Annotated in this window: 73 protein-coding genes, 1 tRNA gene and 1 pseudogene (1 of these 75 running past the window's edge); 22 read left to right on the top strand and 53 right to left on the bottom strand. The window is 53.5% G+C overall.

Annotated features, from left to right (window positions below; all coding sequences use genetic code 11):
• The 26 genes and pseudogenes from AC007G_RS00005 to AC007G_RS00130 form a co-directional block, all read right to left on the bottom strand.
• Window positions 1–543 (bottom strand): annotated as a pseudogene (locus tag AC007G_RS00005) (hypothetical protein); the annotation flags it as partial.
• Window positions 544–629: 86 nt separating this feature from the next.
• Complete coding sequence (locus AC007G_RS00010) at window positions 630–3,113, bottom strand: host specificity factor TipJ family phage tail protein (RefSeq protein WP_237183874.1); 2,484 nt, start codon at window positions 3,111–3,113, stop codon at window positions 630–632.
• A complete protein-coding gene (locus tag AC007G_RS00015) occupies window positions 3,100–3,495 on the bottom strand; it encodes an NlpC/P60 family protein (RefSeq protein WP_237183873.1) in 396 nt (131 codons plus the stop codon). The genes AC007G_RS00010 and AC007G_RS00015 overlap by 14 nt, the downstream gene beginning before the upstream one ends.
• Entirely contained in the window at window positions 3,492–3,962 is a 471-nt protein-coding gene (locus tag AC007G_RS00020; protein ID WP_479466503.1) for a hypothetical protein, read from the bottom strand. The genes AC007G_RS00015 and AC007G_RS00020 overlap by 4 nt, the downstream gene beginning before the upstream one ends.
• A complete protein-coding gene (locus AC007G_RS00025) occupies window positions 3,962–4,438 on the bottom strand; it encodes a hypothetical protein (RefSeq protein ID WP_237183871.1) in 477 nt (158 codons plus the stop codon). Before AC007G_RS00025 ends, AC007G_RS00020 begins: the two co-directional genes overlap by 1 nt.
• A gap of 41 nt (window positions 4,439–4,479) precedes the next feature.
• Complete coding sequence (locus tag AC007G_RS00030) at window positions 4,480–7,890, bottom strand: tape measure protein (RefSeq protein ID WP_459673238.1); 3,411 nt, start codon at window positions 7,888–7,890, stop codon at window positions 4,480–4,482.
• A gap of 71 nt (window positions 7,891–7,961) precedes the next feature.
• On the bottom strand, window positions 7,962–8,468 hold the full coding sequence (locus AC007G_RS00035; protein WP_459673240.1) for a hypothetical protein: 507 nt from the start codon (window positions 8,466–8,468) through the stop codon (window positions 7,962–7,964).
• Window positions 8,469–8,573: 105 nt separating this feature from the next.
• Window positions 8,574–8,972 (bottom strand): lipoprotein, encoded by a 399-nt coding sequence (locus AC007G_RS00040; RefSeq protein ID WP_479466504.1) that lies wholly within the window; start codon window positions 8,970–8,972, stop codon window positions 8,574–8,576.
• A gap of 62 nt (window positions 8,973–9,034) precedes the next feature.
• Window positions 9,035–9,730, bottom strand: a complete 696-nt coding sequence (locus AC007G_RS00045) for a DUF6246 family protein (protein WP_404695322.1) — start codon at window positions 9,728–9,730, stop codon at window positions 9,035–9,037.
• 60 nt (window positions 9,731–9,790) lie between these two features.
• Entirely contained in the window at window positions 9,791–10,555 is a 765-nt protein-coding gene (locus AC007G_RS00050) for an immunoglobulin domain-containing protein (RefSeq protein WP_032688523.1), read from the bottom strand.
• 59 nt (window positions 10,556–10,614) lie between these two features.
• On the bottom strand, window positions 10,615–10,836 hold the full coding sequence (locus AC007G_RS00055) for a hypothetical protein (protein ID WP_404695321.1): 222 nt from the start codon (window positions 10,834–10,836) through the stop codon (window positions 10,615–10,617).
• Between the two features lie 2 nt (window positions 10,837–10,838).
• Window positions 10,839–11,222, bottom strand: coding sequence for a phage tail termination protein (locus AC007G_RS00060; protein WP_404695320.1), 384 nt, complete (start codon window positions 11,220–11,222; stop codon window positions 10,839–10,841).
• Entirely contained in the window at window positions 11,219–11,587 is a 369-nt protein-coding gene (locus tag AC007G_RS00065; protein WP_142983143.1) for an HK97 gp10 family phage protein, read from the bottom strand. The genes AC007G_RS00060 and AC007G_RS00065 overlap by 4 nt, the downstream gene beginning before the upstream one ends.
• A 171-nt stretch (window positions 11,588–11,758) precedes the next feature.
• Window positions 11,759–12,121: a hypothetical protein gene (locus AC007G_RS00070; protein ID WP_404695319.1), complete on the bottom strand. Its 363-nt coding sequence runs from the start codon at window positions 12,119–12,121 to the stop codon at window positions 11,759–11,761.
• 2 nt (window positions 12,122–12,123) lie between these two features.
• Window positions 12,124–12,444 carry a hypothetical protein gene (locus tag AC007G_RS00075; protein ID WP_135721531.1) on the bottom strand — a complete coding sequence of 107 codons (321 nt, stop codon included), beginning with the start codon at window positions 12,442–12,444 and terminating at the stop codon, window positions 12,124–12,126.
• Between the two features lie 2 nt (window positions 12,445–12,446).
• On the bottom strand, window positions 12,447–12,617 hold the full coding sequence (locus AC007G_RS00080) for a 50S ribosomal protein L13 (RefSeq protein ID WP_135721532.1): 171 nt from the start codon (window positions 12,615–12,617) through the stop codon (window positions 12,447–12,449).
• Window positions 12,617–12,997, bottom strand: a complete 381-nt coding sequence (locus AC007G_RS00085) for a DUF7370 family protein (protein WP_135721533.1) — start codon at window positions 12,995–12,997, stop codon at window positions 12,617–12,619. The genes AC007G_RS00080 and AC007G_RS00085 overlap by 1 nt, the downstream gene beginning before the upstream one ends.
• Before the next feature lie 2 nt (window positions 12,998–12,999).
• A complete protein-coding gene (locus AC007G_RS00090; RefSeq protein WP_114266151.1) occupies window positions 13,000–13,239 on the bottom strand; it encodes a hypothetical protein in 240 nt (79 codons plus the stop codon).
• A gap of 32 nt (window positions 13,240–13,271) precedes the next feature.
• On the bottom strand, window positions 13,272–14,327 hold the full coding sequence (locus AC007G_RS00095; protein WP_224262248.1) for a major capsid protein: 1,056 nt from the start codon (window positions 14,325–14,327) through the stop codon (window positions 13,272–13,274).
• Window positions 14,324–14,785 (bottom strand): hypothetical protein, encoded by a 462-nt coding sequence (locus tag AC007G_RS00100; RefSeq protein ID WP_015584745.1) that lies wholly within the window; start codon window positions 14,783–14,785, stop codon window positions 14,324–14,326. Before AC007G_RS00100 ends, AC007G_RS00095 begins: the two co-directional genes overlap by 4 nt.
• The gene (locus AC007G_RS00105) at window positions 14,785–16,155 is read right to left on the bottom strand and encodes a hypothetical protein (protein ID WP_032717052.1); all 1,371 of its coding nucleotides are present in this window, start codon (window positions 16,153–16,155) and stop codon (window positions 14,785–14,787) included. The genes AC007G_RS00100 and AC007G_RS00105 overlap by 1 nt, the downstream gene beginning before the upstream one ends.
• A gap of 17 nt (window positions 16,156–16,172) precedes the next feature.
• A complete protein-coding gene (locus AC007G_RS00110) occupies window positions 16,173–17,069 on the bottom strand; it encodes a phage minor head protein (protein ID WP_233429578.1) in 897 nt (298 codons plus the stop codon).
• Window positions 17,070–17,100: 31 nt separating this feature from the next.
• Window positions 17,101–18,552 carry a DUF1073 domain-containing protein gene (locus AC007G_RS00115; RefSeq protein ID WP_154970836.1) on the bottom strand — a complete coding sequence of 484 codons (1,452 nt, stop codon included), beginning with the start codon at window positions 18,550–18,552 and terminating at the stop codon, window positions 17,101–17,103.
• A 12-nt stretch (window positions 18,553–18,564) separates the two neighbouring features.
• Window positions 18,565–20,037 carry a phage terminase large subunit family protein gene (locus AC007G_RS00120; protein WP_479466505.1) on the bottom strand — a complete coding sequence of 491 codons (1,473 nt, stop codon included), beginning with the start codon at window positions 20,035–20,037 and terminating at the stop codon, window positions 18,565–18,567.
• A complete protein-coding gene (locus AC007G_RS00125; protein ID WP_479466506.1) occupies window positions 20,024–20,503 on the bottom strand; it encodes a DUF2280 domain-containing protein in 480 nt (159 codons plus the stop codon). The genes AC007G_RS00120 and AC007G_RS00125 overlap by 14 nt, the downstream gene beginning before the upstream one ends.
• Before the next feature lie 31 nt (window positions 20,504–20,534).
• Complete coding sequence (locus AC007G_RS00130; RefSeq protein ID WP_479466507.1) at window positions 20,535–21,197, bottom strand: putative metallopeptidase; 663 nt, start codon at window positions 21,195–21,197, stop codon at window positions 20,535–20,537.
• A 58-nt stretch (window positions 21,198–21,255) separates the two neighbouring features.
• Between AC007G_RS00130 and AC007G_RS00135 the strand changes: the two genes are divergently transcribed.
• Both AC007G_RS00135 and AC007G_RS00140 read left to right on the top strand, forming a co-directional pair.
• A complete protein-coding gene (locus tag AC007G_RS00135) occupies window positions 21,256–21,621 on the top strand; it encodes a hypothetical protein (RefSeq protein WP_479466508.1) in 366 nt (121 codons plus the stop codon).
• Window positions 21,611–21,844 carry a hypothetical protein gene (locus AC007G_RS00140; RefSeq protein ID WP_270530148.1) on the top strand — a complete coding sequence of 78 codons (234 nt, stop codon included), beginning with the start codon at window positions 21,611–21,613 and terminating at the stop codon, window positions 21,842–21,844. Before AC007G_RS00135 ends, AC007G_RS00140 begins: the two co-directional genes overlap by 11 nt.
• Window positions 21,845–21,990: 146 nt before the next feature.
• Here the strand turns inward: AC007G_RS00140 and AC007G_RS00145 are convergent, their stop codons facing one another.
• The 23 genes from AC007G_RS00145 to AC007G_RS00255 all read right to left on the bottom strand — a co-directional run bounded on the left by AC007G_RS00145 (window position 21,991) and on the right by AC007G_RS00255 (window position 32,782).
• Entirely contained in the window at window positions 21,991–22,245 is a 255-nt protein-coding gene (locus tag AC007G_RS00145; RefSeq protein ID WP_479466509.1) for a hypothetical protein, read from the bottom strand.
• A 140-nt stretch (window positions 22,246–22,385) separates the two neighbouring features.
• Window positions 22,386–22,868, bottom strand: coding sequence for a lysis protein (locus tag AC007G_RS00150; RefSeq protein ID WP_479466510.1), 483 nt, complete (start codon window positions 22,866–22,868; stop codon window positions 22,386–22,388).
• Entirely contained in the window at window positions 22,865–23,071 is a 207-nt protein-coding gene (locus tag AC007G_RS00155) for a DUF7940 domain-containing protein (RefSeq protein ID WP_479466511.1), read from the bottom strand. Before AC007G_RS00155 ends, AC007G_RS00150 begins: the two co-directional genes overlap by 4 nt.
• Window positions 23,068–23,544: a glycoside hydrolase family 24 protein gene (locus tag AC007G_RS00160; RefSeq protein WP_479466547.1), complete on the bottom strand. Its 477-nt coding sequence runs from the start codon at window positions 23,542–23,544 to the stop codon at window positions 23,068–23,070. The genes AC007G_RS00155 and AC007G_RS00160 overlap by 4 nt, the downstream gene beginning before the upstream one ends.
• A complete protein-coding gene (locus AC007G_RS00165) occupies window positions 23,528–23,851 on the bottom strand; it encodes a phage holin, lambda family (protein ID WP_479466512.1) in 324 nt (107 codons plus the stop codon). Before AC007G_RS00165 ends, AC007G_RS00160 begins: the two co-directional genes overlap by 17 nt.
• 573 nt (window positions 23,852–24,424) lie before the next feature.
• A tRNA-Asn gene (locus tag AC007G_RS00170) sits at window positions 24,425–24,499 on the bottom strand.
• A 103-nt stretch (window positions 24,500–24,602) separates the two neighbouring features.
• The gene (locus AC007G_RS00175) at window positions 24,603–25,292 is read right to left on the bottom strand and encodes a bacteriophage antitermination protein Q (RefSeq protein ID WP_479466513.1); all 690 of its coding nucleotides are present in this window, start codon (window positions 25,290–25,292) and stop codon (window positions 24,603–24,605) included.
• Entirely contained in the window at window positions 25,289–25,429 is a 141-nt protein-coding gene (locus AC007G_RS00180; protein WP_479466514.1) for a YlcG family protein, read from the bottom strand. The genes AC007G_RS00175 and AC007G_RS00180 overlap by 4 nt, the downstream gene beginning before the upstream one ends.
• Window positions 25,426–25,788 carry a crossover junction endodeoxyribonuclease RusA gene (gene rusA, locus AC007G_RS00185; RefSeq protein WP_479466515.1) on the bottom strand — a complete coding sequence of 121 codons (363 nt, stop codon included), beginning with the start codon at window positions 25,786–25,788 and terminating at the stop codon, window positions 25,426–25,428. Before rusA ends, AC007G_RS00180 begins: the two co-directional genes overlap by 4 nt.
• Window positions 25,785–26,075, bottom strand: a complete 291-nt coding sequence (locus AC007G_RS00190; RefSeq protein WP_479466516.1) for a DUF1364 domain-containing protein — start codon at window positions 26,073–26,075, stop codon at window positions 25,785–25,787. The genes rusA and AC007G_RS00190 overlap by 4 nt, the downstream gene beginning before the upstream one ends.
• Window positions 26,068–26,238, bottom strand: coding sequence for a NinE family protein (locus tag AC007G_RS00195; RefSeq protein WP_479466517.1), 171 nt, complete (start codon window positions 26,236–26,238; stop codon window positions 26,068–26,070). The genes AC007G_RS00190 and AC007G_RS00195 overlap by 8 nt, the downstream gene beginning before the upstream one ends.
• Entirely contained in the window at window positions 26,231–26,680 is a 450-nt protein-coding gene (locus tag AC007G_RS00200; protein ID WP_479466518.1) for a recombination protein NinB, read from the bottom strand. Before AC007G_RS00200 ends, AC007G_RS00195 begins: the two co-directional genes overlap by 8 nt.
• Before the next feature lie 259 nt (window positions 26,681–26,939).
• A complete protein-coding gene (locus tag AC007G_RS00205; protein ID WP_124042982.1) occupies window positions 26,940–27,179 on the bottom strand; it encodes a hypothetical protein in 240 nt (79 codons plus the stop codon).
• Entirely contained in the window at window positions 27,172–28,227 is a 1,056-nt protein-coding gene (locus AC007G_RS00210) for a DUF551 domain-containing protein (RefSeq protein WP_479466519.1), read from the bottom strand. The genes AC007G_RS00205 and AC007G_RS00210 overlap by 8 nt, the downstream gene beginning before the upstream one ends.
• Window positions 28,220–28,390, bottom strand: coding sequence for an SEC-C metal-binding domain-containing protein (locus AC007G_RS00215; RefSeq protein ID WP_206640698.1), 171 nt, complete (start codon window positions 28,388–28,390; stop codon window positions 28,220–28,222). The genes AC007G_RS00210 and AC007G_RS00215 overlap by 8 nt, the downstream gene beginning before the upstream one ends.
• The gene (locus AC007G_RS00220; RefSeq protein ID WP_479466520.1) at window positions 28,390–28,896 is read right to left on the bottom strand and encodes a hypothetical protein; all 507 of its coding nucleotides are present in this window, start codon (window positions 28,894–28,896) and stop codon (window positions 28,390–28,392) included. Before AC007G_RS00220 ends, AC007G_RS00215 begins: the two co-directional genes overlap by 1 nt.
• Before the next feature lie 90 nt (window positions 28,897–28,986).
• Complete coding sequence (locus tag AC007G_RS00225; protein ID WP_040221870.1) at window positions 28,987–29,262, bottom strand: DUF4752 family protein; 276 nt, start codon at window positions 29,260–29,262, stop codon at window positions 28,987–28,989.
• Window positions 29,259–29,879: a hypothetical protein gene (locus AC007G_RS00230; RefSeq protein ID WP_479466521.1), complete on the bottom strand. Its 621-nt coding sequence runs from the start codon at window positions 29,877–29,879 to the stop codon at window positions 29,259–29,261. Before AC007G_RS00230 ends, AC007G_RS00225 begins: the two co-directional genes overlap by 4 nt.
• Window positions 29,876–30,169 carry a protein ren gene (locus tag AC007G_RS00235; protein WP_047684986.1) on the bottom strand — a complete coding sequence of 98 codons (294 nt, stop codon included), beginning with the start codon at window positions 30,167–30,169 and terminating at the stop codon, window positions 29,876–29,878. The genes AC007G_RS00230 and AC007G_RS00235 overlap by 4 nt, the downstream gene beginning before the upstream one ends.
• Window positions 30,166–31,020, bottom strand: coding sequence for an ATP-binding protein (locus AC007G_RS00240; protein ID WP_479466522.1), 855 nt, complete (start codon window positions 31,018–31,020; stop codon window positions 30,166–30,168). Before AC007G_RS00240 ends, AC007G_RS00235 begins: the two co-directional genes overlap by 4 nt.
• Window positions 31,021–31,022: 2 nt before the next feature.
• Window positions 31,023–31,877, bottom strand: coding sequence for a replication protein (locus AC007G_RS00245; protein WP_479466523.1), 855 nt, complete (start codon window positions 31,875–31,877; stop codon window positions 31,023–31,025).
• Window positions 31,878–32,209: 332 nt separating this feature from the next.
• The gene (locus AC007G_RS00250; RefSeq protein ID WP_004177098.1) at window positions 32,210–32,530 is read right to left on the bottom strand and encodes a CII family transcriptional regulator; all 321 of its coding nucleotides are present in this window, start codon (window positions 32,528–32,530) and stop codon (window positions 32,210–32,212) included.
• 18 nt (window positions 32,531–32,548) lie between these two features.
• Window positions 32,549–32,782, bottom strand: a complete 234-nt coding sequence (locus tag AC007G_RS00255; RefSeq protein ID WP_004177099.1) for a helix-turn-helix domain-containing protein — start codon at window positions 32,780–32,782, stop codon at window positions 32,549–32,551.
• 40 nt (window positions 32,783–32,822) lie between these two features.
• Between AC007G_RS00255 and AC007G_RS00260 the strand changes: the two genes are divergently transcribed.
• The 20 genes from AC007G_RS00260 to aspC all read left to right on the top strand — a co-directional run bounded on the left by AC007G_RS00260 (window position 32,823) and on the right by aspC (window position 46,704).
• Window positions 32,823–33,575 (top strand): LexA family protein, encoded by a 753-nt coding sequence (locus AC007G_RS00260; RefSeq protein ID WP_110275682.1) that lies wholly within the window; start codon window positions 32,823–32,825, stop codon window positions 33,573–33,575.
• A gap of 347 nt (window positions 33,576–33,922) precedes the next feature.
• On the top strand, window positions 33,923–34,033 hold the full coding sequence (locus AC007G_RS00265) for a hypothetical protein (RefSeq protein ID WP_004201106.1): 111 nt from the start codon (window positions 33,923–33,925) through the stop codon (window positions 34,031–34,033).
• Complete coding sequence (locus AC007G_RS00270) at window positions 34,026–34,220, top strand: hypothetical protein (protein ID WP_479466524.1); 195 nt, start codon at window positions 34,026–34,028, stop codon at window positions 34,218–34,220. Before AC007G_RS00265 ends, AC007G_RS00270 begins: the two co-directional genes overlap by 8 nt.
• A gap of 89 nt (window positions 34,221–34,309) precedes the next feature.
• Window positions 34,310–34,705 carry a hypothetical protein gene (locus tag AC007G_RS00275; protein WP_064368021.1) on the top strand — a complete coding sequence of 132 codons (396 nt, stop codon included), beginning with the start codon at window positions 34,310–34,312 and terminating at the stop codon, window positions 34,703–34,705.
• On the top strand, window positions 34,699–34,854 hold the full coding sequence (locus tag AC007G_RS00280) for a hypothetical protein (RefSeq protein ID WP_281957750.1): 156 nt from the start codon (window positions 34,699–34,701) through the stop codon (window positions 34,852–34,854). Before AC007G_RS00275 ends, AC007G_RS00280 begins: the two co-directional genes overlap by 7 nt.
• On the top strand, window positions 34,838–35,497 hold the full coding sequence (gene exoX / locus AC007G_RS00285) for an exodeoxyribonuclease X (RefSeq protein WP_213796950.1): 660 nt from the start codon (window positions 34,838–34,840) through the stop codon (window positions 35,495–35,497). Before AC007G_RS00280 ends, exoX begins: the two co-directional genes overlap by 17 nt.
• Window position 35,498: 1 nt before the next feature.
• Window positions 35,499–36,167, top strand: coding sequence for a DEAD/DEAH box helicase family protein (locus tag AC007G_RS00290; protein WP_064368017.1), 669 nt, complete (start codon window positions 35,499–35,501; stop codon window positions 36,165–36,167).
• Between the two features lie 11 nt (window positions 36,168–36,178).
• A complete protein-coding gene (locus AC007G_RS00295; RefSeq protein WP_447823316.1) occupies window positions 36,179–36,883 on the top strand; it encodes a single stranded DNA-binding domain-containing protein in 705 nt (234 codons plus the stop codon).
• A gap of 14 nt (window positions 36,884–36,897) precedes the next feature.
• On the top strand, window positions 36,898–37,056 hold the full coding sequence (locus AC007G_RS00300; RefSeq protein WP_447823317.1) for a DUF1317 family protein: 159 nt from the start codon (window positions 36,898–36,900) through the stop codon (window positions 37,054–37,056).
• On the top strand, window positions 37,053–37,580 hold the full coding sequence (locus AC007G_RS00305) for a phage N-6-adenine-methyltransferase (RefSeq protein WP_101134817.1): 528 nt from the start codon (window positions 37,053–37,055) through the stop codon (window positions 37,578–37,580). The genes AC007G_RS00300 and AC007G_RS00305 overlap by 4 nt, the downstream gene beginning before the upstream one ends.
• On the top strand, window positions 37,577–38,347 hold the full coding sequence (locus AC007G_RS00310; RefSeq protein ID WP_048757297.1) for a hypothetical protein: 771 nt from the start codon (window positions 37,577–37,579) through the stop codon (window positions 38,345–38,347). Before AC007G_RS00305 ends, AC007G_RS00310 begins: the two co-directional genes overlap by 4 nt.
• A complete protein-coding gene (locus AC007G_RS00315) occupies window positions 38,344–38,562 on the top strand; it encodes a hypothetical protein (RefSeq protein ID WP_047684452.1) in 219 nt (72 codons plus the stop codon). Before AC007G_RS00310 ends, AC007G_RS00315 begins: the two co-directional genes overlap by 4 nt.
• 1 nt (window position 38,563) lies before the next feature.
• Complete coding sequence (locus AC007G_RS00320; RefSeq protein WP_064357416.1) at window positions 38,564–38,782, top strand: TraR/DksA family transcriptional regulator; 219 nt, start codon at window positions 38,564–38,566, stop codon at window positions 38,780–38,782.
• The gene (locus tag AC007G_RS00325) at window positions 38,782–39,021 is read left to right on the top strand and encodes a DUF4222 domain-containing protein (RefSeq protein WP_479466525.1); all 240 of its coding nucleotides are present in this window, start codon (window positions 38,782–38,784) and stop codon (window positions 39,019–39,021) included. Before AC007G_RS00320 ends, AC007G_RS00325 begins: the two co-directional genes overlap by 1 nt.
• 13 nt (window positions 39,022–39,034) lie before the next feature.
• A complete protein-coding gene (locus tag AC007G_RS00330) occupies window positions 39,035–39,283 on the top strand; it encodes an excisionase family protein (RefSeq protein WP_015584784.1) in 249 nt (82 codons plus the stop codon).
• A gap of 42 nt (window positions 39,284–39,325) precedes the next feature.
• Complete coding sequence (locus AC007G_RS00335) at window positions 39,326–40,615, top strand: tyrosine-type recombinase/integrase (protein ID WP_047684446.1); 1,290 nt, start codon at window positions 39,326–39,328, stop codon at window positions 40,613–40,615.
• Window positions 40,616–40,874: 259 nt separating this feature from the next.
• A complete protein-coding gene (pncB, locus tag AC007G_RS00340; protein ID WP_032688578.1) occupies window positions 40,875–42,077 on the top strand; it encodes a nicotinate phosphoribosyltransferase in 1,203 nt (400 codons plus the stop codon).
• A gap of 177 nt (window positions 42,078–42,254) precedes the next feature.
• Entirely contained in the window at window positions 42,255–43,655 is a 1,401-nt protein-coding gene (gene asnS, locus AC007G_RS00345; protein ID WP_004860113.1) for an asparagine--tRNA ligase, read from the top strand.
• Window positions 43,656–44,247: 592 nt separating this feature from the next.
• A complete protein-coding gene (locus AC007G_RS00350; protein ID WP_032688579.1) occupies window positions 44,248–45,330 on the top strand; it encodes a porin in 1,083 nt (360 codons plus the stop codon).
• 183 nt (window positions 45,331–45,513) lie between these two features.
• The gene (gene aspC, locus AC007G_RS00355; RefSeq protein ID WP_032695670.1) at window positions 45,514–46,704 is read left to right on the top strand and encodes an aspartate transaminase; all 1,191 of its coding nucleotides are present in this window, start codon (window positions 45,514–45,516) and stop codon (window positions 46,702–46,704) included.
• Between the two features lie 59 nt (window positions 46,705–46,763).
• Here the strand turns inward: aspC and AC007G_RS00360 are convergent, their stop codons facing one another.
• The 4 genes from AC007G_RS00360 to mukB all read right to left on the bottom strand — a co-directional run.
• A complete protein-coding gene (locus tag AC007G_RS00360) occupies window positions 46,764–47,411 on the bottom strand; it encodes an MBL fold metallo-hydrolase (RefSeq protein ID WP_032688580.1) in 648 nt (215 codons plus the stop codon).
• A gap of 13 nt (window positions 47,412–47,424) precedes the next feature.
• Complete coding sequence (gene mepK, locus AC007G_RS00365; protein WP_015584788.1) at window positions 47,425–47,976, bottom strand: peptidoglycan L,D-endopeptidase MepK; 552 nt, start codon at window positions 47,974–47,976, stop codon at window positions 47,425–47,427.
• Between the two features lie 180 nt (window positions 47,977–48,156).
• The gene (ldtD, locus tag AC007G_RS00370) at window positions 48,157–49,947 is read right to left on the bottom strand and encodes a L,D-transpeptidase (RefSeq protein ID WP_131064315.1); all 1,791 of its coding nucleotides are present in this window, start codon (window positions 49,945–49,947) and stop codon (window positions 48,157–48,159) included.
• A gap of 184 nt (window positions 49,948–50,131) precedes the next feature.
• Window positions 50,132–53,156: the 3' portion of a chromosome partition protein MukB gene (gene mukB, locus AC007G_RS00375; RefSeq protein WP_142630864.1), read on the bottom strand. It continues 1,424 nt past the right edge of the window; only the last 3,025 of its 4,449 coding nucleotides appear in the window; its start codon lies beyond the right edge, outside the window; its stop codon occupies window positions 50,132–50,134.

Raw genomic sequence — 53,156 nt, forward strand, 5'->3', positions numbered from 1 at the left:
CGGGGCATACGAAGCCAGTAATATTTTCTGCCCTACAAATCCTGGAGCAATAGTTCTTAATGCAGCAAAAGAGCTGACCTGACCAACCAGTTTGAAGCCTTCGCCTGAACCCAGGTTTTGGCGAAGCGTATCGCCATCCATCAGAACGAAGTGGGTCACATCATTCGCAAAACTGGTTGCGTCGGTACCTGTCGTAGTAAATCCAACATCCGTGGCGGCATTCAGTCGGTAATACTGGTCGTTATACCGGATGTACTGGTTACGGGCGCCGAACTGAAATGGTCCGTCTTCATAGTCGCCGAGGAACACGTAACCGGATGAAAGGAGGAACTGCTGGAACTGGTCGGCCCTTTCTTGCTGCGCAGCATTGAACTGGTTATTTCGCCCCGTATTGGTCAGGTGTTTCACATCAAGGCGATCAGTATAGAAATCGCCAGTACCAGTAACCTCTTCGTCCAGCTTCGCGCCGGCAAATACCGCATTACGAATATCAGTACTGGGTACCGGGACCTTAGTCGGGGTTGGGAGTGGAACTTCTGCCATTGTGCATGTCGCCCTATAAATGGCGCACGAAACCCTCAGAAATGAATCTGACGGTGTGCGCGAAGGTTGGTTATTGCTGCTGTGTGTTACGGATAAATCGAGTCTGAATATTCAGAGAGGGTTAATGTCTGAGTGTCGTCGCCATTTGGTTTGGCTGTTTCAACACGCCAGATGGTGGAATTAAGTTCTGTATCGGTGGCGATGAAGTAGCGGCTCGCGTTCTGCACCGTCGTCCGGTCGTAAATGTTCAGGTCGAACGCATCCGCAGCGGCCTGAAACGCTTTGGGCTTCCCGGTTACGGGATATGCTCGCCAGCGCCCGCGGTAATTACCGAGGCTATCCGTCATCACCACCCACATATCGCCGAGAGAGAAGTCGATACGTTCTGACGTCGAAAACACATCCCCGCTGCGGGCGGTGATATAGCCGTTCTGCTGCTTGTTGTCGTACATATCCGGGCATTGCACCACTGCGCCGCGGATAACCTGCGTCGATTCCAGAACTTTAACCGTCATACCGACGCGCGAGAGCAGAATGCGGCGCGCTTCCAGCCACGCCCGGTCCTCCGCCTGCGTTTTATTACGACAGCCATCAAGGCTGATCTGCAGCGCGTTGATGGTCGCGTCCTCGACCTCAACAATGCCGCTCTGGTCAATCTGCAGATAGATGTACGACTTTTTATTGGTGAGCGGGTCGACATAATCCAACGTGACGCCGTCATAGCCGCCCGGCAGTGACATAGTCCATGTGACCTTATACTCGTCCCAGAACATGTTTGAGCGCGCAAAAACAGCATCCGGATTCACCACTTTCTCATCACGCCAGAATGTCAGCACATCGCCGATATTGTTCCCGTCTACGCGGGCAACATTGCAGATGGTTTTGATTCGCTCGCCAAGGGAAAGCTTTTCATCCGAGAAGGTGTAATCGAAGTAACTCAGTTCCGGAACGGTTATCGAGTCAGCAATGGCGTACAGAGTCGCGACATCGATGCTCGAAATGTCCTGCTTACCGATGACTATCCACTCGTGCAGAGCTGCATCAGCAAACGAACGGCTCGGCCGCAGCGTATAGTCAATCTGACCGGTTGCGCGGTCATAACTGATGGTATGGCGCTGGGCGAGCATATTGTATTTCTGCTCGCGGTTGCTGTTGCTGTTATTCGGACCCTTTATGGTGACTTTGGCGATCGTGTCATCCGGGTAAACTACGCCGGTACGCGTGTTGACCGCATGAATCGCCATCAGCGTCACGACATTACCGTCGTTGCTGTTATCCAGGCGCTCAATCGTCACAGCGTACCGACCGGCGCCGGCAGCCGGGGTATATTTGTGTGATGTGCGGAAATACCGGGTTGTCACCTGAAAGTCGTTATCGAAGAAATAATCGTACTGCTCGGAAGTGCCCGGTATCTGGTTGTTGCTATCGTCAACCTTCCAGAACCTGATCCGGTACCGTGACGTGCCGGCAGTTGCTCCCAACTGAACCATGACGTGCACCCAAACCTGCGATGACTCAATCGGAGATACCGACGGGCCAATAACCAGTGGCGTCTGGTCATTCAGAGTGAACAGCGTCAGGTTGATGGTTGCGTCAGCCGGCAGCGTGGTGATCTCCCCGGTCATATCGCCAAGATAAAACGTCGTATATGACAGAGTATCTGTACCGATGAAGCTTTCCGAATAAACAATGTTTCCGCTGCCGGTCACATTACGGGTTACCGGGCTGCCGCCGGCGTTCCAGGTCGCATTGATAACAAAAGTCACCGGGTGAGGCACTGAAAGCGCGGCGAAATAGGAGAAATTATCGTCATTAGACAATACGGTCGCTTTGAGCTGATTGCTCTCGATCGCCATTGCCGTCGGCGCTGAAGTCGTCGCAGTCTGCGCCGGAAAATCCTCGCTCTCGTTCAGGCCGGGGACTTCTTCGTTATCGACGTCGTCAAACTGGTAGCCGACATCGATACTCCCGATCGTCACGCCCGGGTCAAACGTCTGGTAGCTAGCGCCTGCCAGGCTGCCGAGGTTTGATTCTGAGTAGCGCACAGAGGAAATCGTGTATTTCCCGTAGCCGACCTCAAACCATTCAGTGATGTATTTGTTGTTGTCGATAAACTCAAACAGCGCCTGCTGAATCAGGTCCGGAAAGACGCGGCACTGACCGTAAATATTCGGACGCCCCTTGTAGAGCCGCGCCCGGTTGGTTTGCCCTGTTGCGTCGTTGTTCGGTGATTCTCCGGTTGAAATAGAGGGTGATGATGCAGTCTGTTGCCCGGTGATTCCCGCCAGTACCTTCTTGGTGAAGCGGATCGGGTTAAGGTGCTCAATCGGGTTAAGAAGCGTCTTTATCAGGCCGCCACCTTCTGGCTGGTCAAATACCGCAACGACATCGCCAGCGCGCAGCGGACAGGACAGGTCAAAATCATCATCCAGTTTGCGGCCATTGAGCTTAATCACGACATTGTTATGCAGCTTCAGGCCGTCGAGCAAGTTCACCAGAGGCGTGCCAGCCTCGGCTGTGCCGCGTTGCTTGGGAGCGCCCGGCAGGCGCTGCAGCTCATATCGAACCATGCACCAGATACTCCACTTTGTTATAGATTTTCTGAAGGATGACGGTGCTGTCCGTGCGGACAAAACCGAACTCGCCGCGGGAGTGCAGGCACTTCCCCGGATTAATCATCACGCCGACGTGCGCCGGCTGATTGCCGTAATAGAACACCGCAAGGCAGCCGGAAACCGGCACAGGAACCCGGCGCCAGTGTTCGAGTTCTTCTTCGTAGCATGTGATGAAATCTGAGCCAGATTCGTAGCCGGCGACGTGGTGGAGCTCCAGCCCCAGAACGTTCCGGTAATACAAAACCACGAGGCCCCAGCAATCCATTTCGTCAAACGTGCAGGCGCGATTAGCCCAGGGCTTGCCATTAACCAGCCCGATAAATTCGCTCTGTGTCATACGGTAATCAGCCCAGGGTAGTCTTTCGTGTTGTAAATGATGGGGTTGGCCAGCGTCAGCGGGTTGGTCTTGCCAGAGTTCACTGTGACGTTGCTGCCGTCAGCGCCGACGTCTTTCACAAACAGCGACCACGTCTTCATAGGCGTAGCGTCACCGATCGCATTCCACTGCTGATATTTGCAGGTTATGGGCGTCATGCGCCCAGCGCCCGTCCAGTTCTTCAGCGTGTTCCTGACATCCTCGGCGCCCTGCAGAAAGGTGATAGCCATTGTGATGATGGCCGATCCGTCCTGTGTGGGCTCTACAATGCTGAAGGCCGCCGGCTGGAATACATTCCCGCCAAACGACGCTTCACGAAACAGCTTATTGACCACACGGTAGTAACCAAACGCCGGGTGATAAAACTCGACGGTCTGTTTGATATCGCTCGCCGGTCGGCGCTCTTTCCACTCTCGTAAAGTCGGCATTAATCAGCCCTCGGCATAACGGCAGTGACCAGATAATCCAGCCAGTAGCCGTAGTTCTCTGGCGCCTCGACGATCCAGTCGTCGTAGTCCTCGGTGATGTCCTCGATACCGTTGCAAATGACGCTGGCGGTCCAGATGACGATATTGCCGTTTTTACTGGTCTGTACCGGCATGCTGATGAAATGCAGGGTCTGCAGCTGCACGCCCTGCGTATCGCCGAGGTCAATGCGCATCTGGAACCAGTTACGACCACGGTCGCAGTACGTCGGTGAGCGGAGCCACGATTTAAAGCGCTCGGCCTGCTGCAACGTGAATTTCCACTGCAGAGACCAGGTCGATTTAAGGTCGGTGGTTAGCGGCGTGAAGATAGCGGGACCGACCGCCGGCTGCGTTGTCTGCCACGCAGTATCCTGCGTCATGTTCTGGTCTGCACGCTGAGGAAGCGGCAGCATATCCGGGTATGAAACTGTTGCCACGTTTCCTCCGGGCAATAAAAAACCCGCCGAAGCGGGTTGGTTTAGTAGTCGCCTGATGCCTGCCGGCGGAGGCCGTAGGTCGATTCCATCTGTCCGGACATGGGCCCACCATTCTGCAGGTCAGTAACAAACGTCTCAATCAGCAACTCGCTACCGTTCTGAGTGCTGCGAGTGTCAACCTGCACGCCGCTGGCGTAGTTGTAGACGTTATTGGTCACCTGAAGCGATCCGCTGCCGCTGCCCTGCAAATCCTTGTTGCTGATAACAGAACCATTATCACCGGGGATCATGTACTGGCTGCCATTACTGGCCTTGTAGATTTCAGGCATGCCGCCTTCGCCTACCTGGTACATCGAGCCCGCAGAGACTGGCCCGCCGTTTTTACGCTTACCAGCCAGAGATGACCCTACAGCAAGGGCAGCAATCAGCGCGCCCAAGCCAATCACTGCCGCGCCACCGAAGGAACCGATGGATGCAACCAAGGCGGCCGGAGTCCATGCCGCTGTAGTCGCTGTCGCTGATGCTGCACTGGCTGTCGTGGTGGTGGCCAATGAACCGACCTGCGCCGCAGTCGTGGTAGCGATTGCTGCATTCTGAGCCGTTGCCCCCATGATTGCGGATTTAGCCTGCTGGATACCCATTTGCACGAACGTGTTGATCACATCGTTCAAAATGGTGTTACCGATCGACTGGAGCGCATCAGAGGCTGACATGCTGCCGGTGATTATTCCGGTAAGAGCATTAGATGCCTGGGCACCAAATGCATCGACCGCAGCACCCAGCGCCTCATAGCCCACACTCTGCTGGGTAAACAGAGCCCATTGCGCATCCGTCCTGGCTTTTTCGTACTGCATATCAGCTGCATTTTTCAGCATCAGGGCCTGGCTGTGAGCAATAACACCTTGCTGCTCATACTGCTGAATTAGCGCAAGTTGCTGAGCATGCTGATTAGCCAGGTTCTGAACCGGATCCACATCTCCAGCGGCCTGCTGCTGCGGTGTTACAGCCTGTTGAGAACGGATTTTCGCGAGATTAGCCTGGTGCTGAGCCTCCAGTTGTTCACTGGTTTGATCGTACTGCTGCTGGGTTATTTTTTTTGCGGCCAGTGCAGTCTGTAGGTCCTTAACATCCTGCGTGTAAGATGCGTTTTCTCTGGCTTCAGGTAGCAGTTTTTCAGCCGCAGCCTGAGCCCTGATGGCGTTAGCAGTATCCCACTTTTTAGCCGCATACTGGCCAGCAAGTGCGAGCTGTTCCTGAGTAGCCCCCTTACCGAGCGAAAGCTGAGCTGTCAAAATGGCCTGCTCTCGACTCAACTCCTGAGTTGAGTCTGCAGCCAGTTCAGATTGCTGCTTGAGGTCGGAAAGTTTCTGAGTTACAGATTCCTGCTGATTACCAAACTTTTTAGCTTCTGAAGCCGCTTCCTTGGTCGCTTTCTTATTGCTTTGCTGGGCCTGTTGCGCATCATATTCAGCAGCCGCCCTATCTCGAGCAAGGTTAACATCTGCCTCTGATCCACCTAGCTTCCTGATGTCCTGCTCAGCCCTTAATTGCGCTCGCTTCCTGTCATTAAGTTCGCTCTGAAGCGTTACCTGATCCTGTAGCTTATCCAAATATTCCTGAACATCTTTCGGGCGCTCAACCATGAGACTGCTGGAATTAAATTTGTCTTTTGCCTTGGAAGCAAAATTAATCATATCTCCCAATTTGCTCATCATGCCGGCAGCAATTCCCGCTTCCTGCCCATCCCTGCGAAGCAAATCAATGCCTTGCTTCATAGTTCCGTTTAGCGTAGCTCGACCAATATTGATGGCGTTTTGGGTCTGGCTTAGTCTGTTCTGCGCCTTCTCAAGTTCAAGGGTTGCTATAGCCAGATTATCCTGCGCTCCGCCAAGAGCCTCGGCAGCCTGCCGACCTCTCGTTGTATTGGTACCCCAGTTTGCAATTTCTCTTTGTTGGCGCTGGACCGCAGATGTCGCGTCATTGAATTCCTTTTGTGCGTCAGATACTGCGTCACTCAATTCAGGCAGACTCTGACTTAATTTCCCTATCGTCGCCGCCAACTCTGTATGCGACATCGTCTGGAATTTGGAACTCAGTTCGTTAACGCTATCGGCAAGAGCATTAGCGTCATTCCTGGCCTCTTTTGCGCGCTGTGAAAAGTAAAGGATTGCACTAGCAGCAAGCATTGCCGCTCCGGCAGGCCCACCAATTAACCCGAGAGCCCTGCTAGCCAAGCTGGCACCAGATGAGAGGGCCATTTGAGCAGCCCTGTTTGCCGCCAGTGCTCGATTATAATTATCAACCGCACCGGCAGCCGCAACCCTGGCAACGGACAAGCGCTGTTCAGCTGCCGCAGCGTTGGTCTCGCTGATAGCAGTAAGCCGCATCATTTCTGCGAGCCTTATCTCATCTAAGGCCCGTTCTTTTGCGACCGCTGCAGCCCTGAGGTCTGCCGCTGCTTTATTCGCGGCAGCCTGAGCTGCTAATGATTCTTCTGCTGAAAGCGTGCGAGATGCGGCAGCTGCTTTGATTTTAGCCGCAGTGGCCATAGTTAAGGCGCCGACATACCGACTCCCAAGAATAGCCGCGACACCAGTCAGCAACGCGCTCAGTCCGCCAATATTTTCACTGATGGTGACGACTGCATCACTGAAAATTGCCGCGCCTGTTTTAACCGTAGAATTTTCACCAAAAAACTTAGTGATGTTGTTGCCAGCAACCTGAAGAGCCTGGCTGATAGTCGTAGTGGTGTTGGCAAATTCAGCACCGATTACACTCCCCTGGGAAAGCAGGCCGTTAACCACAACATCTGTCGTTAGCTTGCCCTGTGCCGCCATGTTGCGCATCTGGCCGATGCTGACCCCCATAGAGTCAGCAAGAGCTACGATAAGGCGGTTACCCTGCTCGTTTACAGAGTTGAATTCCTCACCGCGCAACGCGCCAGAGGCCAAGCCCTGAGATAGCTGAATAATGGCATTTTCAGCCTCTTGTGCCGTTGCGCCCGAAACCACAAATCCCTGATTGATAATCGTGGTTAATTTTGCCAGATCTCCAGCGCTGGTTCCGTATTGCCTGGTGGCTCTCTCTAAACGTGCATATAGGGATGCAGTAGCATCCAAGCTGCTGCGAGTCTGCTGCGTGATGTTGAAAACGCGTTCGGTTACATCAGCAAGTTGTTCAGACGGGCGAAGGGAGTTAGATAATTTGTTATTAACCGTGGCCCATGCATCAGCATATTCAGCCACTTGCTGGACAGAAAGAGCTGCTGTCAGTGCAACCGCAACACGGGACAAGCTCGACATCGAGCGCTCCGTGGTGTCAATAGAGCGTGATGTTTTATCAAAACCACGCTCCATCAGATCCAGGCGCTGATTTACACGCTGCTGCGAAGTCAGCAGACCGCGTACATCCATCTCAATATCGTAATAAATGCCGCCGGCGTTCTCTGCCATTTGCTTTTCTCCGGGGATTAAAAAACCCGCCGGAGCGGGTTGATAGAATTCTATGAGTTCGCGTGAAGGTACTACCCAGGATAATTATCTAAATTGAACTTAAACTGTTTTTTCCCTTCCTGGTAAAATTCAGCCTCGATAATTACTTGCTTATGAGATTTAATGTTTTTTATGAATCCAGAGGGTGCTGAGAAGAAAATCACGTCAGCGCTGCCATCAGCAGCTTCATTCATTGAATATGTTTTTATCTTGTCTTGATCGAACTTAACTGACACATGGCAACCATCATACGAGTTACATAAAAACTGGCCTTTACTTATAAGTAACAGCGCCTCTGTTGGCATCAACTCCTCCGGCTTCTGACCCTTTTTCAGAGTAGTCTTTTTGGAGCGGAGGACAATTGACAACTCAGATCCTCCATTATAAGGAAAATCAAAATCGACAGAGTTTTCGGAGTCAAGTGTTAGGAATTTCTGAGCTGTACCCCGCATTTCATCGTTTTGATATGAAGGCGTCCAATCTTTTGCGTGTGTGCTAAATGCAACCAAAGCTATTGCTGCAAAAATAAATTTTTTCACATCCCTATCTCCATTGGTTTATTTTGGAACAGATTAGCAGGGGTGTCTCAGGATTCAATGCAACCAGAAGCAAAAAACCTCACCGAAGTGAGGTTATCTTTGTGCTTAGTCGGCCCAGCCTGTCTTTGTGTTAATGGCAGATTCAGCCATCGTATACTTCGCCACAACATCATCCTTAAACAGGATCGTGAGCTCTTTCTTTGTCCCGTTCGTACCGTTATGGAAAAGCCCATAGAACGGAATGAATGAGGTGCCATTAACTTTCACTTTAGCGAAGGAATACTTCCAGATTTCATTACCGCCGTCGGTATAAGACACGTTATCAGGCGATCCGAAGGTGTTCTTAACCTCTGCCTTGGTGGTTTTCCCTTCCTGCAATTTAGATTGCACACTGGTTTCAGACTCTTTGCTGAGTTGCTGGTTTCCTGATGAAGCACAGCCAGCCAGAGTTAAAGCAATCGCAGTTGCGATAAAAATTTTCTTCATTTTGTTTAGCCATCCCATTGGTATTATTCTGGCTAATCCTAACAGGGTTACTACTGCTAACAAACTCACAAATATAGTCGTTATTTCGCTCTATCCTGAGCCATCATCGCCTGCCAGCGGCGATCGTCTTCGTCCATAACAGCATCGTATTCGTCCCTGGTGAAGCCTTTCTGGTTCGGGTATTTGGCGTTGAGCATCATCGCGAATTCCGTCATCGTCAGGTTTTCGGCCTCCTCCCGGCTTATGCCGAAGTGGTTGCGGGCCGCCATGATGTAATCGGCAGCGCGGAATTCCGAGGTAGTTTCGTTGCTTTCATGGCGCTGCAGCTGGCGAATCTTCGCCTTGCCTACGATGCCGTGCATCATCAGGTTTTGCGCGACGATGACCATGCTCTCCGGCGGCATGTTGCCAGGGCGCCAGACGAAGCCACGCTTACGTGATTTCCCCGGCTTCATCCAGCCAACCAGATCGCCGATATCATCGTCGCAGCACGCGGCAAGCACCGTATGCGCCGCCATGATGGCTTTGCGGGTCAGTAGCCCGCTCTGGATATATCTCAGCACGCAATCCGGGAGACGGCTGTACTCGTCGTGGATATAGGCCTGTGCTGCGCGCTGTACCAGTGGCGTCGCCTCATCGTTGCACAGGTCATAGAACGTCTGGACGATTTCAGCAGGCTCGCCGATGCGCGCCATGTTGCGGAATGACGGCCGGAAAAAGAATTCCCGGTCATCGGCACCGATAACGCATTCGCCTAATTCTTTAATGGGGGTCATAGTCGCTCCATAAACAGTATCAAGGGCGCCGGGACGCCCTTTGTACTATTCACGATGTTGTTAGCTGATCGTGACCGTGCACGCCACCGAGGTAATTTTGACTGGCGTCGCTGAGGAGTCGGTGACCTCACAGGTGTAAACCCCGGCGTCTCCAGACACGGCGCTCGCTTTGTTAAACGTTGCAGTGGTTTGCCCGCTGACGACGGAGCCGTCTTTTTTCCACACGTAGGTGTATGGAGACGTGCCGCCTTCAACCACTACCGCCATGTTCAGAGCAGACCCGGTAGCGACACTTTTGGTGGAAGGAAGGTTGGTAGTGAACGCCAGTGCCGGCGGAGCGACTTCAAACACGACAGTGTCGGCGTCGTAGACCTTCCACTCACCGGAGAAGGTGGAAATATCGGACGTACCAAAATCACCAGACCATGAAGTGGTGTTGAAGTACCCCATGATGTAGGTTCCGGCGTCTTCACCAACAAAGTCGAAGCGAACCCACAGCGTCGGCTGGCGGCCGGCCTGCACCTCATCGAAAATATACTTCGAGATAGCAATGGCGCCGATTTCAGTCGTTTTATCCTGCTTACGGAATTCACCTTCACCGGAGATGGTGAAATCCATGTTGTTGACCAGGTTCTCAACCAGCCCCTTCGTATCGTCAGCCTCAGAGGTAACGGTATTCATGGAATAGTCGAAACCTTTCGTGGTTAGCGCGCCCAGGCGTTTCCATTCGGAAAGGGCCGGAACGGTATCAGCGCAGCCCATAGCCATGCGTAGCACGGCCACCTTACCAATCAGCTTGCCGGTATCATTAGCACAGCCTTGCATGTGTACCTCTCAAATAAAAAAGGCCGCCAGATGGCAGCCTGTTAGTGATTTATTGCGATTTAAGCCGCCCGGGCTTCTATCCGCTGAGTGTTTAGCGAGAGTTCTCTACGATGCGCCGCATTAGAAATGTCTTTGTCAGACGTCGTCAGCATTCGGTCATGAGCAATTAGCCCAGCAGTTCTGGCGGCAAGCCTTTCTCTTTTTCGAACAATTACATCCGCATATTCGTAATGAATTCTCAGCACTTTCTGTGCATAGGATGCATCGAAGGGATAAATCATGTTTACTCCCCGTACGTGCATGATATGAGCAGCCGGGTTACTAACCGGCCCTCTTCGGTGGTGATCGGCGCCGGGACATTACCGACAATCCGTAGCGCGCCTACGCAATCATCGGCGCCGGATTGCGCGCTGATGTACTCGACAATGGCGTTTACCGCGGCGTCTGCAGCATCGGGATTCGCTTTGGAGGAAACAACATCGACCATCACATACCAGTCGCCACCGCGGTCGTACTCAATATTGGTACCGCCGGAAGGCCGGAACACGATGAACTGGTCGGCATCTTTCGCGGTATCGCGCCATTGCCGCCACTGGACCTTAAACCCCGCCGTCAGCTTCTCAGCAACAAACAGGTCCTTCAGGCGCATGTACATAGCCGGGGTCATAGGCTCAGCTCCTTTTTCACCACCTCATCAATCTGACTGCGGGTATCCTCGAAGCCCTTCGTTAAGAACTCTTTTCTCGCCGATGCGCGCCTGAAGGTCTGCTTCACCTCCGGGTCGTGTACGAACACGGCATAGTTAGCCGTATAGCCAGCACGCCCAGTAATAAGAACTCCATTGACGATAATTTCACGGAATTGGCTATTTATCAGGGTGGACGTATCTATTGCGGTATAAATAGCAGCCTGAGCACTGCCAATTAGCAAAGCCGACTGCAACGCGCGCACCACCTTGCGTCCCTGCACGTCCTTAATGATGCGGTCGAGATTGGCCTTAGCCTGGCGGATGCCGCGAACTTTAGCGCCCATAAGGTAACTCCAGACGTGAAAAAGGCCGCCGAAGCGACCTTATGTTTTGATGCTGAGTGAGCAGCCCTTTGCGTATATGGCAATGGCTAATTGCTCTCCCTTTAACACCCCGCCCGGGATGACTACGCAACCCTTGCAAACTCAGCAAACCCACTATAATAGAGCCATCATCTATACGCCAGTAAGGATGGCATAGTCATCTGCAAGACGCTCGAACGTATCGGCGTAGCGAATAACCTGCCGTATCTCATCGGCCTCATCCGGCGGGGCAGTATCGGTTGACGCACCAATAAGGATGTAATCTCCCTCTTTTGCCTCTGCGTATTCACTCCATATCGTGTTTTTAACCACGATTTCCCGGCCAAGGTCACCGATTTTTGCAGAGAGTCCGCCCTGATAATCACAGAGGATAGCGATCGGTGATTCCCATCCGTACGGCTGACCTCCGCCGTCGGTATCGCTACCGTCAGCATCGCGTATGCGCCGCCAGATTGTCGCTGTCGCCGTGTAAGACCACGAAGCTATCGAGCTCAAGGTTACTCCCTCCGCTCATCACCGATCCGCTTTTTAAGCAGCCCCGCCACGTCGATGTCGATATCGTAATGGATAGGTCCAACGTGGATTGCTTCTTTCAAACTGACCCGGTCAATCTCAAACCATTCGATATTCAGCGCATTGACCTGCTGGCCATTCCCTACAGGGACAAAAAGGCCAACGGGGTCGCCGCATTCGAGTTGCAAGTAACGCTCGATAGCGATTGGGGCAACCACTGATTCGCGAAACGTCCTGACCTCACCGTCAACGCGATAAATCACCGTCACGTTTAACGCACCAATCATTCTTTTTGCATCCGCCATTTTCACTCCTTCCATCGCAGCACGATTGCGCCTGTAGCCTGTATGCGAGGACAGTTAATCATCCACTGCCCGGCGCCGTTAATGTAAGCCGTGGTCTGCTGGCCGGTATCGGTCATGACCCACACCCGGGTGAACGTGCGCGGCAACCGCTGCTGCACTGAAATCCAGGCCATCAGCAGCCACCGACAACGAGAAAGATCCCCACGCTATTGCCAGCGCTTATTGGCAACTTACTGGTGCAGCCGCTGGTATCAAGCCGGGCCAGCGAGTCACGCAGCCAGGTAATCCCGTCCTCGCCGTAGTCGAACGAGCGCGATGCCCCTGATGGCGCCCCCTGCGATTTTATTCGCCGGGCGCCGGATGACGTCGCCATGAGTGCAGCGGCATACATCAGGATGAGCTTTGCGCTGCAGTCGTCATATCCCGCTCCGTCGAGGCACGGGATAATCTTGTTCACCACGCAGAGAATCGGCTCCAGCAGCGCACCGGGTATGCTGTAACCCAATTCACCGAGGAACGCCTGCACGTCTGCCGCTGTGATTGGGTCAGCCATGGTTATTTCGCCTTCTTCGATTTGCTGGCAGATTCTTCCTGCTGCTCTGCCTGCTCTGCAGCATTGTCGCCTGGGGTGGCTACTTCCAGCGTTTGATCTTCCACTTCGCCCACTACCGACACACGGCCAGCAAAAGCTGCAGGAATGTCCTCCGCAACGAATTCGTGGCCTACAGGAAGTTGCTGGAAGACACCATCAATCATGCCCCAGCAGCCGGTTTTCTCGACCTTTAACGTTTTCATGCTTTCTCCCGAAGAAAAGGGGCCGAAGCCCCTTAACCCTGAGCGTTGAACACTTTCGAACGACCATTGAAATCGCGCTTAATCTGCAGACCAACAGCACTCCAGACCAGAGTGTTGTAGTTATCGAACGGATTCTGACGCGGGATCATGAAGGTACCCACCGGCGCGGCGATGCGCGTCTTGATGTACTGCGAGTTGCGAACGTACGCAATGAAGTGGTTACCGGTCAGCTTAAAGGTCTGGTTGAACGACTCGATGCGACCATAGCGCAGGATGTATTCCAGCACGGTGCCTTCTTTGAAGCCCGCGGCATCGGAATACGGTCGGTTCAGGTTGCGCATGATATCCGGGGATGCCCACACCTTTACCTTCTCCTGAACGTAGTTATCGTCCAGCAGTTTGGCGAACGGACCTGTGAAGAACGCTACTGATTCATCAGGAGTCGAGGTGGTCAGGTCGATATTCAGACCGGATGCACTCAGATCCACCTGGTTGGTGTTGGCGTGATTGGTGATACCGGCGCCGACATAGCCTTTAACTTTCACCTTCGCATCGCCTGAAAGCATGTAGTCAGCCATGTCTTCACGGATAGCCGCAACGTGCGCTTCCTGGTCGTCAGCCATCGCGTCGAGGTTTTCCGACTGCATACCGTTCCACTCACGCCACTCACGGCTATAGCCAGTGTTGAAGATCGGCACCGGGTCACCCGCTTCGTCATAGATGACCTTATCCAGCTCTTCCGGAACGTGACCTGTCAGGGTTCGGTGAACCTTGCCCGCGTCGCTGGAAACGCGGTAAAGAGCAGCCGTCTTACCGATAGAGATCGGCGTGCCGAGCCCCAGCAGGTCATCCAGCAGGCCGTTACCTTCATCATTGCGGAATACACGGGTGGTAATATTGTCCACTTCCCGCCAGTAGTCTTTGGAGATCAGCGCAGCCTGGTTAACTTCCAGCGCGCCGCCGTACTGAGCGGTGATGGTGTTCTGATTGACGTTGAAGGCCTCACGTTGCATCAGCAACTGATTCCACGCCTTCTTGATCTGGTTATGTTCGGTAACCAGCTTTTTGTTAAATACGATCATGCTCATGCGGTAGCTTTCCCTGATTTGCGGACTTTCACGAGCTGGGCTTCCGCACCAACAGTGATTTTCTCGCGTGAGTAGAACAAAACTACGTCGGTAGTCGGCGCAGCAGATTTCTGGAGCGTGCCATCACCGGCTGACACAAGACCTTCATTCTCAAGCAGCACCTGAGAAGCCTTGACCAGCATGTGATAGTCGACATCGTCTTCGCACATGATTGCCGCGCCAGTATCACCGGCTGGTACAGCGTCGCGGATATCACCGCCACCGATGTAGTTGTGCTGGAGAGCGAGGGCAACGCCTGCGCCGCCGGCCGTAGCATGCACGGCCAGTTTCCCGGTGCTGTCCAGCATCACCAGGGAACCAGGCTTCACAGCGGCCGCCATGATGGCTTCGATGACCTGCGGGTCATTTTTACGGGCCGGGCCCGCGATTACTGTATGGAAACGAGGTGCAAGAGCCATTATTCAGGTGCCTCCATGTTAAGGATTTCGCTCTGAGCGCCATTACCCTGAAACGCAGGGTTAAGACCGGTACTGGTCTGGCACTGCGAGTACATGTCGTTCAGTGCATCACCAGCCAGCGAATTGATCGCCGCTTCAGTCATGAACGGGAATTTCGCTTTTACCGCTTCACGCTTAGTTTTGAGGTCTTTCTCAGCGTTGGCCTGCAGTTGGGTTTTCAGCGTGCCGATTTCGTCGGTCAGCGGTTTAATCGCCAGATTGACCGCCGCGGTAATCGCTTCGGAGTTAATCTGAGCCTGACCAGGGTCGCCGCCACCGTCTTTCTTCTTCATCTGTTGGTTGTAGGCATCCCAGACCTGATCGTCGGTCAGCCCTTCGGTTTTTACGCCTGCGGCATTGAGCGCGGCGATCATCTTCTCTTTCATCGGGTTTGTTTCTCCGTTGGTTTTGACTTCGTACTCAGTGGGTTTGCGCACGACTTCTACTGGGTCACCGACCAGGGTCACTACCTTGTCAGTGATGAGGTACTTCTGATCGAGGAGTTTCGGTTTGGCGCCGTCGCCGTCTTCTTCGTAAACGAAATGGTCAGGCCAGACGCTGACGACATAGCGCCATTTTTTATCGTCCTGCTTGATGGACATCCGCAGCGCCTGGTAGATATCGTCGAATGACATTTCGGAAGCGTTGCTGATGAAAAACTTAACCCTGTCCCACCAGTTATCCTTCATGTTATTAGCGGCTTCGACGAGGCTGGCGGTTTCCACTTCCCCCTCCTGCCCGTCGGCATTCACGAACATGCCTACACCCTCTGCTGGGGTACCGGCGCCCGGCTCGTCCAACAAGATAGCGATGTGGTCAAACTGCATGTTCCTGGCAATCCACGAGTGTTTCTTGCCCTTCGACTCACCGGACTTTTTCTCTTTGTTGGTGAGCAGCCCGGTAGAAAGGTGGATCGGGTCGGTGTTTGTGCCAGCGATCATCTCGTCGAGACGGTTAATCAGGCGCTTACCATCAGGCTTTGTCTCGGCGACCGCCTTATTGATGTAGACGTCCATGACGACCTGATCGCCTGACTTACTGACGTTCTGCGCCCATGCGCCTACGTGATAGGTATTGATGGCTTGTGGGTCATTAGCGCTGACATACTTGCCATCTACCATCGGATGCGGCAGAGGCATCAGCTTGCCTTCCATCGTCTGGTAGCTGTTGTTAATCTCCTCGGCCGGATAAAGCCCACCATTCATCACGATGTCATCGACGATCGGGACCGCACCACGAATGACGTAGTGTTCCTGGCCGTTGAGGGTTGTCATGGAGATGTTGGAAGCGTTGATGGCGAGGGATTTAACGTGGATGCTGGATAGCTTCACGCTGCGTCCTCAGTTGTTCAGGCCGCTTTGGGCCACTGTTCACGTTCTTTCGCCAGCTTCTCAGCCAGCCGTTTGTTAAATATGCTGCCGTCGTCGTTGAGCAGAACCGGAATCTGGCCGCAGTAACAGTGATATTTGTTGCCGTCGCGAGAGTAGAACTCCCTGACCCATTCAGTCGTTTTGACTTTTCCGTGTTCGGCTGCATGCCACCACCTGGTCGTTGGCTTTAGCGCTGACAGCCATAACAGGCCAGTCTTAAGCCCCAACCTGTCGGCCGCCCAGTCCGTTTCGTTCCATTGCGCCTGCCGCAGCGCTCCTACCTGCTCAGTCTGCGCCATGTTCTTGGCGCGACTCATTGAGACATCGAGGCGCTTGCTTATCACCTGCGCCGTTTCGCGCGGATTCACGCCCCGGCCAATCGAATCAGCAATGACGTTTGCGAGGTCGCCGCGCGCCCGGTCGCTTTCCAGTTTCCAGTCGCTATACGTGCTGATGTAAGCAGCGGCAATCTGGTTCTGGTAAGCGGGGCTGGATAGCAACATCTGCAGCGTTGTCTGGCTGGCGTAGACTGGCGACTGCTGAGACAGGTTGTTGAAGGCTTCAAGCGTGCCGCGCTGCGCCTCTTTGGTGACATAGTCCATCGCCCAGAGGTTTTGCTCGCCACCTTCCAGCAGGTAATCGTCCAGGATGGTCTGCACGATGCCCAGCAGGTCGGCCATCTCCTGCGGCGACATGTCGTAGATGAACCGCCCGGCATTGACCTGGTAGAGCGTCTGGTCTTCGCCATTGACGTGGCACAGGAAGTGCCATTTGTGGCTGTTAGTCTCGCGCTCTCGCCCGGTAAGTCGCTGGTCGAAAAGAGCCTTCAGTGCAACCTTTATCGCGTAGTAACGGTCCTCGATGTCGCGTTCCATCTTACTGACTGCTTTGCGCGACATCGTGGGGTCAACTTTCGACCGTGGTATCACCGGACTTTTCGGCTTCTGGCTCTGGGTCGGCCAGAGGATCAGGTTTTGGTTTGCGGTCATCAGGCAGCATCTCATCATCAAGTTCAGGCAATGGCTGGAGTTCGCCTGCCGCGCGGATTTCGTTCTCAGTGATTGCAGAACGGCCAAAGGCATTCGTCGACTTCACGGCAACGTCAGCGAGCTTGTCCATGTTGGCGATCTTCTCTGCCTGGCTCGGCGCCAGCAGATCTGACCATCCGACAGAGATTTCCTCGGCCTGTGCGGGAGGGACAATGCCAAGTTTCCAGAAGCGCGAAACCACATCCGTGATCACGTCGGTAAGGAAGCCATTACGGCGACTCATGCGGGTTTTGGCCCAGTCCTTAGCGTCTTCCGTACTGGCTCTCTCCCCAGTCTGCATACCGATCAGAACTTTAACGGGGATCGGCACGGTGGCGCAGAACTCATTAAGCGCCGTTCGCCACGTGGGTTCCGGGTCGGCCACTGCCACTGAGAGCACGCTGGCATCGCCTTCCTGCATCATGACTGCGCTGTCGGTACTGTCATTCAGCCGACGTACCTGATCATCCATCGCATTCGATAGCTCGGCCTCAGTTACGCCGAGTGCTCGTGCCAGTTGAGCGAAATTCGTCTTGGAGCTGAAGTTGAAATTGAGCTGACGACTGGCATTTTTAAGAAACCCCTCCGCCCCGCCGCCGGAAACCTTTTCGAGGTCCAGGAGCTTGTTAAAGCCCTCTTCCAGCATCGAGCGCCCGGAAGTCATTGAGCCATCATCGGAGCCTTCAGCCAAGATAATGACGCGATCTGGGTGAACGTTGATTATGCGGCCGGGCCGGGCGTCTTTGTTGTTGCCCACCGACAGCTCAATGAACGAGTACATCGTCACATCGCCGAACGTCTCACTTTCTGGGTCGCTATCCCATTCAATGGGCTCAATTTGCGCTTCCCATGCGGGAATGAGTTTTACCAGCGCCTTTTCCGCCAACCGCCCAGCGACCACGGTATCTACCGGTTCACGCCACGGCTTGCTGTCTTTAACCTGAATCAACAAAGCTGAATATCGGCCGACCAGGTTACGGCGGTCAGCGCCCTTAATCTGCTTCCAGCAGCGCTTGAGCAGCTTGTTAACCCGTTTGTCCCACGGCGTTTGTTTGGTGGCATCTTTGGTTTTATCGCCCTCATAAATCTCCGGGAAATCCTCCCAACAGCCATCGACCATGCGACTGACGGCCGCGCCAGCAACAGCATTGCGGCGACATGCCCGGTAGAAATCCTCAAAGCAGAGATCGACGGGGTAGCCGAACTCCTGATATAGGCGCTGGCGCTTCGTATTGCTGGTTCCGTTGAACAGCGATGACAGGTAGTTCCGGCGTTCTTTCTCAAGATTGGCATTCGAGGCGCGCTCTTGTTTCATTTGGCTTTCGTTCACTTATGTCCTCCGTCAGCGCGAACGCACCAACATGCCGATTGATTGTGGCTCTGATAATTCGGTGAGTGCATACACAGCGGCATCAAGCCGGTCCGGCGATTTCTTTGCGGTAGTTGGCACGTATTCCATGAACTGGTTTTCCACCTCGTAGAGGCTGCCACGGTGGGCGACGCGCCCCTGTGCATACAGTGCCGATATAGGCTCTGCGCGGGCATACTTGCCTTTGCTGGCATGCACCCTGATAACGCGCCCGGTAAACCCGGCGTTTCGGAGTGTGTCCTCAGCCATATCGCCGCCCTGGTTTGTCTCAATGACGATCGCGTCAGCTTCATGCTGCTTATAAGCATCAATGGCTTTCGTCGCCCATCCGTTGGGTGAATATTTGCCGCTGTAGTCAGCATCAAGGCTGTACTGCCGCTCATCACCACTACCGTAAACACTCGCAACAGCAATGCCTGATTCGTCACTCTCTTCGCTATTTGTGGCCTGTGGGTCGATTGCCACGACCGTACGGGTCAGCTCCTGGGTGATCCGCATAGCGTGTGCGGCGCTGATCATCTCCTCGTTCCACAGCGCGCCCTCCGCATTGAAGCGTTTCGGGTTCTGCATGTACTGAGCTTCGGCGGTGCGCCGGTGAGAGAACAGGGATACACGGTGCGATTCGTTATGCTTAAACGGCCATAGCCAGCCATCAGGCAGGCCGTGGTCAATCGGGATAGCGTGGGTGTTTTCCGGATATGTTTCTTCGTAACTGCGACTGCTATCGATAATCACCGGCAGATTCAGGTGATGCCACTTTTCCCCACTCCCGCCGCGCAACAGATAGCCGCTCAGGTCGTGGTAGTGAATACGCTGCATGATGACAATCATCGGCGTCGTCTCGATCGCCAGTCGTGATTTGATTGTCTCGTTAAAGCGGTTGTTGACTCCGTTACGAACGATATCTGAATAAGCATCGTCAGGCTTAACGGGGTCATCGATAATCAGCGCGCCCTGCCAGCCAGGCTCCATATGCCCGGCGCGAAAGCCTGTAACCTGCCCCGCAGCTGACGACGCGTAGACTCCACCGCCATGCTCGTTCCACCACATCGCCTTACTGTCGGCATCGTCTCGCAACTCCATCGGCCACATTGCCTGATAGAGCTTTGACTTAATCATGCCGCGCGCAGTTGAGGAATTCAGCAACGCGAGGTTGTGCGAATAGGATAGGTGCATGAAACGGGCGCGCTTATTCAGCGCTAACCCCCGGCCCATCATGTTGATGGTAGCCAGCTCTGTCTTGGTGTAGCCTGGCGGAACGTTGATAACCAGCCGCGTAATCTCGCCGCTGATAACTCGATCGAGCGCCCGCTGTATCGCCAGGTGGTGCGGCGCGATGATCATCTTGCCGCCGGTGCGCTGCTTGAAGAAATAACGGGAGTAATAAAGCCCGTCCTCTTCACACTCTATCTTGCGGGCAAAGTTCCGCTGCTCAACAGTCGTCATCCTCCAGCATCTCCTGTCGAGCTTTCTTGTATTCATCCTTCGTCAGGGTGGTCGATTCGATCGGGCCACCATTAGCGCCGGTGTGCTCCACTTTCTGCCTGTTGGTATATGCGTCGCCAACCTCTTTTGCCGCCTGCTCCAGTAACTGAGCCGTCATGCCGAGATTTTTCATACCTTCGGCATTCGTCGACATTCGCTGCAGGACGCGCAGGCGATAGGCCTTGTTGGCGATCGGGATGTCGGAAATTTCGTTGAGGAAGCGGTTGCGGGCTGCATTGAACAGGTCAACCCATTTTTTGGCGAGCGTCTTTCCGCTGACCTTTGTCGGGTCGTGAGTTTCGACCTGCTGCCGGGTGATGGCAATGCCAAAATCTTTCTGGACAGCCTCGACTACCTGAGAAGGGGTGTCATAGCATGCAAGCATTTGAATGATGAAGGCTTTCACTTCTGGTTTTAGCGCAGCCATGTTTCACCATCCGTCCAGTACAGTCCAATAATTAAGCCAGTTTCAGCATGCACGTCGCGCACGCTCTGGCAACATCGATGTGAGCAACCTCCGCCGGCCTGTTCGCCGCATCCACCATTTCCTGCACGTCTTTGCTGGCGCCGTAACGCCGGACCACTCCAACGAACTCTTCGACGTCGTGGCCACGAAGTTTCAGCACCGGCATCCCGGTTTCTTTGTTGAACTTCGGCGCGCCAAACTCATCGGTAGCCTGGGCTATGTGGTAAAGCTCATGTTCAACTAGCGCGCAGAACTCCAGATCGTTGCATTGCTCGCAATAGTCGGCAGCCAGGGTGATGATGAACTTCGGTATGCGACCGAACCATTCATGCATCTGCTGCTCCATTCTGGCCTTCTGCCAGCCGCCGGCGCGCATCATTACCTGCTCACACTGACCCAACACAATGCGGCCACTTTTGGCGAATGAGCTAGATGCCCACATAAAAGCGATGTCAGCGCATGCGAGATGCTCGTGGTCTGAATTATGTAACGCCCCACATTCCGATATGATTTTATCGCCGACCCAGCCGTAAACTTCATTCGCTGATATAATGCCTATGTGGGGGGAGTGCGAATAACTGTTGGTGAAGTTTAGGGGTGGAAACGGTCTATGAGATGGGCTGCTGCCTTTCTCTTGAAAATCATCAAGATCCATTAATCACCTCGAAATACTCATTACTTATCAATTACAAATGCCATCATAAGGATACGCAATGACAGCTAGCATTGTTTTTGACGGTTGCCGCAATGTTAAAATCGGGAGCCTGCGCGCTTCAAATGGTGGGGGGGTTAGCATAACGAGCAGCTCCGATATTGATATCGGTCATTTGGGAATGTATCGAAATGAAGGCACGTTAATCGATAGCAGTGAAAGAATTACCATCGAGAAAGGGCGTCATGTCGATGTTGAAAAACCATTCACCATCAAAAAAAGTAAAAAAGTAAAGATTAAAAAGAACAAGGCCACCAACTCTACATCTAGAAAAAGTGGATCCATCACCCAGAAACCAAATCAAGGCTTTATGCCAAGACAAAAAATTTTAACTAACTTAATAAGGGCCATTTTATATGGATACTAAACCACCCATGTTCGACATTGAGGACTCTGAAGATATCGAGCTCGAAGACAACGAAACTGATTCATCTCAGTTGGTTAAAGCTAAACGCACTGGCAAAATCAAAGCAAAGGGAAACAAAGCTGGCTTAACCAAAGACACAATAAGAAAAGCTATCTTTATCGGATTGACCGTTACCATCATTGGCGGTCTGATTGTTGCTTATATAACAAAGAACTATATGTGATTTATATGGTAATTATCTTCTTGTAAGACTCACACAAATCAAGCACACAGGATAGTTTTCCCTGATCATCAGCTTCACCTTAGCTAATAATGCCCACAGAATGCCAGACACAAAAAACCCGCCGAAGCGGGTTTTTGTCGTTCAAATCACCATTGCAAGTCGACAGAGTCTTTATACGACCGGAGTTGGATAAACTCCCTGGCTATGCTTGAAATGCTTTGGGCAATGAACTGCTCCTGGCTCAGGCTGCCTCCCTCATACTGAGAGATGATTGGCTTCAGTTCCTCGCAAGCCTTTGCCATTAGTTTGATATTTTCCAGAGTAGTATTGAAGTCTAAACCATCTTTGACCAGCAACTGGTTGCCAGCAAAAAACGCTTCGACTTTCTTAGGTATTTCCATAAAAAACCCTCCATTTTCAGATCAATCCTATCTGCAAAAAAGAGGATTGTGAACTACCGGTAATGGTAACCCTTAAAAAATATGATGTTTATTTTGTTCTGGCATTATCGAGCCGCCTCGGAAAGTAGCTCTGTAATGCCTTACTTCAGGCACTGCGTGCGGATGTAATCCTGCAGATAATTCACTTGCCCGGTAATGATGACGATTCGTTCTCTGAGGGTGAAATAATCCCGTTGAGCGGAGTCTGTAAGTCGGGGGCCGGAAGCATCGCCCATGCCGCCGGTGCCGGCCGCTCCGTTCGCGGGGCATTTTGCGTTGACGCGCAACCCACACTTGCCAGAGCTAACGCAACGCTGCAGATCATCAAGCGGAGATTTCGCATCGGCTAACTCCTTCGTGTATTTGGCATCCAGTGCAGCTACGTCACGCTGGCGGGTTGTCATGTCGGTGATGGTGTCGTTCGCCAGGTTTAGTTTTTGCTCGGCGCCATCAGCGCGGCTTGCTTCATGCTCAGCCTTTTCCTTGTAATGGCTGGCCGCGATAGCCAGCGCACCAATCAGCACAACAATGAGAGTAGGAAGCCAGAACTTTTTCACCAGCGCCAGAATGGCTTCGGCAGTCATTGCTGCTTACTCTGGCTAACCAAGCGACCAACAACGCCACAGGCAGCAATCACCGCTGTAATGGCGCCCATCGTACCCGGTGGAATTGAGGCTTTAAGGTCCGGCGGCAGTTCTGCCCACACAGTAGGGATTACCCCGGCCAGCACCAGCGCATGCATGGAGAACCAGCGCCAGGCGCTTTTCCAGTCATCAACGAGTTTCATGATTTAACTTCCGCCACGTAGCCGCCAGCGGCTTTGAATTTGGCAATGAGGTTATCGGCTTTGTGCTCAAACTGTCCGTAACCAGCGCCCGGGAGGGAGGCCCAGATATTGCTGCAGCGATCGATGGCCTGCCGGATGTTCCCGCTGTCGATAAGCGGGATGGCTCCACGCTCTTTAATCTGCTGCAGCGCTACCGCATCCTGACTGGTAGGAGAGAAGTCTTTCAACCCAAGTTGTTTACGGTATGCATCCCACCATCGGGCCAGGAGCTGATACCGGCCGGCGGCCGTTGACTTCAGTTTGGGGTTTAGCGTGACAAGTTTGCGGGGGTGGTCGGCGTAGCTGCTGAATAACGAGCCACCAACAATCACGTCATAGCCGCGGTTCTTTGTTGGCTGCCCTGACTTGTCCGTGCCTTCAGACCAGGCGAGCATATCCAGAAACGCTTTACGCTGCTTATTGAGTTCCAGCATCATCTACCCCTGCCTTTCTGGTGGCGAATTTCTTAATCAGGTTGCCGATCGAGTCGGTACCGATATAACCGATGAACACGCTGGAGATGTAAGCGAGGTTGCTACTCAGACCAATAAAGTCGAGAATGTCCCGGACGAACCAGGCGATCATGGCGCACATGACCGCATCTATAAGCGTCTTAGCCATGGCGCCACCGTTATAGCGGCCCCGTAAATACGCCATGATGAAAGCCAGTATTGCGCCGACACCCTGCTCCTTAGCTGCCAGCAGAGCGGCGATAAAATCTTGTTTGTAGGGCATTCGCATAAGCCTCACCTCCGTTGATGACGGATGGCGCTGTGTGAAGAGAGAAAGGCCGCCAGATGGATTTACGACAACACACAGAGTGAGTGACGTTCTGGCGGCACAAATAAAAAACCCGCTCAAGGCGGGAAGAAATACCAAGGGTAAATAATGACGGCGCGGTAGCCGTAAGGGTCCCAAGGTAGAGGGATAGGTTGTGGTGAAGGTTGCGAAGCCTTTGCGGATTTCCACCGAATTTTCGCGCGAATTGGCGTGGGAATTTTACCCACTACCTACACTTCCGTCTGCTCGCCTGTTTGCCAGAAGTGACGGCCTCTTAGAGGGGAGTCTCAAAACCGGTAGCACCGGTAATACACCACAACGGAAAGAGCACTGAGCGCTGCATTGTGGCTCTATCTCAGCTGCGCCGACTGCAGTCCCGATATGACTAACCCCTGAGAGGGTATTTGCCAATTACTTTTAGGCTCGGTCAATGCTCTTACCTGTTATGGGCTCCGTTTCGTGGAGCAACGGCTGGCGATCAACTCAGCACCCGGGGAGGACTTATTTTAGGCGAGAATGCCCGTGCTCCATATCTGGCGGGACAGGAAGGATTCGAACCTTCGACCATTCGGTTAACAGCCGAACGCACAACCGCTGTGCTTCTGACCCAGAAACGACAAAGCCCCGACGTTTCCGCCAGGGCTCTTTTTATTTTTTATGCCGCCACTTAAAGTTAAGGCAGCATATCAAAGTAGACTCAAATATGACGCATTTAATCTACTTTTGCAATACTCTGCTGCGAAAATGTCGATTTTTGTTCCGAACGTGTTTTTGTTAAGGAAAGCAATGCATCACGATCAAGCTGACTAAACACCGCGAGCATGGCCTCCCAATGGGCGGTAAACGTCTTGGACCAGTTTTTCACCTCTACATCCACCATTGCCGCCAGGTCGCCATATTGATACTGGTCTCGCCCAGCCAGCCCCGCTTTCGCATCCTGCGCCGCCAACCAGATAAGCTGACGCAGGCGCTCAACCGTTTTCTTTGCGATGCGCACGCCGGCCAGTTGCTGGCTGAACTGCTCCCACGCCCACCGGGTTATCGTTTCCTGGTGCTCCCAACGGATATTGTCGCTGTAGTTCCAGAGCAACCATGCCTTCTGGTGGTCGTCGAGCGACAGTAGCGCCCGACGCCAGGATGCCGTGGAATACTCGACAGGCAGCACCAGGGCAATCGCCGAACCTTTGGCGCGCGACTGGCTACCGGCCATCGGGGGGCTATCAGGATTGACCATGCGCTTTTTCTGGGGGTCATAAACTTTTTTACGTCCGCGGCTGCGCGCCGACGCCTCAAACATCGCGTTTTCCGCAAAGGCTATCAGTTGCCCTTTCGTCGCTCCACTCAGATCTGCAGTAGCAACTATCAGCTGCTCGCGCACGTACTGGAGGTATTGAGTATTCATGCTGTCTCTCCCAGGGTCTGATAGATGCGAACGAAATTTCTCAGTATGCGGTAGTCAACCAGCACGGTGCCACGGCTACGCAAGAGGCGGAGCTTTATCCAGCGGTCGCGGATGCGTTCGATAAGGTCACGGCTCATGCTGCCTCCATTTCGGTAATGGTCAGCTCAAGCCGCCCACCTTTGATGACAGGCATTCTCTTCACGCTGTAGTAGTCAACCTGCTGGTCATCGAGCCAGAACCCCGATTTCGTCAGCGCGTCGAATGCGGCCTTTTGCAGGTTGTCCAGGTCACGGCGCCGGCGATCCGGCATGTGGCACTCAATACGGATTCTCAGTGGCGTGGAAAGGCCGATATCCAGCATTGAGTCTTTGATGATTCTGGCTACGTTGTCGCGGTACGCCTGCCCTTCCGCACTAATGTGCGTGCGCCCCCGGTTATGCCGGTAGTAGCGGTTGTTGCTCGGTGGCCATGGGAGACTGATACGATATTCATTCATGCTTTTACGAGCCCCTCTTTCAGCCAGATAACCTGCGTGCGGGCCATACCCTCCAGAGCGCACTCCTTAGCATATTCCGCGTCTACCAGGTGAGTTCGACGGTCGATTTCGTCATGGCATGATGAGCATGCGATAGTGGCGATCAGGTCTGGCGGCTTGATGCCGGTGCCGCATAACCCAGCGATGCGAATATGGGCCAGAACAGTGGTTTCCGGATTTCCATTGCAGATGCCGGGTATGCGGACCTGGCACTCACGCCCGCGAGCAGCTTTGCGTAAATCAGCCATGGTTTTTCCTCCGGGCAGCGTGGCGCAGCCAGCGGACATCCGCCAGGTGGGCCGTATAGTGAAAGGTTGGGATGTCGGAAGGCTTTACTTCGACTTTGCGCCGGCGGCGCGCAGGAACGCGGAAGATTGAGCGCTCCATTACTTTGGCGAGGGGACTATGCATGGGATTCTCCCCAGCGCTTGGCCCATTCGATTTCAATACAGGACTTTTCGCTGAACTTGACGCCCTGTTGTGTGCCGAACCAGTAGATCGCCTCGATGACTTCCACCATCTCTCTGACTGTCATTTTGCTGGTACGCTGACCGAACATCACAACGCCGCCATCAAGACCAGGCGCCATGCGCTGCTCTTGTTTTTTTGACTTGGCCACCAGGGCAGTGATGAGGTCTTTCCAGTCATCGGAGTCGTATTTGTTACCGAACCAGACAACCTGATCTGACAGGTCTTTCAGGAGCGGCCACATTTTCTTGTTTTGTTCGAGAGTGCGCGTCATCTCCTTGATATCGAGGATCAGCGGGCGCTTGGCATCCACTGGCAACTCTCGAATGAAATTGATGGCGTTCTGTTTGATAACGTCGTTGACGAGGTGGAATTGCTGTTTCACGCTTCACCTCCTGAGAGGTCAAACGCAGAATGCAGAAAATCGCCGGTGACGGACGCCATCGGTGACAGGAATTGCTTTAAGGTTTTGTGCGCCATGTGTCCCCACTTGGCGCCGGGGTAAAGTTGTCAGTTGTCCAGACTGACCAGGTAATTATCGCCCTTCCCGGGGATAAAAGCAAAATGAGCATATACGATAAAACCCCTCAGGAGAGGGGTTTGATTTCAACTGGAGGCTTTGCGTTCTGCGGGGGATTTAGGCATCAGTCGTCATCCTCGTCCCAATCGTCATCTTCCTCATCCTCGTCGTCATCGCAGGAATCGAGCAGCGGATTCATGCGCCGCCCTACCTGGCAGGCGTACCCGCGGCGCCCGAGGTTGTGCAGCACGCCGTAGATTTCGAACATTTCGGTTCGCTCATCACCAATATCAAGCTCACAGGCCAGCGTGTGGCATTCAGTAGCGAGCGCCGATATCTTCTGAAGCAATTCGACCTTATTCACCTTTCACCTCCTGCGGGGCGGCTGGCAGCGGCATCCAGTGGGTTATTTCATGGCTCTGAAACTGCGCCTGCAGTTCGCTTTTGATAAACCACACGGGCCCTTGCCTTTTGCTCTCACTCCACCACCCCCAATAATTGCCGTCCGTTTCCGGCATCCGTTCGCTTACCGGAATCCATTCCGGAATTACCGGAGAGTTGCCAGGTTCAAACCCTTTCGCCCAATCTACGCCAATCCACATCGGAGATTTGCTGCAGCGCGACTCGGCTGTTTTTGGTAAAGAATCCAGAACTGGCGCGGCTTTGGTGCTGCAGCGCGACACATCCTGCATCACCTGCACATTTTCGTTGCTCCTGCAGTTATTCGGTTCTCCTGCACTTTTTTGGAGTTCCTGCAGCATGGCGGCGCGGCAGGCGTTCCAGCCCACAACGATAAATAGCGCATTCTGCGGGGTGGTTTGATATTCCTTCGCTATTGATGCCAGACTTTTGGTCATTTCATCCGGCACTACTGGCGCTGTCTGCGCTGGTGATGCCTCACGATAAACAGGAATATACCCAGGACCAGCGTCCTCACTGCCAGCCTCGCCATCAACCACCCCGCGAGCCAGATATGCATCATTGAGCCAGGCTATTGGCTCACGTTCTGTTTCCGGAGCTGGCTGCGCGTGGCGATAGAGCGGGATAATGTTTCTGGCCTGACCTTCATCAACAGCCCATTCGGGCGGTGCTTCGCGTTCAATGACGCGATTAAAGTTTTGTGGTCCTTCGCAGGTAATGCAGGATGCCCATTCGTAGTCCCACGCTACCGGCGCGGCAGGCGTGGACGCAGGTCGAGGGTCAGCATATATTGGCATTGGCTCGCTGTATTCGGCGAGTTTCGGGTCACCTGCGTGCAGGAGGTAGCCTTTGTACGTCATGTACGCCACTGGCTCGCTGTCCATTGCGGCCAGCGCCATGCCGTCGATAATTGCTTGCAGCCTTTCTGCCTCCCTTTTCCAGGCGGCCCATGATTTTGGATTTTTATCTATAGTTTCAATTTCATCAGACATTTTTTATCCCCTTGAACATATCGCACTGGCAATTTTTAGCTTTCCGCCCGCTACCACACGGGCATTTTTGATTACGTAATTCACCGGGAACGATTTTTACCATAGAGCGCTTACGCTCCTCTTCTCGCTCCATATCGCGTAAAACCAATCTCCAGTCGCGCATCACTCAGCCTCCCACTTGATGCCAGCGGCGCTAAGCGCTTCATTGACCTCATCGGCGTAGTAGTACGTTAATCCGCTTGATGATTTGGCCAGTTTGAATGGCTCTGGCATCTTCACGGTGCGAGACTCCAGCTCGGCGATGCGCTCATCCCGCTTAGAAATCAGCACCAAATATGCCTGCCGCTCTGCCTCCGTGAGATTAGCGTGCCGCTGCGCATTCTCCAGCGCCTCTACCAGCTCAGCATTTCGGGATTCAGCCTCCTTCAGTTTTTTTGTCAACCGGTCGTGACCATCAACAATTTTCGAAACCTGGCTGACCATATGCTCTTCTGCGCGCTCTACAGCATCACACAACGCTCTGGTACTAACGACGCGCTTACCGGATTCACAGAGAGCATGCAGTGGTGTAAAAAACTCACGACGCGCCATCCGGGCGGCGACGATAATCAAAATATTCCCCGACTCGCGGGCAGATTCTGGTGTCAGTTCGGTGATATCAGTTGTCATGCGGCATCCTCGCATTCGTGACTTTCCGGATCGTCTGCTTTGTAATAACCGCCGCAAAAGGCGCAGAGAACATCAGGAACATCGTCATAGTTAGTAGTCCCGGTTATCATTTGTCGTCCCCTCGCTGCGGAACATCATGATTGTCAGGTCGCCTTTAGTGGCCAGGCGAACGGTAGAGCCAGGTTCCAGACTGTTAAGCTCAAAGGCGTCATAAAACTCATTCACAGCTTTCTGGCGGCGAGATTCCTTACGACGCTTGTCCCACTGCCTCAGGGCATTTTTTGTAATCCACTGGCCTGTTTTAACCATGATGTATGCCCACCCCAGAATGGCTAAACCGGTATTGAGATAAGTGGCGATGCTCATTTGTCGGCCCCCTCGCGCAACTGGGCACGAAACGCCTTTCTTGCCAATTCAACTACGTCGAGAACCTCTGACTTCATCCAGTACGCGTCGCGCTCATAACTCGGATCGCCTCGATACATAGTGTCTATGGCTGTAATTTCCGCATCCAGCCACTCAATGACTTCAGACTGCGCATCAGCCTTAATCCCGGCTACGATGCGATCGGTTGCGGGGGTTTTGACATTTGGGCGATACTCAGTGTCAGGAGTCTGCATCCATCCCACCACCCAATCCCTGGTGTAATAGGTGCCATCATTGGTGCGGTAATCGTATGAATATTCCTCTGGCAACGCCTTCAGAGCTGCGTACTCACCATTTTTTAACTTGGCAATAAACCACTCGCTTGCGTAAAAGCCATGCAGAGGGCGCCCATCTTGCAGAGTGCATACCGAAGAATTTATCAGCGCCGAATTATCTGCCGCCAGCGCCCGCACCTGCTCATTCAGCCCCACATTCTCCGCCGCCAGCTGCTGGTAAGCTTTCGCCAGCGCCATAACCTTTGTCTCTCTGATCGACAGCTCGCCTGCGCTCTCCAGGGAGGCGATGAGCTCGTTTACAGCCTGTAATGTGATAGTCATGCTGATGCTCTCCCGTAAACAGCCAGTACCCGCTTCATCGCCGGGCTTTGCCGACACTCGTTGAAAATCTGATTGGTGCTCTTCCTGCCTGAAATTTCTTCTTCCGTGGCCAGCCGGTAGTAAACCGTCCGCCACACCCGAGCTTCAGCTACCAGCACCCCCTGCTTTGCCAGGATATTTGCAGCCTGGTTGATGCAGGTATGCGTCATTCCTGAAGCCGCGGCGACATCTGGAGAACTGCAGGTTTTATGCGTTTTCAGGTAGTTCAGAATTGCGTCTTTTCCAGTCATGACCGGTTCTCCCGATAGCTGTCCCAGGTAAACGAAATCGTGCAGCCGCCGCCGTCGTTCATGCGGTCGATGACGCGCTCACCGATAAACTGCGTCAGCTCATCCTTCGGGAGGTTGCTGATCAGGATCGTGGGCTTCAGCTTTTCGTAACGGGTGTTGATGATTTCAAACATGATCATCTTCTCGGCTTCGCTGCCAAACTGCACACCAACCTCATCGACAATCAGAAGGTCTGGCTTCGTGAAGTAGCGGATCACCTCATCCTCAGTGCGCGTGGCTGTTTTTGACCAGGTCGATTTAAACTCCCGGGCAATCTTCAGCGCCGTCGTGAAAATGACTGAGCTTTGGTGGTGCTCAATCACATGGCGGGCAATGGCCAGCGCAAGGTGGTTTTTACCGGTACCAGGCTTGCCACACATAACCAACCCACCGCCCTGCTGGAGGCGATCAGTCCATTTCGATGCGTAGGCCTGGCAGACCCGTAATGCTCGCTCAGAATCCTTCCCAGCAGGCTTGTAGCTGTCCAGAGTGCACGTGGAGAATCGCTCTGGTATGTCCAGCTGGCGAAGCAGCCTTTCTGCAGTTTGCTGGCGAACTCGCTTATCCCAGCGAACCTTTTCATCCTTCAGAAAATTCAGTTCGTCTTGCAGGCAGCCCGGGCAGCGTGTCGGCGGTGATGGCAGATTGATGATGCTGCTGCTGGTCAGGATCCGCTTGCGCTGCTCATACTCGCCATGCTTTTCGCAACAGACGCGCTCGATAACCACCTCGCAATTCGGGATGTCTTCCGGTGGCTTACTCAGCTGATCAAGCATCCGCTCAATGGCAGTGATTTTTTCTTCCAGTTCCATGATCAGTCCCTCGCCCATGATGGGATTTCAGTCTGCCCGTAATCCTTCCCTGAGAAATTTTCGGCAACTCGCACCTGTTGACTTGGTTGAGGCTTGGCACCATTTGGCTCAAACAGGCCTTGCCAGCCATTGGCGATGCTGCGGTTGATAATTTCTTCGGGCGAGTAACCGTTCAGTCTGCAGCGGTCCAGCAGGTTGATAGCCTGGGTGACCGTCTGCTGAGACTTGATCGGCTTTTTCAGGTCGCGACGATATGCCACCCATGACGACCAGATTTCTGCAGAAAGCCAGTCAGGCAACTGAACAGCTAACGCATCGAACGAAACCTCCCGGGGGGATTTAGGGGGGTTATTAATATTGTCTTTATTGTCTTTTGTATGTTTGTCTTTTGTGTTTACCTGATTCGGGTAATAGGCGTTACCTGATTCGGGTAAACTTTTCTTACCTGATTCGGGTAATGTTACCTTTTTCAGGTAAGGTCTCTTTTCTGTACCTTTTACGGGTAAAGATGACCATTCGCTGACCGTTTTATTAATCCCGATAACACGACCGGTTTGAGTTAATATCCCCCGCTTAACCAGGACGCTTTTTGCAGCTGAGCACTTATGCGGGAGAATGCCGGTCAGCTCCGAGAGCTGCTCGTTACTGACCCAGTCAGATTTCTTGTTGAAGCCGTATGTTTTGCGCATGACAGCCATGAACACCAAAAGCTGATGCTGCGACAGACCCGCACGCATGACAGCTTCAAGGAGCTCATTGGCGATGCGCGTAAACCCATCGTCGAGATCTGCCACGCGCAGCTCCTGTAGTGCCACGACAGGCACAGGGAAATTGATTACTTCGGCAGTATTTGCCATAATTACTCCTGTGAATTGATCCAGTTAATTCGCGTAGAAAGCCGTTAGTGTTTGCCCACTGCGGCTTTCGCCTTTTTCAGAACAACCCCTGCTGCTTAACAGGCTTTGCCCTTTTCTTTTCGAACTTGTCAGACGGTAACGTCTGCTTCTCTGCCCACAGCTTTGCGTGACGTAACACATCATCAAAAATCCTCCCCTTACGACTGGCCTGGGACATGCGCTTGTACATATCGACTGCCTGGTATGCCCCCCCCCTGAGCCACTGCCTGGGTGAATCCCTGGCGCATCAGCTCTTCGCGGACGTTCTTCTCAATGAATTCGATGTGGTTCATTCAGTCCCACCCAAGCGGACCCGGGCGGCACCGCTCCGCACGCAAACCGATATCTGCCAGCGTTTCTACTGACTGCAGGTAGTGGCGGGAAACTACCACCGCCTCTGGCGGAACAACCTGCAGACCAAGCACGGACAACTCTTTTGCTATGTCAGCGAAATGCCCTTCCCCCTTTCTGCGACTGACTGTTGATTCACTGATCCCCAATATCTCCGCGTAAGCCTTCTGCCCGATGGATGAAAGGCGGTTGAGTAAAACCCCTTCCAGCTCAATCGGGTTGAGGATCGGCGGTTCTAAGTTGCGGGCTATTGCGCTTTGCATTTGTGATATTTCCTGTTGTTAAGCCGCGGAACATCGCGGACGTGAAAAAACAAGGCTCTCTTTGGAAACGGGTTGGTAATGGCTAAACCCTTTGGTGGCCTCTTCTATTGCCTCTGCCTTCTCAGGCGATGCCCGACGATTTCCATAGGCGATTTGATCCAGATAACCAACGGTTGTGTTTGCCAGTTTTGCCAACTGGGCCCACTCGCCTGTGCTGGCATCTTTTCGCCAGCGTAAAAGTTCATTACTCATGGGACCTCCCCGTGACTTATTTAAAATGGAGTTTAGCGTTATGCTAAATACTAAGCAAGAAAGATTTAGCAATTTGCATATTTATCATTCTGCTAAAAATGACAAAAATGAGCAGATGGAAAGTAAAGAGATTAGAAAAGCGAATCTGGAGAACTTGATCGAACAGCAGCGTGTAGATGTGGGCCTGAACAAGGCTCAATTTGCAGAACTTATCGATACAAGCCCAGCAGCGCTGAGTCAGCTGATAGGTGAAAAACCTCATAGAAACATCGGCGATAAAATGGCTCGTAAAATTGAATCTGCACTCAATCTGCCTTTCGGCTGGATGGATACGTTGCATGCCAAAGAGAACCACACGAACGTAACATTCAGATCAGTAAATACCCCTCAGGGGAGCTACCCTGTGATCAGTTGGGTTAGTGCCGGACAGTGGATGGAAGCTGTGGAGCCTTATCACCGAAGAGCGATAGATCGCTGGTATGAAACAACCGTCGAATGCTCTGACGACTCATTCTGGTTAGATGTCCACGGCGATTCGATGACATCCCCTGTCGGCCTTAGCATCCCTGAAGGCGCTGCTATTCTGGTTGATCCTGAAGTAGAGCCTATTAACGGGAAATTGGTTGTGGCCAAGCTGGAAGGCGATAATGAAGCCACTTTCAAAAAGTTAGTAATTGATGCTGGAAGGCGCTTCCTGAAGCCCTTAAACCCACAGTATCCGATGATTGAAATCAACGGAAACTGTAGGATTGTAGGGGTTGTAGTCGATGCTAAGATATTGAATATTCCCTGATAATACCCCTTTAACAAACCCGCTCCGGCGGGTTTTTTTATGCCTAAAAACTCCCCATTACACCTCATCAAAAAATTAAACCCTAAGTAAATCAAAATGCTAAATACCATATAGCGATAATTTAGCATTTTGCTATTGCCATTTATTTAGCATCGCGCTAAATTTACTCCATCCAAACAACACCGGCAACGCCGTGGTGAAGTCAAAACGTCCCGTTAGCCGCGATAAGGCAAAGGTGAAGAGATGATCCGCGAAGAAGACAAGCCTGCATGGCGTAATTTTTGGTTAAAGGTCGTTCCGTTTTTGGTTGCAGTCGTAGCTGTCAGCGTTCAGTGCTGGGGTGGTAAATGAGCAAACAAGGCATTCGTTCACTGATTTACTGCCTGCTGATCTGCGGCGTTATCTGGACAGCGTTGATTATCAAAATTCTGCACGTTACGGGGGTGTTCAATGGCTAACTCAATTCCTAACAGCGGACGCGCCGTGATGATGCGCAATAACCGCACCGGCGCCGCCTGGCTGGTCAGCTTCGACTACCGCGACGGCAGCTACTGGCACGAGCCACAAGGCAATTTGCGCCACATTCGCCGGCCATACGCATCACGAAGCGTTGAGCCAAACCTGGTGCCCGCCGGGACGCATTAACCCGCGCATATCAGCGCACGAATTTAACTGAGCTATCAGGCGGCTTTCATCGCGCCGGGGATTCTTACAACCTTTTTAAGGAGTAAACCATGCAACCATTACCGCGTTTAACTTCAGATCGTCTCGCTTCATTGCCTGCCGGCACTCGTCTGAAACTTGGCGGGCACATCGTGAAACTGGTAGGCCGCGGGTCATTCACTAACGCATCTGGCATCACCCAGACAATGGTCGATTACATCGACTCCCGCGGCGTGCAGGGCAGCTTTGAAGAAAAGATTTTCCTCTCTACCGCCACCGAACACCTGAATGCGGTTCAGTGCGAACACTGCTTCGCTCTGCGCCATCCGAAAGACTGCGTTGTGCGCTCTATCACCAACTACATGACAACCCGCCAGGCGCATTTCTGCGACGACAAAGGGTGTGCTGAGTTCTATTTCGCAAAGCATGCAAACCGTCAGAAATCATCCCGGAGAACAAGATGGTAAGCCAACAAAGCGGAATGATGGCGCTGGCCATGGTGATTATCGCCTACGACCTGCAGCCGGAAGACCTCGAACTGGCCGCCAACCAGCTGGCCGAATATGACGCAGTAACCGACGCAAACACGGAGATGAAAAATGTTGCGCGTGATTGATACCGAAACAACCAGCTTTGAAGGCGGCATCGTGGAGATAGCCAGCGTAGACATCGTTAACGGTGTCATCTGTAACCCGATGAGCGACCTGGTTCGCCCTCCAGAAGAGATTGGCTTTTCTGCCATGGCCATCCACCACATCACCGAAGACATGGTGGCTGATGCCCCGCTGATTTCTGACGTGATTGGTCGTTACCTTGGCGCCGATGTTTACGTGGCGCACAACGCCGCCTTCGACAAGGGCAAGTTACCGCAGATCGATGCCCCCTGGGTTTGCACGCTGAAACTGGCCCGTAAGCTCTATCCGGAACTGGAAAGCCACGGCAACCAGTATCTGCGCTACTGCCTTGGACTGAAACCAGAAGTGCCTGAAGGGCTGTATGCACACCGTGCGCTCTATGACTGCTACGTCACCGCTGAGCTGTTGATGTATATGGGCCGCGAGGCGCAGTGGACGATCCGCGAAATGCGCGAAATCTCCGCCAGTCCGTCCCTGCTCTACCGGATGCGCTTTGGTAAGCACAAGGGAAAAACCTTTGAAGAGGTGGCCACAGAAGACAAAGGCTATCTGCGCTGGCTCCTCGGGACTGATCTGGACGAAGACATGGAATTCACCGTCAAGCACTGGTTGAAAGGAGCCTGATATGGGAACGCCTGTACTCATCCTTGGCGACAGCGGCGCCGGAAAGTCATACAGCCTGCGCAACTTCACGCCTGACGAAGTGATTTTACTGCAATGCATACCGAAGATGCTGCCGTTCCGCGCCACTGGCTGGAAGCTCAACGGGAAAGAGTTACCAGATGGTTCTGTGCAGCGCGGAAACATCATCCGGTTTGATGCCTGGGATGCGGTGCTGGACTCCATTAACCGCATGGTTCTGTCGAAAAATCGCCGGATTCTCGTTATCGACGATTTTCAGGTCGTCATGCAGCACGAAAACATGATGCGTGCATACCAGACCGGGTATCAGAAGTTTACCGAAATGGCCGATCACGTCTGGCAAATCATCATGGCGGCAACACGCCTGCCGGATGACTTCCGGGTTTACTTCCTGGCTCACACAGAAGAGTCGGACGGGAAAATCAGGATGAAGACCACCGGCAAGATGCTGAACGAAAAGCTTACGCCAGAGGGTTACTTCTCCATCGTTCTGCGGGCCATCAAGAAGGACGGTAAGCACGTTTTTTTGATTAAGGGTGACGACAACGACACCGCCAAAGCTCCGCCGGACCTGTTTCCGGGGCTAACTGAAATGGATAACGACCTCAAAGCCGTTGATGTCGCTATCACCGAATTTATGACCGAATTATAAGGATTACGACCATGAACCAACCAATGTCTTTTGTATGGAACACCGAAGCAGCCAGCCTGGCAAAGAAAGCTGGCGCCACTGGTGGGATTAGCGAAACCGGCGCTTATGAGGGATTCATTACCTCAGCCATTTATACCTTCGGGAAGGATGGCAGTCAGTCACAGGCGCTTGAACTGAGCCTGGACAGTGACGGCGCCAAAGCCAACTACCTGCGCATCAACTACATCGGGAAAGATGGGCAGCAAACTTTTGGCATGGGGCTGATCTCTGCCCTCCTATGGGCTGCACAGGTAAAAAGCGCTCAGCCAGAACAAGTGCAAACCGAAAATGGTGTTGAGTGGCATTGCCCGGCGCTGGTCGGTAAGAAAGTTGGCCTGTTCCTGCAGAAGGTCCTGTACACCAAAGGCGACGGAACCGACGGCTATAAATTCGAAGTCCGCCACGTTTTCCAGCCTGGTTCGCGTCGCACTTATGCCGAATACAGTGAAAACGAAGCGGCAACCGCTATCGCGGCCCTTGAGAAGTCGATGAAAGATAAAGACGATCGCGCCCAGGGTAATCCTCAGTTTTCCGGTGGCGGACGCCAGCAGGCTGGCGCTAACCCTTACGCGCAAAACCCCAATGCGGTTCCGCAGTCCCGACTGCAGCAGGCGGCAAGCCAGCATGCGCAAAACATTCAGAACCCGCCAGATTTTGACGATGACATTCCGTTCTGAATGAGCATGTGAGCATGAAACACGCTCAGGACGATATCAGGGTTGGCGCGGTGCGCCTCCCCTTCCTTAAGTTAAAAAATGGCTGGCTAATGCCCTGGGGTGACGTGGTGAGTAACCCGTTAAAAGCTCAGAGGCTTGCAGAGAAGCTGGACACGAAAAGAGGTGCGCAATGACTGATTTCGGCGGATCAAAAACACCAAAAAATGAACGCGACTACTGGCAAACGCCGATTGAAATTTTCAATGCACTCGATCGCGAATTTGGCTTCTGGCTGGACGCTGCAGCCTCTGAGAGTAATGCGCTTTGCGCTCATTACCTCACTGAGCTGGATGACTCGCTGAACAGCGACTGGACGTCATACGGCGCGATCTGGTGTAACCCGCCCTATTCAGATATCGGGCCATGGGTGGAAAAGGCTGCCGAACAATCCAGAGCGCAGTCTCAGGCTGTAGTGATGCTGTTGCCGGCTGACATCTCTACCGGCTGGTTTATCTCGGCCATGCAGTCAGCTGATGAACTGAGGCTGATAACCGGCGGTCGCGTCCAGTTTGTTCCGGCATCCGTTACAGGCAAGCGCCAGAGCAACCCCAAAGGCTCGCTCCTTTTTATCTGGCGTCCGTTCATCAGTCCTCGACACATCATCACGTCCGTATCGCTGGCTGAGTTAAAGCGGATCGGCACTCTGGAGGCGGCATGAGCAAAGGAACCATTATCTGCCTGTGCGATATCACTGGCGTCATGGCTGAGCCGTGGGTTGAAGCAGGTTATCGCGCCGTTCTGGTGGACCCGCAGCACCCTGAAACTTCGATCGACGGTCCTGTTGAGCGCATATCGGCAACCATCCTTGAGGCGATGCCGCGGCTATCTCAGATCATCCGCTCTGAGGACGCCGTCATCGTCATCGGCTTCCCGCCATGCACGGACGTGGCTGTTTCCGGTTCCCGCTGGTTCGAGTCCAAGCGCGCCAAAGACCCGCATTTCCAGGGCAAGGCCGCGCTGGTCGCTGAGCAATGCCGGATGGTTGGCTTGGCAGCCGGTTGCCCGTGGGCATTCGAAAACCCGGTGAGCGTGTTCAGTAGCATCTTCGGTTCGGCAGATTACACGTTCCATCCGTACCAGTTCACTGGGCTGTGCGCGGATGACAACTACACGAAGCAGACCTGCCTCTGGACGGGTAACGGCTTCAAGGCGCCGGCAGAGAATATGCACCCGATGGTTGAAGCGGCTATCGACGCCGTGAGGCTGGCCTGCGGCCGGATGGCGCCGAAGAAGAAGGCAATCGAGGCCATCTCTGGAACATCTTTCGCCGGATTGGTGGCTGACTGGTATCCGGACAACCGAATTCACGAATGTCCGCCCAGCGACGAGCGCGCCAACATTCGCAGCGCAACTCCTCTTGGATTTGCAAAGGCGGTTTTCCTTTCTAATGCGCCCCACCTCAATAAGAAGCGGGAGGCAGCATGACGCCAGAAGAACAGAAAAATGCCCTGCGCAACGTTGCACGCAAAGCAAACGATGAGATTAAGGCGAAGAGGATGGCATCACCTGCTGTTAGTTGCGACGAAATATCACGGCCGATCCTTAACGGATGCATGTCGGTCATTAAGCAGCTCGGTTTAACACCAAGCCACCTCTATGTCGAAATCGGCATTTTGAACGGAAAGATAAAGGAGCGCTGATATGCCAGAAATCATCGATCAGGCCAACGAGCTGGCCGAGCTTCAGCGAGAAGCCGCCATTGCAAAGTGCCGCATCAACCATAACGCAGTATCGGCAACTCATTGTGTGGAGTGCGGCGATGAGATACCGGCGCGGCGCCGGGAACTGGTGGCTGGATGTCAGCGCTGTGCTGACTGTCAGGAGGAAGAGGAATTACGCGGTAAGCACCGGAGGCCGTGATGTTCAAACTGATACAGCGCGGACAGGTTTACGCCGACAGCCACGGATGGCCGGTAATTATCGCCGGCAGCGACGAGAAGACGGTTCGCTACTGGCGCCAGGGCCGGATTAACACGGCAAGCATTGATCGCTTTAACAATGATTTCGAACCGCTCTCTCACGAAGAGGCCCAGCAGATAAAGGCAGATCTGGAGCAGAGCGAGCACATTAAGAAGCTGCGCGCCCAGCGTGCAGCCTGATTCAGGAGGTTATATGAGCGACGTAATTCAACTGGTGCCCAACAAGTGGGTTACAGAAAAAAAACTCACAGAAATTACCGGTCTTCGTTCTGGAACAATTGAAAGAGCCAGAAAGAACTCCTGGTTCGTTGGCCGAGAATATATGCATGTATCACCTGATGGCGATCCAAACCCGAACAGCCAATGTATGTATAACCTGGAAGCGATAAATCAGTGGATAGAGCGCCAGTCGTCGAAACAGCCAGGTGCTCATTCATGCTGAAAGCGATATTCTTAACATGCTCTTGGGCGCTAGGGAGGAAGAATGGCCAAATCGTCATATCCAACTGGCGTTGAGAATCATGGCGGATCGCTTCGCATATGGTTCATTTATCAGGGCGTCAGGGTCAGAGAAAACCTTGGCGTTCCTGATACACCAAAAAACAGAAAGACGGCTGGCGAGCTAAGAAGCTCAGTATGTTTCGCAATCAAAATGGGTACCTTCAACTATGCCAGCCAGTTTCCTGAATCTCTTAACCTGAAAAAATTTGGAGTTGAGAAAAAGGAAATAACAGTAAAGGAAATTGCTGAGAAATGGCTTGAGCTCAAGCGGATTGAGATGAGCAGCAACGGATTTGTTGGCTATGAGTCCATTGTAAAAAACATGGTGCCACGGATCGGCGGGGACAGGTTCATTTCCTCAGTTAACAGAGAGGATTTGCTGCTGATAAGAAAGGAGCTTCTGACCGGGTGGAAGGTGCCTAAAAAAGGGCATAAACCATCAAAGGGAAGAACGGTACCCACTGTTAACAACTATATGACCACTATTTCAGGAATGTTCAGTTTTGCTGTAGCGAGTGGGTACACGGCAGAAAACCCGTTTAACGGTATATCAGCTTTGACAAGAAGTCGCCCAGATCCTGACCCTCTTTCGAGAGATGAGTTTCTGAGGCTTCTTGATAGCTGCAAGCACACTCAGATCAGGAACATCTGGGCCCTGGCAGTATACACCGGCATTCGTCATGGGGAGTTGGTTTCACTGGCCTGGGAGGATATCGACCTGAAAGCGGGAACGATGATGATCCGGAGGAACTTTACGCCTACAAATGAATTTACCATGCCAAAAACTAAAGCTGGAACGAACAGGGTTGTTTTCCTCATTGAACCAGCAATAGAAGCACTGCGCAGCCAGGCAGAGATGACAAGGTTTGGTAAGCAGCATGAAGTAGAAGTAAACCTACGGGAGTATGGGAGAAAGGAAAAGCACGAATGTACGTTTGTGTTTGATCCGCGACTAACCGGGCGAAACTACCTTGCAGGAGACCATTATGCAGTCGGGTCGATAAAGAAAATTTGGGATGCTCATATTAAGCGCGCCGGCCTTCGACACCGGAACGCTTATCAGACGAGGCACACTTATGCTTGCTGGTCTCTGTCAGCCGGAGCAAACCCGAACTTTATCGCAACGCAAATGGGGCATGCCGATGCACAGATGGTTTACAAGGTTTATGGAAAATGGATGGCGGAAAAAAACACGGAGCAGGTGGCGCTTTTGAACCAAAAACTATCTGATTTTGCCCCATCCCTGCCCCATGACATTGCATTGAATGGCTAATATATAGATATATCATTATGTTACATGTAGCCATGCTACATATTGATAACACAAGAGGCACGAAATGCGCTCGACCCGGTGCAAAGCTTGTGGTGTGATCCCTGTTCAATATATTAAACTAGGCCTCGCAAATGACCGTCAGCGTCGCCATCGACCGTCACTGCGGGACAGAGTCGGGTAATAAAGGTATACTCCGCCTCCTTTTTTCTGCTTCGGTTTTTGATGGAAACGCTCCAGTGAGAGGACGCTACTGCGCACCATGACACAATTCACTTCTCCTGTACTGCACTCGCTGCTCGATACGGACGCCTACAAGCTGCACATGCAGCAGGCTGTCTTCCACCGCTACGGCGATGTACACGTTGCGGCGGAGTTCCGCTGCCGCGGGGACGATCTGCTCGGGATCTACGCCGACGCAATTCGCGAGCAGGTTGAAACCATGCGCGACCTGAAGCTGCAGGACGATGAATATCACTGGTTGTCTACCCTGCCGTTCTTTTCCCAGGATTATCTCGACTGGCTACGCGACTTCCGTTATGACCCGGGCCAGGTCACCGTCAACAATGAAAACGGCAAGCTGAATATTCGCCTGTCCGGTCCATGGCGTGAAGTCATCATGTGGGAAGTTCCGCTGCTGGCGGTGATTAGCGAGCTGGTCCATCATTATCGCTCGCCGGAAATCAGCGTCGATTTAGCGCTGGAAACCCTCGAACACAAGCTGGCTGATTTTGCGCAACTCACCGCCGACCTCGATCTCAGCCACTTCCGTCTGATGGACTTCGGCACCCGCCGTCGCTTCTCGCGTGAAGTGCAGCAGGCCATCGTCGAACGTCTGCAGCAGGAGCCGTGGTTTATCGGTACCAGCAACTACGATCTGGCTCGCCGTCTTCATCTGACGCCAATGGGCACTCAGGCGCATGAATGGTTCCAGGCGCATCAGCAAATCAGCCCCAGTTTAGCCAACAGCCAGCGCGCGGCGCTGGCAGCCTGGCTGGAAGAGTATCCTGACAAACTCGGCATCGCCCTCACCGACTGCATTACCATGGACGCTTTCCTGCGCGATTTCGGCCCGGAGTTTGCCAGCCGCTACCAGGGGCTGCGCCACGATTCCGGCGACCCTGTCGAGTGGGGCGAAAAAGCCATCGCGCATTACCAGAAGCTGGGGATCGACCCCATGAGTAAAGTGCTGGTCTTTTCCGATAACCTCGATCTGGCAAAAGCCGTCGATCTCTATCGCCACTTCTCTTCGCGGGTCAATCTGAGCTTCGGCATTGGTACGCGTTTAACCTGCGACATTCCACAGGTTAAACCGCTAAACATCGTGATAAAGCTGGTGGAATGTAACGGTAAGCCGGTCGCGAAACTCTCCGACAGCCCGGGGAAAACTATCTGCCACGACAAGGCGTTTGTCCGGGCACTGCGTAAAGCCTTTGACCTTCCGCCGGTGAAAAAGGCCAGTTAATCACCACATTCATCATCGCAAGGAGCCGCTCTGGCTCCTTGTTCTTTATTTATTTCCGAAAACTCCCCTTGATGGTGCGAAATCTGCTTGTCTGATGGAAGATGACAGGTAACATAGATATCCCCCATTATCGGGGGAAACAGATTTTTTTATTGGACTACGAATAGAGAGACTATTATGAGCGTTGTGCCTGTAGCCGACGTACTCCAGGGCCGTGTTGCCGTTGACAGCGAAGTCACCGTGCGCGGATGGGTACGTACCCGACGAGATTCAAAAGCTGGCTTTTCCTTCCTGGCCGTCTATGACGGTTCCTGCTTTGATCCTGTACAGGCCGTTATTAATAATTCTCTGCCCAATTACAATCAGGAAGTGCTGCGCCTGACCACCGGCTGCTCAGTCGTCATTACGGGTAAAATCGTGGCATCTCAAGGCCAGGGTCAAAGTTTTGAAATCCAGGCCAGCCACGTTGAAGTGACAGGTTGGGTAGAAGATCCGGATACCTATCCGATGGCCGCTAAGCGTCACAGCATCGAGTATCTGCGTGAAGTTGCGCACCTGCGTCCGCGTACCAACCTGATTGGCGCGGTCGCCCGCGTGCGTCATACCCTGGCACAAGCGCTGCATCGCTTCTTTGATGAGCAGGGCTTCTTCTGGGTTTCCACGCCGCTGATTACCGCCTCCGATACCGAGGGCGCGGGTGAAATGTTCCGTGTCTCTACGCTGGATCTGGAAAACTTGCCGCGTAACGATCAGGGCAAAGTAGATTTCGATAAAGACTTCTTTGGTAAAGAGTCGTTCCTGACCGTATCCGGCCAGTTGAACGGTGAGACCTATGCCTGTGCGCTGTCTAAAATCTACACCTTTGGCCCAACCTTCCGCGCCGAAAACTCCAACACCAGCCGCCACCTCGCGGAGTTCTGGATGCTGGAACCGGAAGTCGCGTTTGCCAACCTGAACGACGTCGCAGGCCTGGCGGAAGCCATGCTGAAATACGTCTTCAAGGCGGTACTGGAAGAACGCGCGGACGATATGAAGTTCTTTGCCGAGCGCGTGGACAAAGAAGCCGTTTCCCGTCTGGAGCGCTTTATTGATGCCGACTTCGCTCAGGTCGATTACACCGACGCCGTCACCATTCTGGAAAACTGCGGTAAGCAGTTTGAAAACCCGGTTTACTGGGGCGTGGACCTCTCTTCCGAGCACGAGCGCTACCTGGCTGAAGAACACTTCAAAGCGCCGGTCGTCGTGAAAAACTATCCGAAAGACATTAAGGCGTTCTATATGCGCCTTAATGAAGACGGTAAAACCGTCGCCGCCATGGACGTTCTGGCGCCTGGCATCGGTGAAATCATCGGGGGTTCCCAGCGTGAAGAGCGCCTGGATGTGCTTGACGCGCGTATGGCGGAGATGGGTCTTAATAAAGAAGACTACTGGTGGTACCGCGACCTGCGTCGTTACGGCACCGTACCGCACTCCGGCTTTGGCCTGGGCTTTGAGCGTCTGATCGCCTATGTCACCGGCGTACAAAACGTGCGTGATGTGATCCCGTTCCCGCGGACTCCACGCAACGCCACATTCTGATTAATTTTTCTTATCATTGCCGAAGGCCAGCGTAAGCTGGCCTTTTTTTATGTCAGGCTCTGTTAATGAATATCAAGAAATTTAAACATCAACCCTTCCAGTTCACATTTATGTTACTCACTATTACGACTTCTTCTCATCCCGCAAACCGCACCTTATGTTCATTCATCGACGAAATGCCTGATAATTTTGTTCATTTTTTAACCTCGCGCAGCACAAGATGTAAAGACAAATGCTGAGCGAAAAAAAAGCGAAATGCAGACATAAAATGCACAAATGGGTCTTTATCTAAATTAATCATAATTAATTCATATAGATATATATAGTCTGTTTGTTTTACGAGCAAAGTGGAACGGAATTTTGATTGAGTTCACAAAGTTCCAGAAAATACACATTTAGTTACATACTTTTTCTTATTGTTACTCATATGCGACATTGGTAGCATTTTCCGGCTAGCGAAACGCTGGCGCGGATGGAAAGATGCCTTCAGACACCAAACTATCATCAATAGTTCTGTAAATTTTTATTGACGGAATTTATTGGCGGCAGTGGCAAGTGTTCATATAAAAAATATTAATGAGGGTAATAAATAATGATGAAGCGCAATATTCTGGCAGTGGTAATCCCTGCCCTGCTGGTAGCCGGCGCAGCTAACGCTGCAGAAATCTATAACAAAAACGGCAACAAACTGGACTTCTACGGGAAAATGGTTGGTGAGCACGTCTGGACCACCAATGGTGACACCAACAGCAGCGACACCACCTATGCACGTATCGGCCTGAAAGGCGAAACCCAGATCAACGATCAGCTGACCGGTTACGGCCAGTGGGAATACAACATGGATGCGTCCAACGTTGAAGGTTCCCAGGGTACCAAAACTCGTCTGGCCTTCGCGGGTCTGAAAGCGGGTGAATACGGTTCATTCGACTACGGCCGTAACTACGGTGCTATCTACGACGTTGAATCCGCAACCGATATGCTGGTTGAGTGGGGCGGCGACGGCTGGAACTACACCGACAACTTCATGACCGGTCGTACCAACGGCGTAGCGACCTACCGTAACTCTGACTTCTTTGGTCTGGTTGACGGTCTGAGCTTCGCGCTGCAGTACCAGGGTAAAAACGACAGCAGCCGTGCTATCCAGAAACAAAACGGCGACGGCGTCAGCACCTCTGCGACCTATGCATTTGACAACGGTGTCGCGCTGTCTGCAGGTTACGCCTCTTCTAACCGTAGCGTCGCACAGAAAGCTGACGGTAACGGCGACAAAGCTGAAGCATGGGCAACCTCCGCTAAGTACGATGCCAACAACATCTACGCAGCAGTCATGTACTCTCAGACCTACAACATGACCCCGGAAAACCAGGCGAACTACTTCGCTGGCAAAACTCAGAACTTCGAAGCCGTTGCTCAGTATCAGTTCGACTTCGGTCTGCGTCCTTCCATCGGCTACGTTCAGACTAAAGGTAAAAACCTGCAGGGCCGTACCGGTTTCTCCGGCGGCGATGCTGACCTGGTTAAATACATCGAAGTGGGTACCTGGTACTACTTCAACAAGAACATGAACGTCTATGCAGCATACAAATTCAACCTGCTGGACGACAACAGCTATACCGAAACTGCTAAAGTGGCCACCGATGACCAGGCTGCAGTCGGTATCGTTTACCAGTTCTAATCAGTACACCCCTTCGTGATATGCCTAAAAAGCAGGACTTCGGTCCTGCTTTTCTACATTACTAAGATAAAGATCGTAACTTTCGAAAACCTTCTCGCTTTTTGTCGCAAACGGTTGGCAATTTGTAAATCTCCCGTTACCCTGATAGCGAAATCCCCTCAGTAATCACAATGGAACCTCGTCATGTTTGAGAACATTACTGCCGCCCCTGCCGACCCCATTTTAGGACTGGCCGATCTGTTTCGTGCCGATGACCGCCCGACTAAAATTAACCTCGGGATTGGTGTTTACAAAGATGAAACGGGTAAAACCCCGGTCCTGACCAGCGTTAAAAAAGCAGAACAGTATCTGCTGGAAAATGAAACCACAAAAAACTATCTGGGTATCGACGGTATTGCGGAATTTGGTCGCTGCACCCAGGAACTGCTGTTCGGTAAAGGAAGCGCCATCATCAGCGATAAGCGCGCACGTACCGCCCAAACCCCTGGCGGCACCGGCGCCCTGCGCGTTGCCGCTGACTTCCTGGCGAAGAACACCGCAGTAAAACGCGTCTGGGTAAGCAACCCGAGCTGGCCGAACCACAAAAGCGTCTTTAATTCCGCAGGTCTGGAAGTTCGCGAATATGCCTATTACGATGCGGCCAACCATACCCTCGACTTCGACGGTATGCTGGCAAGCCTCAATGAAGCCCAGGCGGGTGACGTGGTTCTGTTCCATGGCTGCTGCCATAACCCAACCGGTATCGATCCTACGCTGGAGCAGTGGCAGCAGCTGGCGCAGCTGTCCGTTGAAAAAGGCTGGCTGCCGCTGTTCGACTTCGCCTACCAGGGCTTTGCCCGTGGTCTGGAAGAAGATGCCGAAGGTCTGCGCGCGTTCGTTGCGCTGCATAAAGAGCTGCTGGTTGCGAGCTCCTACTCGAAGAACTTTGGCCTGTACAACGAACGCGTGGGTGCCTGCACGCTGGTTGCGGCAGATGCCGAAACCGTTGACCGCGCCTTCACTCAGATGAAGTCGGCGATTCGTGCGAACTACTCCAACCCGCCTGCGCACGGTGCGTCGGTGGTGGCGACGATTCTCAGCAACGATGCACTGCGTGCTATCTGGGAACAAGAGCTGACCGATATGCGCCAGCGTATTCAGCGTATGCGTCTGCTGTTCGTCAATACCCTGCAGGAAAAAGGGGCCAGCCGCGACTTCTCTTTCATCATCAAGCAAAACGGCATGTTCTCGTTCAGCGGCCTGACCAAAGAGCAGGTGCTGCGTCTGCGTGAAGAGTTCGCGGTTTACGCCGTGGCTTCCGGACGTATTAACGTTGCGGGCATGACGCCAGATAATATGGCGCCCCTGTGTGAAGCGATTGTCGCCGTGCTGTAATCTCGCAGCCGACAAAAAAAGGCCGCTTCCGCGGCCTTTTTTATATCCCGTCACGGTGATTACCAGACGGGCATTTCATCCTGCAGGAAAGGATTGTGCAGACGCTCATAGCCCAGCGTCGACATCGGCCCGTGACCGGGAATAAACGTCACGTCATCACCCAAAGGCAATAACTTACGTTTAATCGCATCAATCAGCTGACCGTGATCGCCGCGCGGGAAATCGCTGCGCCCAACGCCACCTTTAAAAATCACATCGCCGGAAATCAGCAGCCGGGAAGCATCATCAAAAAAGACCACGTGTCCTGGCGTATGCCCGGGACAGTGCAGCACCTGCAGAGAAATGTTCCCCACGCTGACGACGTCGCCTTCATTGAGCCAGCGGTCCGGCTGCAAGGGCTGGCAATCCTCCAGACCAAACATCCGGCTTTGCGCCGGCAGACCTTCCAGCCAGAACTCATCTTCTTTTTCCGGTCCGATAATCGGCACGCCATAGTGTTGTGCCAGTTCGGCCGCCGCACCAACGTGATCGAGATGACCGTGGGTGAGCAAAATCTGCATCAGGCTGACGCCTGCTGCCGCAACTTCCTGTTTGATTCGCTCAGCGTCACCGCCGGGATCGACCAACGCGGCGAGCCGGGTTTGCTCGCACCAGATTAAAGAACAGTTCTGAGCGAACGCGGTAACCGGAATAATACGATAGTTCATGATGCTCCTTTCGTTACCAGTGCCTGACCGGACCGGTATCAATATGCACAAAGTTGCTACGTGGGTAGTATCCTACACCACCTGCACCCATAGATAACGCCGCTTTGCGAACATTGCTTAACGAAATGCCTTCTATGTGGAAATCCATTGCCTGTCCCTTGGTGTGATAGCTATGTTTCGCCACACCACGGCTTCGTGCACGGAGCTCGTCATTGGTATCAAGGGAACGATAGCCTGAGATAAGCTGAACAGGTTTATTGGTACCAAGTAATCCCTGCAGACGATAGAGTTGATCAAACAAACTCGGATCGATTGGCTTAATTTTATTCGCGCGAAAATCACGGAAAAAATGGTTAAGCCTTGCTAATTCATCCTGAATATAGCCTCTGCCATCGAAAAACTCCGCCTTGAGTGATTCACCAGTATGCAGGTTATTCAACGTCAGAATACGCGGTCGGGGGGTCGAGAGGGTAGCAAATGCCGGCGCAGGCAGAATGGCGGCAGCACCGAGCGCAGCCCCACCTAACGCCAGCAATTTGCGGCGATTAGCGTCAAATTTGTCCATGATAATCAGGTCTACAAGTAAATGAATCGAATATATGCACTTCTGGCGCACGAAAGGCACCTTACCGGGCATTATTGCCAACGTCAAGGTAGCCTAACCCCAGTAAATACGGGCCCTGTAGAGGAACAGGGCCTGTTTTCACTGAGAGTTAGGACAACGAAATTCGTTGAACTACTTCATTTACCTGATTAATTGTTCTGCTTTCGCCAGAATTTGTGCGCCAGATCGCGCGGTGAGATCGTAATTGTAAATATCTGTGCGATATTGCATGCGGCCGTCCGCATCGACGAAGGCGGTCAAGTAATAGAGATTGACCGGGATATTCTGGCGGATATTGACATAGCGGGTATCGCCCTGCTTGAGCGCATCGGAAATCCGCGTGTCGTTCCAGCCGGCATCCTGCAGCAGCATATTCGCCAGCTCCGAGGCTTTGTTGACCCGCACGCAGCCGGAGCTTAAGGCCCGCACGTCTTTCTGGAACAGATTGTGGTTCGGCGTATCGTGCAGATAGATAGCATCGGAGCTGGGCATATTAAACTTATAGCGCCCCAATGAGTTACGCGCGCCAGGCGCCTGCTGAAAACGGAACGGCAGATTGTTTTCGGTGATCGTCGACCAGTCAACCCGATACGGGTCGATAGCCTCTTTGCTGTTCCAGCCGCGCATCACGGTGTAACCATGCTGCTCAAGATAGCCCGGATCGTTACGCACCTTCGGCAGGATATCTTTGCGCGCCAGCGTTGGCGGTACGTTCCACGGCGGGTTAACCACCACGTTGTTTAGCGCGCTGCTCATCATCGGCGTTTTACGATCCGGCCGCCCGACAATCACTCGCGATGCCAGCACCTGGCTGCCATCCTGGTAATAGACCAGCGAGAAGGCCGGAATATTGACCATGATGCCGGTAGACAGTTTTCCCGGCAGCAGACGCAAGCGCTGAATGTTCAGCGCCAGCACGCCGGCGCGCTGGGCCGCGGAAACGTTGAGCCAGTCACGGGTGGATTGACCAATCACGCCATCGGCGCCCAGCCCCTGCCAGGCCTGGAAGCGCTTAACGCCCTCAACAAGCTGGCGATCGTAGACGCCGCGCGCCGCGGTTTTACTCTTCTTCCCGGCAGATGGACTGACAACATCCCCCGGCAGAGTAATTTTCGCGGAATCATCAAGCATACCGTTGCGCTGTAAAATTTCGCGCAGCGCGCCAATGTCGTTACTCCACTCTCCTGGACGTAGCGACGCGTTGCTGGTCAGCTGCGGCCACGGACGGGAATCGGCCACCAGCGCCAGCAGCGCCCGATGCATCGCCTCATACTGCGGATGCTTCGGCGCCAGTCCGCCAATAAACGGCACCAGAGAGCCATTATCCAGCGCCAACTGCCACTGGTTAATCACCGACAGCGGCGGGGTCGCCATGGTGTACGGCTTCGTTCCGTACAGCCAACGGTTCCCCTGCACCGGAATACCGCTGATAAAATGCAGGTATCCCATCATGGCGTCGGAGAGCACGATGTCGCGAGCCATACCGCTTACCGCCGGATCGGTCAGCAGACTTACCCAGGTGGTAAATTGCGGCTGAAAACCGGCGATGGCGACCTCAGCCAGCTGCTGCTGGAAAGCCTGAACCGCCCCGCGGTTCTCCCACATCGGCTTCATATCTCTGGCCGCATAGAGCGACACCAGCGGGTTCATAAACACGGGCTGATAGCCGGCCGGCAGCTGTGCCGTTATCGCGGCGCGACTTTTTTCTGCGGCGCCGGCAGCCAGCGGCTGTTCCCCGGCCATTTTCGCGACCGTCGCGGACTGACCATCGCTCTGGGTAAGCGCAGACGACAGCTCCCCCATCGTCGCAGAACTGTCTGTGGGTACGATTTCAGGCTCTTCGGCCTGGGCATTAAACAGTGGAGCAAATGCAAATGCCAGGCTCAAACTCAGCGCTGACAATTGACGACCATAGCGTTTTTTTAGCAACATCCCTTGCCCCCTGTTGTCACATTGCCGCCCGTAAAAACGGGTTTTACTCTCAGTATATAGAGGCGCAAAAGCTTTTGCCTCCCCAAATGTAAAGAAGTTTAAAGATTATAAAGCGTTAACTTAGCGAATCCGATAACAAAAAGGGCGACATCAAGTCGCCCTTTTATCTATCGATCGATGACCGCTAAGAGGCATCCGCCGTTCCAGGCAGCGTTTCCGGCAACTGTGCGGCAAAGCCGCGCAGCCCGACAACGTGGACGTGTTCGTGATTATTAAACACTTTACGCACTAGCTTATAGGTGGTGCCTTTTTCCGGGCTGATGTTTTCCGGCGCCGCGATAATCAGCTGCATCTCCAGACGTTCGCACAGCTCGAACAGCGTGGCGATAGAGCGGGCATCGAGACGCGCCGCTTCATCAAGGAACAGCAGACGGCACGGCGACAGGTCTTTGCCGCGCAGGCGACGAGACTCATCTTCCCAGCTCTGCACTACCATCACCAGAATCGACATCCCGGTACCGATAGCTTCCCCGGTGGACAGCGCGCCGGATTCTGCGCGCAGCCAGCCGTCGGAGCCGCGGTTGACTTCCACTTCCATCTCCAGATAGTTGCGGTAGTCGAGCAGCTCTTCGCCGATGGTCTGCGGCGTGCGTTGCCCCATATCGATCTGCGGGTTCAGACGCTGATACAGCTTCGCCAGCGCTTCCGAGAAGCTCAGGCGGTTGCTGTTAAACAGATCCTGATGCTGCTCGTGCTGTTCGGACAGCACATCAAGCAGCGTCGAGTGGGTTTCCCGCACGTTGACATTCAAGCGCACGCTGTTGACCTGGCCGAAGGAGACGCTTTGCAGCCCCTGGTTGAGCATACGGATGCGGTTCTGCTCGCGCTGGATCGTTTTGCGAATAATATTGGCCACGCTGCGGGAGCTGATGGCCAGCTTCTGCTCGCGGTTGGTCAACTCTTCCGTCAGACGGCTCAGTTCGATTTCCATCTGTTCAATCGCTTCTACCGGGTCGTCGGTGCGGATAATATCCTGACGGATACGCTCGCGCAGATGCTGGTAGACAGCGACAAAGAACTGAATTTTACGTTCAGGACGTTTCGGATCCTCGGAAACACGCAGCACATCGCGCAGATGTTCGTTATCCGATACGGCCAGACGCAGCGCACCCAGCGCTTTATCCGACATCGAGCGTAGCTCGTCAGCGGAGAGGTAGGCCAGCTCGCGGCGATGCAGACGACGTTCGACCCCGTTATCTTTCACCAGCCGCATAACCGCACACCAGCCCGCCTTGGCGCTCACTACCTGCTCACGCATTTCGCAGTAGTCGCGCTCAAGTTTACGCAGCCTGCGGGTCAGGTTGTCCATTTCGGCTTCACAGAAAGTCAGCGCTTTTTCCAGCTGATTCCGGCGTGAGCGGTTGTTGCTTAACTGCGTATGCAGCTGATCGCGGCGCGCACGCGCACGCTCTTCCGCACCGCTGTCGGCGCGTACGCCGATATCCTGCAGCTCTTTGTACAGATCGCTCAGCAGCTCTTTTTTGGTATCAAAGGAGCTTTTCAGCGACGCCAGCACCTGATTGTACTGGTTCAGCTGCGCGGAATGGGTACGCATCGCGTCGCGGGCGCGGCTGCGTTCAGCCTCCGCCTGCTCCAGGCGCTGACGCAGTTTTTCATTGAGATCGCTGTTGCCGTTCAGCATTTCCGCCGAATCGGAATAGCTGAAGTGGGCACGACGCTGAACCACTTCGCTCAGCGCAAACGCCTGTTGACGTGCATCGCGCTGCATCTGCTGCGCATAGGCATAGTCTTCTTTCAGCTGTTCAAACTGTTCCGGGTCGCTCTGCAGGACGGAAACGATCGGCTCTAGTTTCGCCAGCTGATTGCCATACTGTTGAATAAAGCGCGCCGCTTCCTGGGCTTCATCCAGCCGTTCCTGAATTTCGTCAACGCGGTCGGCCAGCGTATCGTCCGCCAGCAGGTTAAGGCGCGGCAGCAGGCGGTTAAGGGCGGAAACCCCCTCTTTCGCCTGCTCAAACTGCATCCGGTTCTGCTGGTTGTCGCTTTCGTGCGCGTTGAGCGCGCGCTCCAGCTCGCCGCGGCGGCTGTTGAGCTTACGGATCTCTTCTTCCGGATCGTCTTCAAACGCGACGGCCAGGTGGCTGCCGATAAAGCGGCTGAAGGCCTGATGCTGACGCTGCGTTTTCTGCACGTCAAAAGAGAGGGTCGCAAAACGCTCTGACAGATCCTCACGCTCGGCATGCAGACTCTCGATGCGGCTTTCACGCGCGGCGCGGCCAAACAGCGGCAGGGTCGGGAAACGCGAGTAGCGCCACTGGCGATCGGCTACCTTAACGACAACCGCTTTTTCCAGCTCATCGACGCTGAATACGCTGTCATCGAAGGATTGCGGATCGCCCTCGATCAGATAGAGATCTTCCGGGCAATCTTCCAGCCCTTCCAGCTGTTCGGCGATCTGCGCCAGATTGGGTACCACGATCGCGTGACGCGACGGGCCATACAGCGCGGAAAAGTACGGGGCGTCTTCAAGGCTGACATCGTCATAAATTTCCGACAGCAGTACGCCACCAAAACGTTCAGCCAAGGCGTTCAGACGGGGATCTTCAGACCCTCCCGGCTGGCTGAGGCGCTCGATCTCTTCGTCGATGGCGCGTTTACGGGCGCCCACTTCGTCACGTTCGACGATGGCTTCGCGCTCGCGCTCCAGCAGCTGCTGGAGATATTCAGTGACATCCTGGCTTGATTCAAACTGCTCACCGCTCTGCTCGCAGAGCTGGTTGAGGCTATTTTGCGCGGCCAGCCAGATCGGCGCCCGACGCAGCAGAGACTGAGTGCGCGACTGCAGCTGCTCCAGTTCCTGACGCAGGTTCATGCGCTGTTCACTGGCAGAAGAGACGCTGTCGGACAAGGAGGCGATGCGCGCTTCCAGCTCCTGATGCAGCGCTTCCAGATCGTCGATCTCGTAGCGTTTACCCTGACGCTTGCAGAATTCACTCAGCTGGCGTTCGGCATCCTGCTGCTCGCGCAGACGTTGTTCCAGCTCGGTCAGACGGCTGCGCAACCCTTGTGCCTGCCCGGCGAGGTGACGCTGGTTGACGCCATCGCGCAGCAGCTCGCGCGCCACGTCCCAGGCCTCATTACGCGCCAGCGGGCCGTTGATGGCCGCCACCAGCTGGTAAGCCTGCTCA

It is taken from the genome of Klebsiella sp. CSG-1 (genome assembly GCF_056521145.1).

What these genes read in the sequence shown, in the direction of transcription:
- AC007G_RS00010 (WP_237183874.1), bottom strand. Translation starts at nt 3,113, where the DNA reads ATGGTTCGATATGAGCTGCAGCGCCTGCCGGGCGCTCCCAAGCAACGC.
- AC007G_RS00015 (WP_237183873.1), bottom strand. Translation starts at nt 3,495, where the DNA reads ATGACACAGAGCGAATTTATCGGGCTGGTTAATGGCAAGCCCTGGGCT.
- AC007G_RS00020 (WP_479466503.1), bottom strand. Translation starts at nt 3,962, where the DNA reads ATGCCGACTTTACGAGAGTGGAAAGAGCGCCGACCGGCGAGCGATATC.
- AC007G_RS00030 (WP_459673238.1), bottom strand. Translation starts at nt 7,890, where the DNA reads ATGGCAGAGAACGCCGGCGGCATTTATTACGATATTGAGATGGATGTA.
- AC007G_RS00040 (WP_479466504.1), bottom strand. Translation starts at nt 8,972, where the DNA reads ATGGGATGGCTAAACAAAATGAAGAAAATTTTTATCGCAACTGCGATT.
- AC007G_RS00045 (WP_404695322.1), bottom strand. Translation starts at nt 9,730, where the DNA reads ATGACCCCCATTAAAGAATTAGGCGAATGCGTTATCGGTGCCGATGAC.
- AC007G_RS00050 (WP_032688523.1), bottom strand. Translation starts at nt 10,555, where the DNA reads ATGCAAGGCTGTGCTAATGATACCGGCAAGCTGATTGGTAAGGTGGCC.
- AC007G_RS00055 (WP_404695321.1), bottom strand. Translation starts at nt 10,836, where the DNA reads ATGATTTATCCCTTCGATGCATCCTATGCACAGAAAGTGCTGAGAATT.
- AC007G_RS00060 (WP_404695320.1), bottom strand. Translation starts at nt 11,222, where the DNA reads ATGACCCCGGCTATGTACATGCGCCTGAAGGACCTGTTTGTTGCTGAG.
- AC007G_RS00065 (WP_142983143.1), bottom strand. Translation starts at nt 11,587, where the DNA reads ATGGGCGCTAAAGTTCGCGGCATCCGCCAGGCTAAGGCCAATCTCGAC.
- AC007G_RS00075 (WP_135721531.1), bottom strand. Translation starts at nt 12,444, where the DNA reads ATGGCGGATGCAAAAAGAATGATTGGTGCGTTAAACGTGACGGTGATT.
- AC007G_RS00080 (WP_135721532.1), bottom strand. Translation starts at nt 12,617, where the DNA reads ATGGCCTGGATTTCAGTGCAGCAGCGGTTGCCGCGCACGTTCACCCGG.
- AC007G_RS00085 (WP_135721533.1), bottom strand. Translation starts at nt 12,997, where the DNA reads ATGGCTGACCCAATCACAGCGGCAGACGTGCAGGCGTTCCTCGGTGAA.
- AC007G_RS00090 (WP_114266151.1), bottom strand. Translation starts at nt 13,239, where the DNA reads ATGAAAACGTTAAAGGTCGAGAAAACCGGCTGCTGGGGCATGATTGAT.
- AC007G_RS00095 (WP_224262248.1), bottom strand. Translation starts at nt 14,327, where the DNA reads ATGAGCATGATCGTATTTAACAAAAAGCTGGTTACCGAACATAACCAG.
- AC007G_RS00100 (WP_015584745.1), bottom strand. Translation starts at nt 14,785, where the DNA reads ATGGCTCTTGCACCTCGTTTCCATACAGTAATCGCGGGCCCGGCCCGT.
- AC007G_RS00110 (WP_233429578.1), bottom strand. Translation starts at nt 17,069, where the DNA reads ATGGAACGCGACATCGAGGACCGTTACTACGCGATAAAGGTTGCACTG.
- AC007G_RS00120 (WP_479466505.1), bottom strand. Translation starts at nt 20,037, where the DNA reads ATGACGACTGTTGAGCAGCGGAACTTTGCCCGCAAGATAGAGTGTGAA.
- AC007G_RS00125 (WP_479466506.1), bottom strand. Translation starts at nt 20,503, where the DNA reads ATGGCTGCGCTAAAACCAGAAGTGAAAGCCTTCATCATTCAAATGCTT.
- AC007G_RS00130 (WP_479466507.1), bottom strand. Translation starts at nt 21,197, where the DNA reads ATGGATCTTGATGATTTTCAAGAGAAAGGCAGCAGCCCATCTCATAGA.
- AC007G_RS00135 (WP_479466508.1), top strand. Translation starts at nt 21,256, where the DNA reads ATGACAGCTAGCATTGTTTTTGACGGTTGCCGCAATGTTAAAATCGGG.
- AC007G_RS00140 (WP_270530148.1), top strand. Translation starts at nt 21,611, where the DNA reads ATGGATACTAAACCACCCATGTTCGACATTGAGGACTCTGAAGATATC.
- AC007G_RS00145 (WP_479466509.1), bottom strand. Translation starts at nt 22,245, where the DNA reads ATGGAAATACCTAAGAAAGTCGAAGCGTTTTTTGCTGGCAACCAGTTG.
- AC007G_RS00150 (WP_479466510.1), bottom strand. Translation starts at nt 22,868, where the DNA reads ATGACTGCCGAAGCCATTCTGGCGCTGGTGAAAAAGTTCTGGCTTCCT.
- AC007G_RS00155 (WP_479466511.1), bottom strand. Translation starts at nt 23,071, where the DNA reads ATGAAACTCGTTGATGACTGGAAAAGCGCCTGGCGCTGGTTCTCCATG.
- AC007G_RS00160 (WP_479466547.1), bottom strand. Translation starts at nt 23,544, where the DNA reads ATGCTGGAACTCAATAAGCAGCGTAAAGCGTTTCTGGATATGCTCGCC.
- AC007G_RS00165 (WP_479466512.1), bottom strand. Translation starts at nt 23,851, where the DNA reads ATGCGAATGCCCTACAAACAAGATTTTATCGCCGCTCTGCTGGCAGCT.
- AC007G_RS00175 (WP_479466513.1), bottom strand. Translation starts at nt 25,292, where the DNA reads ATGAATACTCAATACCTCCAGTACGTGCGCGAGCAGCTGATAGTTGCT.
- AC007G_RS00180 (WP_479466514.1), bottom strand. Translation starts at nt 25,429, where the DNA reads ATGAGCCGTGACCTTATCGAACGCATCCGCGACCGCTGGATAAAGCTC.
- rusA (WP_479466515.1), bottom strand. Translation starts at nt 25,788, where the DNA reads ATGAATGAATATCGTATCAGTCTCCCATGGCCACCGAGCAACAACCGC.
- AC007G_RS00190 (WP_479466516.1), bottom strand. Translation starts at nt 26,075, where the DNA reads ATGGCTGATTTACGCAAAGCTGCTCGCGGGCGTGAGTGCCAGGTCCGC.
- AC007G_RS00195 (WP_479466517.1), bottom strand. Translation starts at nt 26,238, where the DNA reads ATGCATAGTCCCCTCGCCAAAGTAATGGAGCGCTCAATCTTCCGCGTT.
- AC007G_RS00210 (WP_479466519.1), bottom strand. Translation starts at nt 28,227, where the DNA reads ATGTCTGATGAAATTGAAACTATAGATAAAAATCCAAAATCATGGGCC.
- AC007G_RS00215 (WP_206640698.1), bottom strand. Translation starts at nt 28,390, where the DNA reads ATGCGCGACTGGAGATTGGTTTTACGCGATATGGAGCGAGAAGAGGAG.
- AC007G_RS00220 (WP_479466520.1), bottom strand. Translation starts at nt 28,896, where the DNA reads ATGACAACTGATATCACCGAACTGACACCAGAATCTGCCCGCGAGTCG.
- AC007G_RS00225 (WP_040221870.1), bottom strand. Translation starts at nt 29,262, where the DNA reads ATGAGCATCGCCACTTATCTCAATACCGGTTTAGCCATTCTGGGGTGG.
- AC007G_RS00230 (WP_479466521.1), bottom strand. Translation starts at nt 29,879, where the DNA reads ATGACTATCACATTACAGGCTGTAAACGAGCTCATCGCCTCCCTGGAG.
- AC007G_RS00235 (WP_047684986.1), bottom strand. Translation starts at nt 30,169, where the DNA reads ATGACTGGAAAAGACGCAATTCTGAACTACCTGAAAACGCATAAAACC.
- AC007G_RS00240 (WP_479466522.1), bottom strand. Translation starts at nt 31,020, where the DNA reads ATGGAACTGGAAGAAAAAATCACTGCCATTGAGCGGATGCTTGATCAG.
- AC007G_RS00245 (WP_479466523.1), bottom strand. Translation starts at nt 31,877, where the DNA reads ATGGCAAATACTGCCGAAGTAATCAATTTCCCTGTGCCTGTCGTGGCA.
- AC007G_RS00250 (WP_004177098.1), bottom strand. Translation starts at nt 32,530, where the DNA reads ATGCAAAGCGCAATAGCCCGCAACTTAGAACCGCCGATCCTCAACCCG.
- AC007G_RS00255 (WP_004177099.1), bottom strand. Translation starts at nt 32,782, where the DNA reads ATGAGTAATGAACTTTTACGCTGGCGAAAAGATGCCAGCACAGGCGAG.
- AC007G_RS00260 (WP_110275682.1), top strand. Translation starts at nt 32,823, where the DNA reads ATGCTAAATACTAAGCAAGAAAGATTTAGCAATTTGCATATTTATCAT.
- AC007G_RS00265 (WP_004201106.1), top strand. Translation starts at nt 33,923, where the DNA reads ATGAGCAAACAAGGCATTCGTTCACTGATTTACTGCCTGCTGATCTGC.
- AC007G_RS00270 (WP_479466524.1), top strand. Translation starts at nt 34,026, where the DNA reads ATGGCTAACTCAATTCCTAACAGCGGACGCGCCGTGATGATGCGCAAT.
- AC007G_RS00275 (WP_064368021.1), top strand. Translation starts at nt 34,310, where the DNA reads ATGCAACCATTACCGCGTTTAACTTCAGATCGTCTCGCTTCATTGCCT.
- AC007G_RS00280 (WP_281957750.1), top strand. Translation starts at nt 34,699, where the DNA reads ATGGTAAGCCAACAAAGCGGAATGATGGCGCTGGCCATGGTGATTATC.
- exoX (WP_213796950.1), top strand. Translation starts at nt 34,838, where the DNA reads ATGTTGCGCGTGATTGATACCGAAACAACCAGCTTTGAAGGCGGCATC.
- AC007G_RS00290 (WP_064368017.1), top strand. Translation starts at nt 35,499, where the DNA reads ATGGGAACGCCTGTACTCATCCTTGGCGACAGCGGCGCCGGAAAGTCA.
- AC007G_RS00295 (WP_447823316.1), top strand. Translation starts at nt 36,179, where the DNA reads ATGAACCAACCAATGTCTTTTGTATGGAACACCGAAGCAGCCAGCCTG.
- AC007G_RS00300 (WP_447823317.1), top strand. Translation starts at nt 36,898, where the DNA reads ATGAAACACGCTCAGGACGATATCAGGGTTGGCGCGGTGCGCCTCCCC.
- AC007G_RS00305 (WP_101134817.1), top strand. Translation starts at nt 37,053, where the DNA reads ATGACTGATTTCGGCGGATCAAAAACACCAAAAAATGAACGCGACTAC.
- AC007G_RS00310 (WP_048757297.1), top strand. Translation starts at nt 37,577, where the DNA reads ATGAGCAAAGGAACCATTATCTGCCTGTGCGATATCACTGGCGTCATG.
- AC007G_RS00315 (WP_047684452.1), top strand. Translation starts at nt 38,344, where the DNA reads ATGACGCCAGAAGAACAGAAAAATGCCCTGCGCAACGTTGCACGCAAA.
- AC007G_RS00320 (WP_064357416.1), top strand. Translation starts at nt 38,564, where the DNA reads ATGCCAGAAATCATCGATCAGGCCAACGAGCTGGCCGAGCTTCAGCGA.
- AC007G_RS00325 (WP_479466525.1), top strand. Translation starts at nt 38,782, where the DNA reads ATGTTCAAACTGATACAGCGCGGACAGGTTTACGCCGACAGCCACGGA.
- AC007G_RS00330 (WP_015584784.1), top strand. Translation starts at nt 39,035, where the DNA reads ATGAGCGACGTAATTCAACTGGTGCCCAACAAGTGGGTTACAGAAAAA.
- AC007G_RS00335 (WP_047684446.1), top strand. Translation starts at nt 39,326, where the DNA reads ATGGCCAAATCGTCATATCCAACTGGCGTTGAGAATCATGGCGGATCG.
- pncB (WP_032688578.1), top strand. Translation starts at nt 40,875, where the DNA reads ATGACACAATTCACTTCTCCTGTACTGCACTCGCTGCTCGATACGGAC.
- asnS (WP_004860113.1), top strand. Translation starts at nt 42,255, where the DNA reads ATGAGCGTTGTGCCTGTAGCCGACGTACTCCAGGGCCGTGTTGCCGTT.
- AC007G_RS00350 (WP_032688579.1), top strand. Translation starts at nt 44,248, where the DNA reads ATGATGAAGCGCAATATTCTGGCAGTGGTAATCCCTGCCCTGCTGGTA.
- aspC (WP_032695670.1), top strand. Translation starts at nt 45,514, where the DNA reads ATGTTTGAGAACATTACTGCCGCCCCTGCCGACCCCATTTTAGGACTG.
- AC007G_RS00360 (WP_032688580.1), bottom strand. Translation starts at nt 47,411, where the DNA reads ATGAACTATCGTATTATTCCGGTTACCGCGTTCGCTCAGAACTGTTCT.
- mepK (WP_015584788.1), bottom strand. Translation starts at nt 47,976, where the DNA reads ATGGACAAATTTGACGCTAATCGCCGCAAATTGCTGGCGTTAGGTGGG.
- ldtD (WP_131064315.1), bottom strand. Translation starts at nt 49,947, where the DNA reads ATGTTGCTAAAAAAACGCTATGGTCGTCAATTGTCAGCGCTGAGTTTG.